42 protein-coding genes and 8 pseudogenes are annotated in these 57373 nt (G+C 54.0%); 28 read left to right on the top strand and 22 right to left on the bottom strand.

What is annotated here, in order from left to right; genetic code table 11:
- Positions 1-270: 270 nt before the first annotated feature.
- Both QRN60_RS25235 and QRN60_RS25230 read right to left on the bottom strand, forming a co-directional pair.
- Positions 271-1284, bottom strand: coding sequence for a hypothetical protein (locus tag QRN60_RS25235; protein ID WP_111794418.1), 1014 nt, complete (start codon positions 1282-1284; stop codon positions 271-273).
- A gap of 252 nt (positions 1285-1536) precedes the next feature.
- Positions 1537-1821, bottom strand: coding sequence for a hypothetical protein (locus QRN60_RS25230; RefSeq protein WP_284767212.1), 285 nt, complete (start codon positions 1819-1821; stop codon positions 1537-1539).
- A 213-nt stretch (positions 1822-2034) separates the two neighbouring features.
- On the opposite strand from QRN60_RS25230, the gene QRN60_RS25225 reads away from it, so the two are divergent.
- Both QRN60_RS25225 and QRN60_RS25220 read left to right on the top strand, forming a co-directional pair.
- On the top strand, positions 2035-2751 hold the full coding sequence (locus QRN60_RS25225) for a hypothetical protein (protein ID WP_111794419.1): 717 nt from the start codon (positions 2035-2037) through the stop codon (positions 2749-2751).
- A 908-nt stretch (positions 2752-3659) separates the two neighbouring features.
- Positions 3660-4458, top strand: a pseudogene (locus QRN60_RS25220) (IS110 family RNA-guided transposase); the annotation flags it as partial.
- 41 nt (positions 4459-4499) lie between these two features.
- On the opposite strand, the pseudogene QRN60_RS25215 reads toward QRN60_RS25220, so the two are convergent.
- Together QRN60_RS25215 and QRN60_RS25210 are read right to left on the bottom strand one after the other, a co-directional pair.
- A pseudogene (locus tag QRN60_RS25215) lies at positions 4500-4640 on the bottom strand (transposase domain-containing protein); the annotation flags it as partial.
- A 188-nt stretch (positions 4641-4828) separates the two neighbouring features.
- Positions 4829-5083 (bottom strand): tyrosine-type recombinase/integrase, encoded by a 255-nt coding sequence (locus tag QRN60_RS25210; RefSeq protein WP_236761798.1) that lies wholly within the window; start codon positions 5081-5083, stop codon positions 4829-4831.
- Positions 5084-5123: 40 nt separating this feature from the next.
- On the opposite strand from QRN60_RS25210, the pseudogene QRN60_RS25205 reads away from it, so the two are divergent.
- The 3 genes and pseudogenes from QRN60_RS25205 (at position 5124) to QRN60_RS25195 (ending at position 7460) form a co-directional block, all read left to right on the top strand.
- Positions 5124-6255 (top strand): annotated as a pseudogene (locus QRN60_RS25205) (IS5 family transposase).
- 108 nt (positions 6256-6363) lie between these two features.
- A complete protein-coding gene (locus tag QRN60_RS25200) occupies positions 6364-6999 on the top strand; it encodes an outer membrane protein (protein WP_129565567.1) in 636 nt (211 codons plus the stop codon).
- Between the two features lie 98 nt (positions 7000-7097).
- Positions 7098-7460 (top strand): hypothetical protein, encoded by a 363-nt coding sequence (locus tag QRN60_RS25195; protein ID WP_111794421.1) that lies wholly within the window; start codon positions 7098-7100, stop codon positions 7458-7460.
- A gap of 197 nt (positions 7461-7657) precedes the next feature.
- Here the strand turns inward: QRN60_RS25195 and QRN60_RS25190 are convergent.
- A pseudogene (locus QRN60_RS25190) lies at positions 7658-8854 on the bottom strand (IS3 family transposase).
- Positions 8855-8929: 75 nt separating this feature from the next.
- Here QRN60_RS25190 and QRN60_RS25185 point away from each other — a divergent pair.
- Positions 8930-9739, top strand: a pseudogene (locus QRN60_RS25185) (integrase core domain-containing protein); the annotation flags it as partial.
- 601 nt (positions 9740-10340) lie between these two features.
- Here the strand turns inward: QRN60_RS25185 and QRN60_RS25180 are convergent.
- The 3 genes from QRN60_RS25180 to QRN60_RS25170 all read right to left on the bottom strand — a co-directional run bounded on the left by QRN60_RS25180 (position 10341) and on the right by QRN60_RS25170 (position 14165).
- Positions 10341-11285, bottom strand: a complete 945-nt coding sequence (locus QRN60_RS25180; RefSeq protein ID WP_111794422.1) for a response regulator — start codon at positions 11283-11285, stop codon at positions 10341-10343.
- 63 nt (positions 11286-11348) lie between these two features.
- A complete protein-coding gene (locus QRN60_RS25175) occupies positions 11349-13100 on the bottom strand; it encodes a DAHL domain-containing sensor histidine kinase (protein WP_111794423.1) in 1752 nt (583 codons plus the stop codon).
- 12 nt (positions 13101-13112) lie between these two features.
- Positions 13113-14165 (bottom strand): cytochrome-c peroxidase, encoded by a 1053-nt coding sequence (locus QRN60_RS25170; RefSeq protein WP_162693447.1) that lies wholly within the window; start codon positions 14163-14165, stop codon positions 13113-13115.
- A gap of 211 nt (positions 14166-14376) precedes the next feature.
- Here QRN60_RS25170 and QRN60_RS25165 point away from each other — a divergent pair, with 211 nt between their 5' ends.
- The 6 genes from QRN60_RS25165 (at position 14377) to QRN60_RS25145 (ending at position 22225) form a co-directional block, all read left to right on the top strand.
- Positions 14377-17559 carry an FHA domain-containing protein gene (locus QRN60_RS25165; protein ID WP_162693448.1) on the top strand — a complete coding sequence of 1061 codons (3183 nt, stop codon included), beginning with the start codon at positions 14377-14379 and terminating at the stop codon, positions 17557-17559.
- A 31-nt stretch (positions 17560-17590) separates the two neighbouring features.
- Entirely contained in the window at positions 17591-19384 is a 1794-nt protein-coding gene (locus QRN60_RS25160; RefSeq protein WP_162693449.1) for an FAD-binding oxidoreductase, read from the top strand.
- Positions 19385-19534: 150 nt separating this feature from the next.
- On the top strand, positions 19535-20545 hold the full coding sequence (locus QRN60_RS25155) for a LysR family transcriptional regulator (protein WP_162693450.1): 1011 nt from the start codon (positions 19535-19537) through the stop codon (positions 20543-20545).
- 4 nt (positions 20546-20549) lie between these two features.
- Positions 20550-21503, top strand: a complete 954-nt coding sequence (locus QRN60_RS25150; protein ID WP_112934536.1) for a LysR family transcriptional regulator — start codon at positions 20550-20552, stop codon at positions 21501-21503.
- Between the two features lie 178 nt (positions 21504-21681).
- Entirely contained in the window at positions 21682-22056 is a 375-nt protein-coding gene (locus tag QRN60_RS26585) for a winged helix-turn-helix transcriptional regulator (RefSeq protein WP_111794429.1), read from the top strand.
- Positions 22004-22225 carry a hypothetical protein gene (locus QRN60_RS25145; RefSeq protein ID WP_162693445.1) on the top strand — a complete coding sequence of 74 codons (222 nt, stop codon included), beginning with the start codon at positions 22004-22006 and terminating at the stop codon, positions 22223-22225. The genes QRN60_RS26585 and QRN60_RS25145 overlap by 53 nt, the downstream gene beginning before the upstream one ends.
- A gap of 71 nt (positions 22226-22296) precedes the next feature.
- On the opposite strand, the gene QRN60_RS25140 is transcribed toward QRN60_RS25145, so the two are convergent.
- Together QRN60_RS25140 and QRN60_RS25135 are read right to left on the bottom strand one after the other, a co-directional pair.
- Complete coding sequence (locus QRN60_RS25140; protein WP_111794430.1) at positions 22297-23025, bottom strand: histidine kinase dimerization/phospho-acceptor domain-containing protein; 729 nt, start codon at positions 23023-23025, stop codon at positions 22297-22299.
- 95 nt (positions 23026-23120) lie between these two features.
- Complete coding sequence (locus QRN60_RS25135) at positions 23121-23894, bottom strand: response regulator (protein ID WP_284767206.1); 774 nt, start codon at positions 23892-23894, stop codon at positions 23121-23123.
- A gap of 360 nt (positions 23895-24254) precedes the next feature.
- Between QRN60_RS25135 and QRN60_RS25130 the strand changes: the two genes are divergently transcribed.
- The 10 genes from QRN60_RS25130 to virB11 all read left to right on the top strand — a co-directional run bounded on the left by QRN60_RS25130 (position 24255) and on the right by virB11 (position 34253).
- On the top strand, positions 24255-25184 hold the full coding sequence (locus QRN60_RS25130; protein ID WP_236761799.1) for a lytic transglycosylase domain-containing protein: 930 nt from the start codon (positions 24255-24257) through the stop codon (positions 25182-25184).
- Between the two features lie 35 nt (positions 25185-25219).
- On the top strand, positions 25220-25534 hold the full coding sequence (locus QRN60_RS25125) for a TrbC/VirB2 family protein (RefSeq protein WP_111794432.1): 315 nt from the start codon (positions 25220-25222) through the stop codon (positions 25532-25534).
- A 71-nt stretch (positions 25535-25605) separates the two neighbouring features.
- Positions 25606-25884, top strand: coding sequence for a VirB3 family type IV secretion system protein (locus QRN60_RS25120; protein ID WP_111794433.1), 279 nt, complete (start codon positions 25606-25608; stop codon positions 25882-25884).
- Positions 25877-28228 (top strand): VirB4 family type IV secretion/conjugal transfer ATPase, encoded by a 2352-nt coding sequence (locus QRN60_RS25115; protein ID WP_236761800.1) that lies wholly within the window; start codon positions 25877-25879, stop codon positions 28226-28228. Before QRN60_RS25120 ends, QRN60_RS25115 begins: the two co-directional genes overlap by 8 nt.
- Positions 28229-28370: 142 nt before the next feature.
- Positions 28371-29171 carry a type IV secretion system protein gene (locus QRN60_RS25110; protein ID WP_111794434.1) on the top strand — a complete coding sequence of 267 codons (801 nt, stop codon included), beginning with the start codon at positions 28371-28373 and terminating at the stop codon, positions 29169-29171.
- Positions 29172-29174: 3 nt separating this feature from the next.
- The gene (locus tag QRN60_RS25105) at positions 29175-30356 is read left to right on the top strand and encodes a TrbL/VirB6 family protein (RefSeq protein ID WP_111794435.1); all 1182 of its coding nucleotides are present in this window, start codon (positions 29175-29177) and stop codon (positions 30354-30356) included.
- 34 nt (positions 30357-30390) lie between these two features.
- Positions 30391-31065, top strand: coding sequence for a VirB8 family type IV secretion system protein (locus QRN60_RS25100; protein ID WP_111794436.1), 675 nt, complete (start codon positions 30391-30393; stop codon positions 31063-31065).
- Positions 31066-31082: 17 nt separating this feature from the next.
- Entirely contained in the window at positions 31083-31868 is a 786-nt protein-coding gene (locus QRN60_RS25095; protein ID WP_111794437.1) for a TrbG/VirB9 family P-type conjugative transfer protein, read from the top strand.
- Positions 31858-33261, top strand: coding sequence for a TraB/TrbI/VirB10 family type IV secretion system protein (locus QRN60_RS25090; RefSeq protein WP_236761801.1), 1404 nt, complete (start codon positions 31858-31860; stop codon positions 33259-33261). Before QRN60_RS25095 ends, QRN60_RS25090 begins: the two co-directional genes overlap by 11 nt.
- Positions 33258-34253, top strand: coding sequence for a P-type DNA transfer ATPase VirB11 (gene virB11 / locus QRN60_RS25085; RefSeq protein ID WP_111794438.1), 996 nt, complete (start codon positions 33258-33260; stop codon positions 34251-34253). The genes QRN60_RS25090 and virB11 overlap by 4 nt, the downstream gene beginning before the upstream one ends.
- 415 nt (positions 34254-34668) lie before the next feature.
- Here virB11 and QRN60_RS25080 read toward each other — a convergent pair whose 3' ends face one another.
- From QRN60_RS25080 to QRN60_RS25050, 7 genes are all read right to left on the bottom strand, one after another.
- Positions 34669-35670, bottom strand: coding sequence for a hypothetical protein (locus QRN60_RS25080; protein ID WP_129565568.1), 1002 nt, complete (start codon positions 35668-35670; stop codon positions 34669-34671).
- Between the two features lie 30 nt (positions 35671-35700).
- Positions 35701-36417: a VirC2 family conjugal transfer protein gene (locus QRN60_RS25075; protein WP_111794440.1), complete on the bottom strand. Its 717-nt coding sequence runs from the start codon at positions 36415-36417 to the stop codon at positions 35701-35703.
- A 1-nt stretch (position 36418) separates the two neighbouring features.
- Positions 36419-37114, bottom strand: coding sequence for a conjugal transfer ATPase VirC1 (locus tag QRN60_RS25070; RefSeq protein WP_111794462.1), 696 nt, complete (start codon positions 37112-37114; stop codon positions 36419-36421).
- A gap of 93 nt (positions 37115-37207) precedes the next feature.
- Complete coding sequence (locus tag QRN60_RS25065; protein WP_129565569.1) at positions 37208-37678, bottom strand: hypothetical protein; 471 nt, start codon at positions 37676-37678, stop codon at positions 37208-37210.
- 68 nt (positions 37679-37746) lie between these two features.
- On the bottom strand, positions 37747-39783 hold the full coding sequence (gene virD4 / locus QRN60_RS25060; protein WP_111794441.1) for a type IV secretion system ATPase VirD4: 2037 nt from the start codon (positions 39781-39783) through the stop codon (positions 37747-37749).
- A 97-nt stretch (positions 39784-39880) separates the two neighbouring features.
- Positions 39881-41641, bottom strand: coding sequence for a relaxase/mobilization nuclease domain-containing protein (locus tag QRN60_RS25055; protein WP_111794442.1), 1761 nt, complete (start codon positions 41639-41641; stop codon positions 39881-39883).
- 49 nt (positions 41642-41690) lie between these two features.
- The gene (locus QRN60_RS25050; protein ID WP_111794443.1) at positions 41691-42146 is read right to left on the bottom strand and encodes a DNA mobilization endonuclease VirD1/MobC family subunit; all 456 of its coding nucleotides are present in this window, start codon (positions 42144-42146) and stop codon (positions 41691-41693) included.
- A 599-nt stretch (positions 42147-42745) separates the two neighbouring features.
- Between QRN60_RS25050 and QRN60_RS25045 the strand changes: the two genes are divergently transcribed.
- From QRN60_RS25045 to QRN60_RS25025, 5 genes are all read left to right on the top strand, one after another.
- Positions 42746-43045 (top strand): hypothetical protein, encoded by a 300-nt coding sequence (locus QRN60_RS25045; RefSeq protein ID WP_111794444.1) that lies wholly within the window; start codon positions 42746-42748, stop codon positions 43043-43045.
- Positions 43046-43072: 27 nt separating this feature from the next.
- Entirely contained in the window at positions 43073-44506 is a 1434-nt protein-coding gene (locus tag QRN60_RS25040; protein WP_111794445.1) for a VirE2 family protein, read from the top strand.
- A 237-nt stretch (positions 44507-44743) separates the two neighbouring features.
- Positions 44744-46630, top strand: a complete 1887-nt coding sequence (locus tag QRN60_RS25035; protein WP_162693451.1) for a hypothetical protein — start codon at positions 44744-44746, stop codon at positions 46628-46630.
- 448 nt (positions 46631-47078) lie between these two features.
- A complete protein-coding gene (locus QRN60_RS25030; RefSeq protein ID WP_111794447.1) occupies positions 47079-49388 on the top strand; it encodes a hypothetical protein in 2310 nt (769 codons plus the stop codon).
- Between the two features lie 765 nt (positions 49389-50153).
- Entirely contained in the window at positions 50154-51077 is a 924-nt protein-coding gene (locus QRN60_RS25025) for a hypothetical protein (RefSeq protein ID WP_112934537.1), read from the top strand.
- A 788-nt stretch (positions 51078-51865) separates the two neighbouring features.
- Here the strand turns inward: QRN60_RS25025 and QRN60_RS25020 are convergent.
- The 4 genes and pseudogenes from QRN60_RS25020 to QRN60_RS25005 all read right to left on the bottom strand — a co-directional run.
- Positions 51866-52172: pseudogene (locus tag QRN60_RS25020) on the bottom strand (IS3 family transposase); the annotation flags it as partial.
- Positions 52173-52527, bottom strand: a pseudogene (locus QRN60_RS25015) (IS110 family transposase); the annotation flags it as partial.
- Positions 52524-52866: pseudogene (locus QRN60_RS25010) on the bottom strand (IS3 family transposase); the annotation flags it as partial. The pseudogenes QRN60_RS25010 and QRN60_RS25015, both read right to left, overlap by 4 nt.
- Before the next feature lie 446 nt (positions 52867-53312).
- Positions 53313-53819 carry a hypothetical protein gene (locus QRN60_RS25005; protein WP_284767191.1) on the bottom strand — a complete coding sequence of 169 codons (507 nt, stop codon included), beginning with the start codon at positions 53817-53819 and terminating at the stop codon, positions 53313-53315.
- Between the two features lie 1016 nt (positions 53820-54835).
- Between QRN60_RS25005 and QRN60_RS25000 the strand changes: the two genes are divergently transcribed.
- Complete coding sequence (locus QRN60_RS25000) at positions 54836-56314, top strand: hypothetical protein (RefSeq protein ID WP_111794452.1); 1479 nt, start codon at positions 54836-54838, stop codon at positions 56312-56314.
- Positions 56315-56913: 599 nt separating this feature from the next.
- Here the strand turns inward: QRN60_RS25000 and QRN60_RS24995 are convergent.
- Positions 56914-57373 (bottom strand): hypothetical protein (locus QRN60_RS24995; protein ID WP_284767190.1); only part of this gene is annotated, 460 nt, incomplete at its 5' end.

Genomic DNA, 57373 nt, shown 5'->3' with positions numbered 1-57373 from the left:
CTAACCCTAACCCTAACCCTAACCCTAACCCTAACCCTAACCCTAACCCTAACCCTAACCCGAAGCTCTACTTGTCACTTGTCTCAAGTCATCAGTGGTCATTTACTTGGGCCAGCCAATTTTTTTTATTTTTAGATAGGCGCTCCAGGCGCTAATTTTTCAGTATAATCCCAGTCCGAAAATCCTGCCCGGGGTGTTGAACTCCCATGGCTCCAAGTGTTGAAATTCCGTCAGACCTCCCAACCCCTATCTCTTCTTATCCTGCATCATTTAATAGCCGGCGGCGCGAAGACAGTGTCCGGCAACCATGATGTCCAGAGCGGCGTATCCGGAGCAAAGAACCTGAACCAGACCCTTCTTGTTCTTACGGTCCAGTGGGGTGGCGTGGCAGAAGTTGCGGATTTTGTAAGTGCCGGCCTCAGCTTCTCGAACAAGATCAGTCTCGCGACGCTGGAGGTAACGCCAAGCAGCCTTTGTCTTGCGCTCGTTCACCAGGCGAACGTCATCACAAAGTGTTTCGCCCTCATGCAAGATTTTGGCAGCCAGATCCTCAGTCATGTCCTTTCCGCCCAAGCTCAAGAAGACTGCGTCGAGGTTCACGTCTTCGATGCCGAAAAGCACCTCAGTTGCAGTGGTGACCGATATGACAAAGTCCGCCTCTTTTAGACCCTTCTTGTCGTGGACTGCGGTAATAGGGAACGAAGTACTGTCGGAATAATCGAGAGCCAGTTTGTCGGCGGTTGGGCCCCGGCTGGAGACGGTCAGGGAGGCGATGCGATCCCCAGCGCTATGCTCAAGGAACTTGACAATTTGCTGAGCAACGGGACCGGCTCCGAACATGAAGACTTTGATGTCATTCGCACCCGCAAAGCAGTACTGAAGAGTCCAGTGGGCGTAAAGGGCAGTGCGGGCGTCGGAGATGTCGGTTCCGTCAACCTCTCCGATGAATTCGCCTGAGGTGATCTTGCGGACCTTCACCACAGTGTTCTGGCGCTGTCCTCCCAAATCGATGTTGAGAGGGTTGGAGAACAGGTCCTTGACGCCGGTGTAGGTGCCATCGCCTCCGATCAATGCTGTGTGGCGGTACTCAAGGGACTTGCCCTCATACTTTTTCTTAAGGTGAGCGTACGCTGGGTCGTTCCACAGAAAGTTGGGGTTGAGGTAGGTGATGGTCTTCTGACCCCGAGTGATGTCGCCCTGTGCTTGCTGCGACAAGAAGGTGCTAGTCGCTTCGATGACCAGCGCCGGCGTGATGTTAAGCTGTTCGCGAGAAAGAGAAGCCATTTTGCGTGAGGACAAAAAGCGTGAGTATTGGAATGTTCAAATGTGTGAAGTGTTGTTGGATGAATTTGTGTGATGATGAGAAAGTTACGCTCTAAGGGAGGAAACTTTAAAGGTATATATATATTCAATATCGAGATTAGCTTCGCCTGCCATCTTCTACTATGGTTTGAACTCGGATGACACTGCTAGACCGGTGCGCGCCCTTCATCGGCGATCGCTTGCATCGGATGGAGGAGTTCCGTGTTGCCAAGGTTATGGCGCGTCTCGTATTGCAAGCGAGGTGTGGCAGCGTGAGCAGGTTTTTCTTGATTTGAAATCAAGCTGACGCGGCCAAATGCAACATGACCATGCTGCGCCCCCTTTTTTGATGATCGCTTGCATCGGATGGAGGAGTTCCGTGCTGCCAAGGTTATGGTGCGTCTCGTATTGCAAGCGAGGTGTGGCAGCGTGAGCAGGTTTTTCTTGATTTGAAATCAAGCTGACGCGGCCAAATGCAACATGACCATGCTGCGCCCCTTTTTTGACGATCGCTTGCATCGGATGGAGGAGTTCCGTGTTGCCAAGGTCATGTGTGTCTCGTGATGTAAGCGAGGTGTGAGAGGCAAGGCTTACCAGCAGCACCGATGCTAAGTAGCCGAGCTTCGTGCGGAGAAAAGGCGTAGATGTATAAAAGGAAGTGCGTTCGGACGTATTTCATCACAAGCAACATCCAATTCACCACAGAACTAGTACATTTTTTACACTATCAAAATGTCTTCCGCCATCGCGCCTGTCAGGTCTCTTTTGGCCCGCCTCCTCAAGGACGATGACCCTCTTCTCCCAATTCTCCTTGAGACTGTTGCCACCGCCGACGAGAACCTCAATCGACTAGTCCAGATGAATGCCACCAATCCTGAAGGAACTCAAGTCGCCAAGGTCGGGGAGCTCTATGAGAAATCTAATGCTGTCAACGTCCAACGCGAGAACCTTGAACTTGTTCGTGCTGCACGGGAGATATTGAAGGAGCTTTCCGCCGACGATGGCAATGCGGATGAGATGCTTGCACGAGCCCACAAGGCAATCGAGCGTCACCGCAACTTCTCCGAGGCTCAGGTCAAGGAGTTCAAGGATTACGATCGTGCCTACATGATGGGCCGAACGAACATCGCGAGGGAGAAGGGGCTCAAGTTGACGGAAAAGCAAACCGAGATTGCTGCGGCCACCCTTGACCTCACAACCATTCAGATTGAGCTCACCCGCGCTCAAGTCAAGTTTGCCGATCTTAGCGTTCAGTTACAGCAGAAGTCCCTTGAGATGCAGAACCAGGCGTTGCTTATTCAGCAGCAGCAGAAGGAGATTGCCGACAATCAGCGCATCATTGCACAGCGGAACCTAGGTTTTACTCGCCTCGCATTCATTGCGTCGGTTATCGCTGTCATCCTCCATACGATCATCGGGATTTGCACCGTTTACTACCGCGCCACCTAGTTTGAGGATGGCGAGGTACGGCAAGGGAGCGAAGTGCTAAGGGGGCAAGGGATACTTGAGGATGGATGTGCAATTTTTGTAATTAGTCACTCATTATATGCAGCATAACTGCGCCCGCTCGTTTGATAGGTCACTTATAACAAAAGGAATTTTTTCCTTTTCGCAAATGTCCTGGATAAATTGCGTGAGCCAAGTAATTTTCGGGAAGTGATCTGGCGTTGAAGCTCAGTGTGTAAAATGAGGAGCAAAGTGAAGAGAGCGCAAGCCGTTTTCCCTCTTCGTGGGGCAGGATATATGGTAATGTAAACTAAGTATGTCTGTATATTCGTGTGCTTGTATATTTGTTTGTCTATAAGAAGATGTGAGTGTTTAAGAATTCATGAAGGCATGAGTTTATGACTGCATCCGTTCGTGTGTTCATGCGGTTAAACGAATTTACGCCGCAAGGGCAGAACGGCGGTGTCCTGGACCGGTGAATCGGCCTTCAATTCCGCGACGATGAGCTCGGCGTTCGGCAACCGACGCCGTAGCGGGGGCGGTCATAAATTTTGGCCACGTTGATGAGCAGTAAGCAGCGTTGGTGCACGCACCGTTTAACTGGGCAGGCGTAGTCGGCTCGGAGGGAAACACCCGCCCGCGTGATCGTGTCCTTCGAACACAGTAGCTGCCGCGGATATCATATAGGTGGAGTGTGTTGTCACCAAACTCTCTTCGAACAGCAGCTATTTGCGGCTGCTTCACGGCCGCGGCTAAAATCGACGGACTCACCTAGTCGTCGCTGAAAACCCTCTCAACGCCTTGGAATGTAAGACCGTATGTCCTTTTGGCTAGGTGGTGGCTTGCCCTACATTGCCTTTGCGAGGGTTGCTCGGATAGGCCGAGCCGATCCTCCCGGCAGAGGACAAGCCGTGAAGCATTGCACAGAAGTTTTCATTGGTATCAATGTATCGAAGGCACGCAACGCTATTGCAGTGGCGGACGGCGAGTGTGGTGGTGAAGTTCGCTATCTCGGTGAGGTCGATGCATCTGTGGAGAATATGCGGCGTTTTGTGAAGCGCTTGGCTGCAAATTATCACAGATTGCATTTTTGCTGCGAAGCCGGCCCGACAGGCTATGGCCTTCCTCGCCTTATCACCGAGTTGGGCTGCGATTGCATCGTTGTTGCGCCGCCGCTCATTCCAAAGAAGCCGGGTGATCGGGTCAAAACAAATCGCCGCGATGCAATTTCGCTGGCAAAGCTACTTCGAGCGGACGAACTGACGGGAGTCTGGGTGCCTGATGCTGGACACGAGGCAATGCGGGACCTGGTTCGTGCACGAACGGCAGCCTTCGAAAGCTTGCGCGTGCATCGCCAGCAGGTCAGCGCCTTCATGCTGAACATGGGAGGATCTATCCTCAAAAGACAGGCCGGGCAACGCGCCATCTGTGCTGGCTTCAAGAGCAGAGGTTTGATCATCCTGCGCATCAGATAGCGCTGCAGGAGATGATTGATGCAGTGCGTGTCGCCAAGGAGCCAGTGATGCGGCTAGAGCCGTCGATCGCTGAATTCGTTGGTTCATAGTCGCTCGGCCCCCTTGTGGTCGCCCTACAAGCTCTGCGCGGCATCAATCTGATTGTCGCTGTGACCTTTGTGGCTGAGATCGGCGATGTCTCTCGGTTCGACAACCCCGCCAACTCATGGGATACCTCGGCCTCGTGCGGCCAGAACCTTGACAACGGACATCAGAGCATACGGTGAGGGCAGCCGATCAGGCAGCTTGAGTGTCGATGGTCGACGGCGTCCAATTCCACGGAAGCATATGCTCCAGTTTGGTAATCGGCGTGTCCGCGTTGCGGGCCAGAACGTCGGTGAGCCACGCTTGCGGATCGATTTCGTTGAGCTTGGCAGTTTATGCCGACCGACGAACTATGCCGAATGCTTGTTTTGGCGTCGACGGCACGCCGCCCATTCCCGTCCTGTTCCGCCGGGAAACATTGGTTGACTCCCGGTATAGTTCTGATGCTCAGAGGGCGTTCAAGAATTCCAGAAGCCGGTCGTTTGGTCGAAATCGCTCGGCCTTTGCGCGTTCGCATGGCTTCAGCTTTGCGAGTGTAGATTCTTCAGTTCGAGGTGCGCATGAAGATAGGTCAGCGTCGTTTGCATCGCTTCGTGGTCCAACCACAGAGCAATGACCGAGCAGTCGACGTTCGCCTGTAGCAACTTCATGGCAGAGGAGTGTCGCAAGGCGTGAGGCGATACCCGCTTTGAGCGAGGGGAGACGCAGTGATGGCGGGTTTTGGCGACATATTTGTTCAAACATCGCCTACACACCGTCGGCCCGCCGCCATGCATATTCGGAAGAGAGCCTTTGCCCCTCGCCGACGCATTGTATATGCGCACCGTGGTCGAGCATTACCGAGTCTCGGTTGAGCGCTGGGTGGAGAATCCGTATTGGCAGTTCTTCTGCGGCTTTGAGTTTTTCCAGCGTGAAGCGCCGATCAACGCGAGCACGATGACGCACCGGCGCAAGGATTGGGCCGCAGGGGCTGGAGGAATTGCTGAAGACGAGTATCGAGGCAGCGCTTGAGACCGGAACGGCCAAGCCGGAATCCTTGGAGCGGATCAATGTCGATACGACGGTGCAGCCGAAAGCCATTGCTCCTCCGACTGACAGCGGGTTGTATCTGAAGGCTCTGCAGATGCTGGTCCGACAAGCGGAGAAGCACGGCATCGAGCTCAGACAGAGCTGCATGCGTCTGGCAAAAGCAGCGACGGTGCGCGCCAGCCGTTATGCCCATGCCGGGCAATTCCGCCGCATGCACCGCGAACTGAAGCGCCTGCGCACCTTCATTGGTCGCATTTTGCGCGGTATCGGCCGCAAGATCGCCGTCAACGTCGAATTGGAGAGGACCTTCGTCCGGCTGCTGGGTCTTGTCGAACGACTGCTGGCGCAAAAACCGAAGGACAAGAACAAGCTCTATTCGCTGCATGCTCCCGAGGTCGTCTGCATCTCGAAGGGCAAGGCTCGCACGCCATACGAGTTCGGTTGCAAGGTCGGTATTGCGCGGCGAACCGCGAGGGGCTGGTGCTGACGGCCATGACGTTCGAAGACAATCCCAGTAGGGGGCACACGCTCTCACGCGCCGTCGATCAGGCTGTTGCGAAGGTGTCGATCCGGATCGCATCTACGTCGATAAGGGCTATCGCGGTCATGATTACACCGGATCGGCGTCGGTGATGATTGCCGGAAGCCGGCGCGGGCTGACGCCGACCATGCTGCGGGAGCTGAAACGACGATGGGCCATATGAAGACCGATGGTAGGCTGAACCCGCAACTTCCTCCTCGGGCACGATGGCGATACCATCAATGCGCTGCTCGTGACCGCAGGTCACAATCTGCGCCTCATCCTAGCCAAACTGGCCCTTTGGCGTGCCTTCATCACGGCCCTGCTTACCGTTCTCATGCAAAATCGGATACTTCTCCAGATCTTCATCTTCCTACCGCGAGAAGATCAATGACTTAGCCTTTGTTGGGGCGACGCGTTACAAATGCAACGACATTGAAATTGATGCCGCGGCGAGAATGACGTTATCGTCCTTCTATTGTATTCACGTTGTTTGAGCGGGCAAATATGAAGAAATTTATTACCATGGCAATGGCCATTAGTGTTTTGTCTTTTTCTTCCGGGCATACCGCGGATCTGATTGATCCTCCCCTGATTTTAACTCCCCCCGCCGAAAATGCCCCCCCGCAACTCGACTGGGATGGCGGTTACGCTGGTGTCAATATCGGATTCAGCAACCTGCAGGGTCTTTTTACGGATAGCTGCAGCTGCGAAGATGCCGCCGAGGCTACGGGCAGGCAGGTGGGTCTGTTTGTGGGTCGCAATTGGCAAATTGCAGACCGGACCTGGATGGGTATCGAGGGCGACATCAGCCATAAGTGGACCGAAATCCATTATTTCGGATCCCGGGTGGGGACCGATCTTGCCGGATCCGTTCGCCTGCGTGTCGGTGAGGAAGTCGGTAACGCCCTCATCTATGCTGCTTTCGGATGGACCGGCGCAAACATCTATGTTCAGAACCCCGACGATACGGCCTTCACTCAGGGCTGGACTCTGGGAGCGGGTATCGATTGGGCACTGAACGACACAACCATCCTGCGGGCCGAATATCGCTTCAACAATTATTCCCCCGCAACATTGGCCGGCGTCGAAGTCGATTTCGATGAGGATGTTATCAGCATCGGCATCGCGCACAGATTCTGATCGGCCAAAGACTACCTATCCGTCCACATGCTTTCTTCTGCTAAATTTGAGCAGGAGCTTTCGCGGGATCGCGCTGAATAATTTGAGGGAAGCTCTTTATGGTTGAACCGACCAATACCCCATTTAACATCAGGGTGTTCGATACGCTGTACTATCTGGAAAGTCCGGATATATCGGTTGTTTCTCCAGAAAAGTCGGATAGCGGCGCTTGGGAAGTGCTAGATTTGGCTAAAGAAAAATTTATGGAACTTCATACCGACCAGCATTTTTCATCGGAACAGTTTGTCCAATTGCTGGGGGCTATGGAAATCGCGTTCAATCTCGGTCTAAGTGAAGGACGCGAGGAATGCCAGGCCGCCGCGATTTCGCTCCTGCAATCATTCGACGACGAAGTGATCGTGACTGTCCTGAATAATATGGCCGAGGGCGACAACGAACAGCCAACGCCTGAAAGTGTCTGATGACAATCGTCGCTAACCCTGACTCTTGGGCTTTTCAAAAGCCGACGAATCTTCTGTGGTTGCCACCCGAAAGCTGGTTCGGGAAATCTGCACAGCGGAGATGAGTGGATTTCTGCCTGACTTCGGCTTAGATGCCGGGAACAGGAGAGACCATGACAAGACGGCGACGCCGGATGGAGTTGCCCTCAAAAGACTGCTCATGTTTGAGATTGCGAGCTGAAGAACTCGCGCGGCGATTGATATCCTAAAGCACATTATTGTAATGCTCGAACCAGACCGGCAGTTGCGCCATTACGGTCTCGGCATCCGGGGTGGGGTTCACCGAGACGTAATCGCGCTTGAATGCCTTGACGAAGACCTCGGCCATGCCGTTCGACTGCGGGCTTTGCACCGGTGTCGTGCACGGTTCCATGCCAATCTCTCGGAGCAAGGATGTGGTGTCCCTGGCGATGAAGCACGAGCCGTTGTCGGTGAGCCATTTGATGGACTCGGACAACATGTTGATACGGCCGAAGCGGCTTTCGACGGCGTTGATCACGAGGTCCTGCACGTCTTGGCTCTTGCCGCCCTCGGTGGTGGCGACATGGGTGATAGCCTCACGGTCGCAGCAGTCGAGGGCGAAGCTGACGCGGACCTTCTCCTTGTTGTCGCAGCTGATCTCGAAGTCATCGGAGCACCACCTGATGTTCGAATGTTCGACAGCGAACTGACCATCGTTGAGGCGATCATCGGCCGCTCCGGTATGGACGCACCAATAACAGGTTGTGCAGCTTCATGACCCGGTAGACGTGCTTGGCGTTGGGGCCACGAACGTCCGTCATTCTGGGCGTTTCGACGCAGGATGGCATGGACACGCCGATAGCCGTAGGTGGGCATGTCGGAATGATGGCTTTGATTTCTTCCACCAGCTCCTGATCCGGGAGTGGTGGGCGTCCTCTGGATCTGGAAGGGGACCCTGCGGCACGCGCGGCGATATTCGAGCGGGCGACACCCGTAGTTTCGCAGACGGTCTTCATTCCAAAATCCCCCTTGGAAGAGAGAGCGAGCGCAACATCCGTTTTTTGGGCCGCCGGCGATTTCGAGGGCTTCCTTCAGAATTTCGCTCTCCATCGTCTTCTTGCCCAACAGGCGCTGCAACTCCTTCACTTGGGCCTGAAGCGCCCGGTATTCGGATGCCGGAACGGCCTCCTCTTCGGCGGCCGTGGCCGTCAGCGCCCCTTGGGACGCTAGCTTGCGCCAGGCGAACAACTGGTTCGGCTGAATGCCATGACGACGGTCACCGTCGCGTCCGCCTTATAGGTCTCGTGAATGATCGCGAGCTTCTCTGCCCTGCTCCAGCGCCGCCGACGTTCCGGACCGGAGAGGACTTCCATCTTAAAATTGCTACCAGTCATATTACCAACATTACTTCTACCCACTTAGCTAAATGAGGGAGCATGTCCGGGCCTTTCGGGGGGGGGGGCTAATTCAGACGACGGTGCCGGAACCATAGCTCAGCTTTCAAGGCGAAGGTAGCGCTCGGCCGCCATCCGAGGCGAGCAGACGCTGGTGGAATTGTCCCAGCAGTTCGACGTGCACGCCAACCAGATCAAGCAGTGGAAAGACCAGCTCCCTGAGGGGGCTACAGGCGTTTTCGGTGATGAAGCGAGGGCAGAACCGGCCAGTCCGACCGTCGATGTGAAAATGCTTCACGCCAAGATCGGCGAGCTGACGCTGGAGAATGATTTTTTGTCCGATGCGCTCGGTAAGGCGGGATTGCTGGGCGGAAAGAAATGATTGACCGCGAGCACAAGCTGTCGATCGTGAGACAGGCTAGGCTCCTCGGCTTCAGCCGTAGCAGCGTCTACTACTCGCCGCGTCCGGTATCCTGACCTACATCCCAATGGCAGGCGGATTTGTCTATCTCTGCGCCGTCGTCGACTGGTTCAGTAGGAAGGTTCTGCCATGGCAGCTCTCGATCACGATGGAAGCAACCTTCTGCATCGAGGCCGTGGAGGAGGCGCTTGCCTGCTATGCAGCGCTGAAGAAGTCGGAAGTCGCCATCTCGATGGACGGCAAGGGTGCATAGCGGGACAATGTCTTCGTTGGACGGCTCTGGCGGTCGATCAAATATGAGGAGGTCTATCTCTATGCCTACAAGACAGTGTCCGAGGCTCGCGGTGGCATCGGCCGCTATCTAACCTTTTACAACAGCCTACGCCCACGTTCATCACTTGACCGGCAGACGCCGGATCAGGCGCTACTTCAACGCCCTGACACCGATGATGGTGGCCGCATAATCGAGGCGGAAATCCACTTGGCAAAACGCCCGAAACTGTCCAGACAAACCGAGCCACCCCTATCGCAATATCATTCGAATGTCCTTCACGTCAGTAAGTCTCTCCTGCTTCCGTCTCGCCATTCTCCGCACACCTCTCAAAGCGGGTCCAGAATGTCAAAAAACGGCGCGTGCGAAGGTCGATCTTTTATTCGCCAAAAGACTGTCCGCAATTTACCGGAATCGCTGTCCGGAAAATGCGTAAAAACAAAGAGTTGGAGCACGCCCGACGATTTCGCTTTTCACCAGACGTGTTCTAGATATGGCAGAGTTACAGTCGTAACGTCTAAAGGGTTGCGAACTCCCTCAAATTGTTGATGCTGTCAGTCCATGAGCCGGACATATTGAGCATTACGCCTTTCCATCGGCGCTATCGGTTCTGCCTTAAGAGGAAAAGCATCCAGTCGCAAAGGCCTACCCTGTGGGTGATAAGCACCGGACAGCGAAGACGGGCTTTACCCCGTAAAGCATGTTCCAAGCCCAGCAGAGCCGGCGGGCAGGCCCGCGATTCGCTCTATTGAGAAGTCACCGCCATTTGCGACGGAGTGTCGAGACCGAGCGCCTCACTCAGCTGTTGCCCTTGAAACTTCAGTAAAGCGGCGAAGGTTCTGAACCAGACTATTGTACATGCCGTCTGATTCGCTATCTTTTGATGCCTCTAATAGCATACGACGCTTAACGACCCGGGGGTCGGCAAGGCGGCGGTGATGTTCGCGCATAGCCGCATGGACGGCAAGGCGAAACAGGTTAGGGCTCAAGGGTTGCATGGCAAAACGGTAAATGCGGCCGCTGTTGATAAGGTTGATGATAGTCTCGCTGCTCGGCTTCTCCGTCATGACCACCATCGTAATGGCGGGATCAATCCTCCCGATTTCCGCAAGGACGTCGGTAATATCGACACCATCCACCTCGGCATTGGAGACAATGACCCCAATCTGCTCATGCGTGAGAATGTCGATCGCCTCTTTCAGAGTGCGGGCAGCGTGTACGCGATAATCATAGCTGAACATTTCTACAACTTCTTGCCGATCTGCGTCACAGCCCTCGATGGCCAGCAGCTGCGAAGCGACGCTGAAAGGCGTGTTGGTATCGTCACCCCAGATTGGTGCGACAGTCTGTCGGATTGTCCGCGCGCTTTGAGCCGAATCTACCGCCTCGGCGATGACAGCCCGAAGTTCGGCTTGGTTCCACGGCTTATTGATGAAACGATAAACCTCTCCCTCGTTGACCGCGCCGACGATGGCAACGAGGTCACTGTAGCCGGTTAGCAGAAGACGCACCGTCTCCGGCCAACGCTCGCGCACCTGCGAAAGAAGCTGAATGCCAGTTATTTCCGGCATTCGCTGGTCACTGATCAACACATCGACGGTAATAGTCTCCAGCACTGCGAGTGCTTCTCTTGCGCTCGTTGCCGTGTAGACTTCATATTCACTGCGGAACATGATCTTCAGCAGCTTAACGATCCGCTCCTCGTCATCGACAAACAAGAGTACAGGCTTATCATTCATATCACTAACCTCAATTCCATGGACTGCGCAACTCGGGGTCGCGAGATAGGTCCGCCGTTGTTCTTAGCCTGTTGAGAGCAATGTCTCGCTGATGTGCGATAGTTTTGGGGTATTTGCTGATGCGAAGGACGCATCCTTTCTGGGCAAGATGAGGGTGATAACAGATCCCTTTCCAACCCAAGAATTGACGGCGATTGTACCGCCATGGTTTTCAATGATGCGGTAGCAAATTGACAGACCCATTCCAGTTCCCTGACCGACGCTTTTTGTCGTGAAGAATGGATCAAAGATCTTGGACAAATTCTCTTCCGGGATACCAGGACCATCGTCGCAAATATCGATCTGTACCGTGTCGGATGACGTTATCAACGTCCGCAATGTCAGCGTCCCGCGACGGTTTGTGGACGCTATAGCGTCAGCCGCATTGACAATCAGATTGAGAAAAACCTGTCGAAGTTGCGTTGGAGATCCCATGATGGGCGGAATGGAATCGAAATCCCGCTTGATGTCCGCCACGTATTTCAGTTTGGGCTTCGCCAGCAGCAGTGCGCTTTCAAGCCCCTCTTCTACGGAGAAAGGCTCAATGGTGCCCTTATCCAGTCGACTGAAATTTTTCATGGTGCGGACGAGGGTAGCGATCTCGTCGAGGCCATGCAGTCCGTCACTGAGCAACATTACCACTTCCTCATGCGCTTCTTCATCGGCGGCCTGTTCCAGAGCTGTTTCAGAGGTCAGGCGTTCGCGGATCAGTTCAAACACGGCTCTCACATAGGCGAGAGGTGTGTTGATCTCATGTGTGATACCTGCAACCATCTGGCCAAGCGCCGACAGCTTCGCCGACTGCATAAGTTGTTCCTCGACATTTTCATTGGCTTGTTGAAGCATTGCGTTATCTTTTTTGAGCTTAAGAAACCGTCGGGAAAGGCTGTATACTAGGATCAAAAAGAGGACGAAAAGTATGGCGCTGAGCAAAATAACGCCGAGCCAGAGCGCACGTTTTGTTGCCTCAGCTCCAACGGAAAGTTCCCGGACCTGCTCGAGAATAACCTTGGCGTCCGCATCCGTTGCAACCGCATTCAATTGCAGGCTGAGATCGTTGCCTTTGATGCGCTCACGCACCACAACGTCGATCTGTGCCAGAAGGCGGTTCAGTGCATTTGCCAGGCCGGTCTCGGTTGCCTGAGCTGCGTCGCGTATTCTAGAAAGCCGCTCGTTCACTTCCCCCTGAAGCAGAGGGGTGGGTGCCGTCAAGAAGCTCATCACGCTGTTCACACTCTCGGTGATGAGGTCGGATATACGCTTGTTACCGGTCGCCTGGGCCGCCACGCCAGGATGTTCATAACATTCAGCGATAACACCAGGCAGCACGGATACGGCGTTGCGAAGCATCGCGTGGCTTGCTTTCACCTGTTGAAATAAAACGTTCTTCTGGCCTATGGAGGATTGATATTGACGCAATTTGTCTAAAAGACCGACAAGTTCTGGATTTGACGCGGTGAGCGTCGTTAAAGCATTCAACCCTTGCTCGAGATCTCGTGCCGTGAGGGTGACATTGTCGTAATTCGGCGTGATTCCAAGCTGTAGCGCCAGAATACCGGAGTTCCATTGGGCCTCGAGGCTGCGCAACTCCTCGAAACTTTGCTGGAACGCCGGCAGCGCCTGGCTCGGTCGTTGGGCGTACCAAACGAGACAGCTGAGCAGGCCTGACAGCAGAACCACGAAAGCAACACACCACATCCACCCCTTGCGCGAACTTGCAAATCGCTGGATTCTGCTGCGGCCTGAGACATCGTCGATAAAATCAGAGATCTTCATTCGGTTGTCCTGTCATTGTCCCGAATTGCCCACGGGGAATCCCTGATGTTCACCGGTCAGAGATTCCAGAAATGCTTCCAGCCGAGCAACTTCTTCGGTGGCCAGATCACGACCAAGCTGATTTATGGCCATGACATTGATAGCATCGGGCAGCGTGCGGGCCGATCCGTTATGGAAGTAGGGGGCTGTCTTTGCCACATTACGCAGAGAAGGCACTCTGAAAACGGCTTCATTTTCGCTGATACCTGTGGCTTTCGCCGATCCGTGGGTACTTGCGCCATCCTCGGTACCCGGAGGAGTTCCGAATATGCCGAAAACTTGCATCATATTTCCGCCGACATTCACGCCTTGATGACAGGACGCGCAGCCATAGTCCTTAAACAGGCCATAACCCGCCTTTGCCTCTGCACTGATGGCGTTTTCCTCACCGCGCAAATAACGGTCGAAGGGGGCGTCTGGCGTATTCAGGGATCGCTCGTATTCTACCAGCGCGTCCACAATGTTTTTCCTCACAAGGCCATCGTCGTAGATCGCATCGAAGGCTTGGGTCAGTTTACTATCGCGGTTCAATGTGGCGACGACCTCCGGCCAGTGGCCACCCATTGTCCGTTCTACCACTCCATCCGCCTGATCATGCAGCGTCTTGATTTGACCCGACCAACTGAAAAGCGCGTTCAGGCTAACATTGTAAAGGGTAGGCGTGTTTATTTGGCCGGGCCAGCCCGGTAAACCGGGCGAAAGCGCGCGGCCATCCGTTAGGCCAAATTGCTTCAGGTGACAGCTTGTGCAGGCCACGCCATTGTCGCCTGACAATCGACTGTCGGAGAATAGTTTTTTTCCCAACTCGACTTTCTGGGTATTCAGTTCGGTATGCTGGGGTACGGGTGTAATCGGCTCCCCGATGTCGGGGGTCTGCGCGTGAGCCACCGTGCCGAGTATTGCTGTCCCCATTGCACAACAGAGAACGCCGAAGCGCGCAAGCCTTGGCAGCACCGCCTTGCAGTCCTCTGATATTTTCAGCCGCAAGACCACTCGCTTTGTGTCTGGCGGAAAATGGGGTTTCATTTTTGCAGGTCTCTTAAGTCTTGAGCGCGATATGTCGTCAGCTTTAGGGCAAAAGTGACAGGGAGTCACCATACGCCAGACGCATACCAATATGCCTGTGGCGAGTATTGAGTATTCGCCGTGCTTTGATTTGATGCGGGATGCCGTCTTCGAGAAGACTGCAATCGATCAAGAGCACCGCCCGCCTCGGTCGGCGTTAAGGAAATCCTGCATGTTCTCATCCTTCCCCGAACGAGCAATGTTGAGCATACGCGGCTTGTTGCTATTTGCGTGGCTGGTGCTAATCGCCTCCCTTCTTTACGATCCATTTTCTGTGCAATGGACCCGTCCGGACAGCGCCGGTCCCTTCGGCGTCAGTTTGACTCCCGTAGTGGTACAAGGCCAGGTGCTGCCCAATCAGCCATATTCTATGGGCAGCCGTATGTTCTGGACGATGATCGTGCCGATATTGCCGCTTTTTCTGATGGTTTTTGGTCATGAGGCCTGGCGTCGTATTTGCCCCCTCTCGCTCGCGTCGCAAATTCCGTCATATCTCGGTTTTCGCCGCCGCCGCAGTACACTGGAACGTCGAACCGGGCTGATAAAGCTCACTATCCCCCTTATTAAACGCGACGGCTGGCTGGAACGGAACAGCTGGTACGTGCAATTCGGGCTGTTGTTTTGTGGTATCATCGCACGGCTTCTCCTGATTAACACCGATCGTTTCACGCTGGCGATCGCGCTTTTATCGGTGATCGGCGCCGCAATGTTGACGGGTATGCTGTGGGGCGGAAAAACCTGGTGCAACTTTTTTTGCCCTGCAAATGTCGTTCAAAAAATCTATACGGAACCTGGCGGGATTTTGGAAAGTAGCCCGCACTTTTCCCGTCCCGCACTGCCGCAATCGATGTGTCGCAAGCCAAGCGGGAAGGGGGACATAAGCGCATGTGTCGCCTGCAAGGCCAATTGTGGTGATATAGATTTGCAGCGCTCCTATTGGAGCGGCGTCACGGCCGTCCCGCGCCGCAATGTTTATTATATGTTTTTTGGGTTGATAATCGGGTTTTACGGGTTCTATTATCTGTATGCCGGAAGCTGGGATTACTATTTCTCGGGCATATGGACACATGAAGAAGGCATTCACGCCAAGCTTTTGCAGCCGGGCCTCTTTATCCTCGGATATCTTGTTCCCATTCCAAAGATGCTGTCTGCTCCCCTTGTGCTGGGGCTGGCCTGTGCTGTGAGTCTCATTCTTGGACGCGGCCTTGAAGCGCTGTACCGGAAAATCCGCGCGCGCGATCCGGGCATGACAGAGCAACTTATTGTTCATCATTGCCTGTGCGTCAGCGCTTGGGTCTCCATCAACGCTTTTTATCTCTTTGGCGGACGCCCCAATATTCTTCTCTTGCCGCCGCTTGCCGGCCGGGTCGTGGATATCGCCATTGTAACCCTGACGACAATCTGGCTGCGGCAGGTCCTTCTGCAAACCCCGGAACGTTATCAGCAGGAAGGCATGGCATCCGGCCTGCTGAAACAGCTCAAGACCATGAAGCTGGATGGGTCGTCCTTTCCAGATAACAAGAAGATTGAAAATCTACGCCCCAACGAAATTTATCTCCTGGCTAAAGTCCTCCCCAATTTTTCGCAGCAACAAAAGCTGGATGCCTACAGCAAGATGCTGGAGGAGCAAATTGCGAAAGGCACGACGGGGGGAGAAACATCGCACAAGTTGCTTGAAGCTTTCCGAAAGCAGCTGAACATTACCGAAGAAGATCATAACTATCTTCTGGATGCGCTCGGATATAGCGATGATTCGAACATGCACCAGATCAGTCTGAGTGCGGAAGAAAAGGCAACCTCTATTGCCCAGTATCGCAGCATTCTGGAAAAAACCGTAGCCGACCGAATGGAAACGGGCCAGACAGTGGCCAACATCCTGGAGCTTGAAGCGGTAAAGTCCATGCTCACGGTCATGCGGCAAAGCCTGCAGGTGAGCGATAGCGAACATGAAGCTGCTCTGGCGGCGCTGTTTTCCGGCGGGATGGTCAGCGAGGAGATGAAAGACAGCCTTGAGGCGCTTGTGCGGCACAAATCGGTTCGCCTGTGTCTGGAACGGGCGGAAGTGTACGATCCGCTCGGCAGTTCTTTGATGGACGTGTTGCTCGACTATCTCGAGGAGCGGGAGCAGGTGTTGTTTAGCACCGCGCTCAGCCTTCTGCGCAATTTCCTCGACACGCCTGAAACGTGTCGAATAGCTGATGATCTGGCAGCTCTTGCCGGGCCGCGCCTCAATCTCATGCTGCGTCAACCCGTACCCTCCAATCCGGACATGCGCTGGCGTGAGGTATTCCCGGCGGAAGTTCTGGAGAGGCTCCAGCAAACGCGCAGCCTTGGGGAGTGGGAGAATGCGGCCTACCATCGTGCGGTTACGGGTAGCCGCGATATCGAACAGAGCCTCCTTGAAGTGTTGACGCTGGAAGACCCGACTATCCGCGCTATCGGCTTGACGGTATTCAGCTATATGGCACCGGAGCTGGTTGCGAGCGTGGCGCGGGGATTGCTGGAAGAGTCGGATACGCGGCAACATGCGATGCTGTATGCGGTCGCCAAGCATGTCGGCGGGCTCGAAACACCATCACAGTCCGACAGTGCGGTAGTAACGTTCCGCGCTACCGTGAATACGGCGAGCGGTAGCCAGATCCTATGCCTTAACAAGCGTCTCGTCACACTCGGCCGGGCTGTCGATAACGACATCAGTATCTCTGATCCTGCGGTGTGGACCTACCACGCCGAACTCAAAGCCGAACACGGCGAAGTTCGTCTCATGCGTGTGGATAACGCAGTCATTTTTGTGAACGGCTCCCAGGTTCACAATGAACCCGTGGCCGTCACGAGACACAGTGTCATTCGGTTCGGGAGCGCGGAGGCTACCGCCACATCTGTGGTGATTGACTGGGACAACGAGATCGAGACGGGGGATATGGTTCACATTCACCCAGTTCACCGTCTGGCCATTCTCGCCCGCCACAGCAAGTTACGCCGATTAAATCCAACATCACTTTCCACGCTGGCACTTGAATCTCGTGCGGTAAAGTATCGTCGAGGCGATCGGCTTGAAGCGAGAACCGGCGAGCAGCGGTTTTTCCTCGTGTATACCGGGTCGGTCCGGCTCTTCGATCCGGCCGGTATGAACTACGTGTCTGGGGTATCGTATGAAGCTGGCGATTTGTTCAGGTTCGCCCCCGGCGCCGTGGATTCCCCCTATTTTCCGGAAACGGAAAGCGACATTTCCATTTTACTTGATGTTCCAGCTCGTCCCGATGTCGAAGTTTGCGCTGTGAACCTGCATGTCGGTGAACGTTCGGCGCGCAACGGCCGGGTTATCCATTCGGAACCGACAGACGAGAATATTTGATAGGTTATTTTTAAATAAAGAAAGTATTGTTATGAATACGAATGTTTCGGTTGAACAACAAAAAGCATCCCTCTTCATTGCCCGAATTGCCTTTTCCATGTTCGTATATGTGGCGGATGTTGAAAAGGACATCACCGCCCAGGAAGTTCGCCGTTTCCAGACCCTGCTGAAAGAGACAGCCTGGAGCGAAAATCCTGATCTCCTTGAAGCTTTCGAAGAACTGCGGGAGAAATATTCAACTTTCTGGAGCGCTTACGAGGATGGCCGTCTCACGGTGACAAGTGCGTCAATCAGCGAGGCCATGACACATGTGAGCCTGCTGGTCGGTGAGGCCAGGGACAAGAAGCTACGCAAGGATCTAAGCCGCTTTCTGGAGCGGCTTGAAGGGGGAATCTATGGCGTAAAACTTCTTCAGGGAGACCAAAAAGCGAAGGCCCAGGCGCGCAAGGAGTTGCACCGGATCGTGGGTCATGTGCGGGAAACCCCGCCAAAGCCGGAGCAGGAGCAGCCGGAGGGTACAAGACCTGTGTTGGTGGTGCGTGCGCCGGAAGTCAAGACCCCCGTCCAATCTCCGATTCCAGCCCCAGCCCCAGCTTCGGCGCAAGCCGCGGGGGTTCGTCTCTGGCAGGCGGGTAAGACGCGCGTTCGCTGTGTCTCGATTGTTCAGGAGACCCATGACACCAAGACCTATAATTTCGTGGCTGAACCACAGGTATTGTTTCATTTCAAGGCGGGACAATTCGTTACTATCGACATTGACCTCAAGGGCCAGACCCTGCGGCGCAGCTACACCATTTCTTCTTCACCCTCGCGGCCCTACCTGTTGTCGATTACCGTGAAGAAGGTACCGATGGGTTGGATGTCGAATTGGTTGTTTGAAAACATGATCGAGGGGATGGAGTGTACCATTAGTGGTCCGGTGGGCAAATTTACGTGCGCCGACCACATGGCCCCGAAAATATTGTTTTTGGCCGCCGGCAGCGGAATTACGCCCTGTATGTCCATGCTGCGATGGCTGGCGGATACACCGACCACCACGGACATTGTTTTCATCAACAGTGTGCGGACACCGGCGGACATCATCTTCCATCAGGAGCTGCTTTATCTCAGCACACGGCTGGGTACGCGGCTGCGTCTTGCGATTTTGCCTAGCGCGCTGTCGCCGGGTCTGCCTTGGCACGGTCCAGTCGGACCTCTGAACTCGGATTTGCTGCGGAGCTATGCCCCGGACTATCTGAAGCGGGAAGTGTTTACCTGTGGACCGCCAGGTTTCATGGATTTTGCTCGATCTCTTTTGCAGAAAATGGATTTTCCGCTTCGGCATTATCATCAGGAGAGTTTCGGTCCTGTTGCCCCGGCTGCGGCGGCAGTAGCTCCTGCGGTACCGGCCGGGACCGTATCGCCGCCCGTTCCCGCTCTAAAACCCACTTCCGGTGCTTCGATCGCGGTGGCAAGCGTCATCGAGGCTCCCAAACCGATCCCAGCGGTCGTGACACCGCGCACAATGTTGTCGCCCCCCGTCAGTGTTACCCCTCCAGCCCGGACAGTTCCCGTCAGAAGTGCCCCGAACATCGAGATAAAACATAGCGGTGAGCGTTTTGCGTCAGAGTCGGGCCAAACGATACTGGAAGCGGCTGAAGCAAACGGCGTGAACCTCACCCACTCATGCAGGGCAGGGGTGTGTGGTGCCTGCAAGATGCGCGCGGTTTCAGGCGATGTCGACATGGATGGTGGACATTGTCTGTCGAGCGATGAAATGGCGGACGGTCTGGTGTTGACCTGCGTCGGCCGCGCCAAAGGCGATGTTGTGCTGTCATTGCAGTAGCCAACGATGAGGGTTGCAAAAAACTGATTTCCTTGCAACTAATGCAACGCCGTTGATCAGTAATACAATTAAATTTTCCGGTCTGGGTTGATTATTTCCCGTATGACTGGTCCCTGCAACAGGGAGCGAATCGTCAAGGTTAGGAACGACATGACGGACTGGCGTGATGGGGATGACACGGAGGAAGCCGGCCAAGCGGAAGATCAATCCTCATTGCATAGGAGGTTGTCCGGTATCGATCTAAACCTCCTGATCGCTCTTGAAGCTCTGATGGATTGTCGAAATGTGACCCATGCGGCCAGAAAGCTCGGTCAAACCCAGCCTGCCATGAGTCGATCGCTCGGACGTTTGCGTGATCTTTTGGGTGACGATCTTCTGGTTCGTAGTTCTACCGGCCTGAAGCCGACGGCATATGGCGATTATCTCGCGACCGTATTGCCGGCGGCCATGCTCCATATCAGAGATCTGATATCTTCCCGACCGATGGAGGCGGAAACACGGCTGAGCATCAGCAACGGATTGACGCCTGCCGTGCTGCCCTATTTTCTCAAATTTAGCGGCCGTGAAAATGAGATGTTAAAAATTGCCACGCACAGATCTGCGGACGAAGCTCTATCGCAGCTGCGTTTGCGGACGGCCGATTTTGTCCTTGGCGGTATCTCCACGATCGATACGGACATCGAAAGCGAACTTGTGGCAGAAGAGGAATTTGTCACGCTGGTTGGTTACAATCGGCAAGGGGTTGGTGGTGCGCGCCCGAGTGAAGGCGCCTATCTGTCGCTTCAGCAAATAAGTCTGGTCGAGAATGGCAGGGAAATTTTTCCTCAGCTGGGTGAGGCCTTGCATAGCCATGGCATCAGACGATCCAATATGATCGAGATTCCGGATGTGACAGCTGCCGCGCTCATGGTTTCCGAGAGCGATCTTGCATTGACCGTCCCCCGCTCCATCGCCAGCTGGCTTTCCAAAAGCCTGCGGCTGGCGGCTGTGTTACCGCCGGTATCCATTAGTCCGGAGAGGATTTCGCTGGCATGGCTTGCTGGCGCTTCCCAGAATAAACGCACTCGCACGCTCAATGAACTAAAAGCGTCAGTCAGGGATGCCATGGCGCAGGAACAGCTTTCGGTAACCGCCTTGCGCGCGGTTGATCGGGAAGACTAGTTACATGGTCGCCAAACTCGCTCTGTGGACCGAAAACGATACGGACAATGTCGATCTTGGGCAGTTTGACCTCAATCTTCTGGTGGTGCTGAATGCGTTGTTGCAGCATCGGAACATTACACATGCCGGCAATGCGCTGCAGTTGAGCCAGCCTGCTACCAGCCGGGCCCTGACGCGGCTGCGGGAATTGTTTGAGGATGAACTTCTCATCCGCAACCAGCGTTCTTTTGTGTTAACGCCGCTTGCAAAGGTACTGATGCCCAAGGTCCAAGCGGCGCTTGGCAATATCGACAAGGTCTTTTCAAAGCGGATCATCGCGCCCGAACGCTTCAGTGTTGCCATGCCTGATCATATTGCGTTCTTTCTGGCTCCAAGTCTCACAGCTTATTTTCGCGAAGTCTCATCAACCACTATTTTTCTTCCCCATATTCGCTTGTCCAATATTCTCAGCCAGATGTCGGATGGCGGGATCGATCTGGCATTGGGCCAGGCCGATGACACGCCCCCTGGCTTCTTCTGTCGGGCTTTGCCGCCGATCCCTTCGCTCTGTCTGGCGCGCAAAGGACATGCCGCACTGCAAGGCACCATACCCTATGCGGACCTTGGCCGGTTTCTCTCCGTGCGAATTGGTGCAGTCTTTAATGCCGGGTTTGGCGAGGTGAGTGACGGGCTGGAAGCATTGCGACCGCGCGGGCGAGAGACCATAACCGTGCCCGATATTCATACCGCCGCGCGACTAGTTCATGATACGGACGCTATCCTTGTCCTGCCTTCTCCTTCAGCCAGGTTCCTATCCCATCGATTTGATCTGGAAACATTCCTGCCGAAAAAAGGGCCGGCGCCTCCATCGTACCAGGTGTCGCTCATCTGGCACGAGCGGTGTCATCGCAACAGTATCCATGCTGCGGTTCGCAGCATGGTCGCCTCGCAAGTAATGGAAGGGCGGGTCGAGGCATGACCGCCGCGGCGCGTTTTTAAGACGGTATTATCCGCTGCTAAAATACACGTCTATTACAGATATAACTGTTTGAAAATTGCAAATCGCGGGCGGTATCGTAAAGTATATTAAGTAACAACGTGAATTTACTTTACCAGCCTAGTTTCAACAATGGCTGAGGAACACCGAAGAGAGCCAAATGCGATATGCTGTAAAGAACGATCAAACAAAGATAGAGGCGGATTCGCTGGAAGGAGCATCAGCCCTGCTCGGCGGTCGCTGGAAATTCGTTATTCTCTGGCATTTGTTGGCCGGACCGTTGCGTTTTGCCGAACTTCGGCGATGCATGCCGTTGGCTGCGCCCAAGAACCTTTTGCGCCAGCTTCATGATCTTGAACGACGCGGATTGGTGATGCGCGAGGCGTCGACGAAGCCGGATGTGTGGGTGGAATATAGCATCAGCCCGATTGGACGCACCCTCGAGCCCATTCTGCTTGCGCTTGAATATTGGAGCGAGCGTTATGACACTCATTGCGCAGATCCGGTTGATCGCCGCCGCGCAGTGGGAAAATGATCCAAGTCTTGGGTGGGATTCTACACCCAAGACTTTTCATCAGGTCAAAGAAAGCTTTTTCGATTTTTGGACCACAGCATTGGGCGCTGCTTCCCCGAGAGAGGCGAGAAAGGTTTTCACCGGAATGCCCTCTCCATGCATCCAGAGCATTTCCAGTAAAAAAGCGTAGCGGTTTTAGGTCCTGAAGACGTAAGAACAACCAGACAGTTTGACGGCTCCGTTTAAACCGGGTGTTCTCGCCTATGGAACATATTCCGTGGCGGGCAGGTAAATCTCGGACTGACTATATCGATTGGGCTGACTAAGTGTGTGCAGGACGCCATCAAGAAGATAAATTGCCGACCGCGCGCCGATCAACTCACCGCTGATTTTACCGGGCCGCATATCGTCCTTGATGGTCGCATACTCTGTTGTTTCGATATCTGCGGGAGTGACGCCATCTGCGGTCGCCTGAATTGTGATCCGCACATATTCCCCTTCCGACAGGAGCCCGTGAGACAGGTGTTTTGGCGAAGTCACCTCGATAGTATCGGACGCAATATAGAGTGTGCCAGTATGTGAAATATTGCCCATAGCCACATCGCATAACTCGCGCAAAATAGGCTCAAGATCTTTTGGACTTCCGGTGTGTGTCAATGGTGATTGCGACGTATCGACAGCCAATCTGAGGCTTGGTACAAGCCGGGAGAGCAGAGCGTTTCGTGTCCGCTCGATGACCTGGCGGACATCAAACGGGAAGACCTCGGCACTGGCGAGACGGTGAAGCATGTGGAATCGCTCGACAGTCGATCGCACGCTACGTCCACCGACAAGAATTTCCATCGCGTAGGTGTTGACGGCTTCATCCGCATTTGCGTCGTCGGCTAGAATCTCCGCATATCCAAGGACCGCTGCGAGATCATTATTAAGTTGGTGGGCGAATGTCGCCGTTATGTTGAGAAAACGCTTCATCCGTGCTGCATCTGCCATGGTGTCTCCTGCCGAATAAGTTGTGAGGGAATGCTTTCAGAGAAGCGTTGCTTCAGCTGATGAATGTCACCGGATTTAAGGTGGCGGCTTAGTAACTACGAATGAGGAGCGTGTTGGGAGCCCTTGTAGCTCGGTATGATGCGACCCGCTGTGCCTTGGCCTGGTTGCTCGATGTGGACATCGACATCGAAATGATAACCCATGCCGCGCTCTGTCTTGATGTAGCGTGGATTGGATGCATCCAGTTCCAGCTTCCGGCGTAGGCGAAGGATAAGAACGTCGATGCTGCGGTCGAATATCTCCTGGTCATAGACGCGGGAGGCAATCAGAAGCTGTTCACGTGAGAGTGTTTGTTTTGGCGATTTCAGGAACGCCATTAGAAGATTGTATTCCGTCGAGGTCAGCTTCAGTTCCTCTCCGGAGGCATCGCGCAGCTTGCGGTGGCGTGTGTTTACGCGCCACTCGTCGAAGACATAAACAGCATTGGAATTAACAGGCTTGCGATCGATGCGTCCGCGCAACGCCGCGCGCACCCGAGCCAAGAACTCATGCATCCCGAACGGCTTGGTGATGTAATCGGACGCCCCGGTTTCCAGCCCCACCACCTTGTCGTTCTCCTCCAGGCGGTTACCGCTTATGATAATGACCGGGAGATCGGGTTTGTCATTCAGCTCGCGCACGATCTCCAGCCCGTCCTCCTCGCCGAGGTTGAGGTCGACGATAACCAGATCCACGGCCTTTGCGGCCAGAGATCGCCGAAGCTGCGAACCATCTTCCAGAGCGAACGCATGAAAATTGTGCTTTGAAAGATAATCGACAAGGAGGTTTCTCATCGAGGGATCGTCATCGACAACAAGAATGGTTTGCATGGTCGCTCCTGTTACAAACGAATTAGGCATAACCAAAACTTAAAGCGCGCGTGGCGTGTGAGACAACCGTCGCGATGCGCATGGCATCATGCCAAAAAAGAGGGTGCGACGACGGACACCTGGCGAACTCACGACTCTCCATCGACTGGAACCCCCCGTATTTGTTGGACTTTCCAGTCTTTGCGGTGGGATGACTGGCCACGAAAAAAAACGCGAAATCGCTAAATTACATATCCGTTACAAATGCAACCGAAGTCCGTGTTGACATGAAGCGGTTGTGGAAGATTATAGGTACAATATTTCAGGCGAGTTAATTATGAATATGTAGCCATAAATTAAATATAGATCAGGATTTTTGATATGAAATATTTAATTAAACTATTGTGCTGCGAATTTATAATAACCAATAAATACTGCGTATTTGTAATTTCAGGTGCATTGCTGCTCGGTCACTTTAGCGATGTCCGATCAGCTGTTTTTGAACAAATGGATAATGGACAGATTGCAACAATGGATGGCGGCGTGCCCGAGGGCACGCCGTCCCTCGACCAGGTGACAGCGAAAGAGGAGGGGCAACCCCGCATGGCAATATCGCATGTGATTGTAGGATCCGATCAATCGCCTGCCACTCGCAATAGTTCGGTTCTTCTCGATCTCGATCTTAAATCTGCCAAGCCCGCTAACCGGATATCATTTAGTGTGCGTGATGACCCTGAGAAGCCGCTGCCGAAACCGCGGGCGTTAACCCGGCGATTTTCCGCCGAGCAACATAAAATGCGTGATCTGGCTACGCAGGTCGCCTTCGAGTTTTCTCGGGATGGCGGTGTCGCTAGGGCAGGGCTGGACCGGCAGTCTTTTGTGAAATTGTTCACGACGATGATCCAGCGCGAAAGCAACTTTAATGCAAGAGCGGTGTCGCGTGCCGGTGCAAGTGGCCTCGGCCAGTTAATGCCCGCCACTGCCCGTGCCATGGGAGTATGCGACGTCTTTTCCGAGCGGGACAATCTGGAAGGAGCAGCACGTTACCTCGCACAGATGCTCGACCAGTTTGGGTCATCGGCACTGGCGCTCGCCGCATACAATGCCGGGCCCGGTGCCGTGCAAAAATATCGGGGCATTCCGCCCTATCGTGAAACGCGCCAATACGTTGCCGATATCGTTCATGCGGCCGCGTTGCAGTCTGACGTCGAACTGCCACCGGAGGGTGTCGGAAAAAGAGCCAAAACAGGGTTTGCAACGGGTTGCACCGCTGAAGACGCGACACCGAAAACAAACCAGATTCCCGTATAAGTAGAAATAAAGTCCAATTCATTTGAGAGGGTACTATGTCATTCATCCGTCTTCATCTTCAACGCAACATCAAGACCTATCGCCTGCTGTTCGCGGCCACGACCTATATGCTGCTGTCGGCTCATCCCAGCGCTGCGCAGGAATTCAGCGGCATTACTAATTTTATCGACGGTATCGTCAAGGCGCTCACCGGACCACTCGGTATCGCCTGTGCCTCCATCGCCGTTATCGCCATTGGTTTCGTTTTTATGCTCGGGCGTATGGACTGGACGTTTGCGATCTCCGTCATTCTCGGCATCGCAATTGTCTTCGGTGGTGCAACCTTCGTCGGCAGCCTTGGCGCCATGTAACACGAGGCTTCAAAGAGTGCCGGAAATGCTCGGCCAAGCGGCCGAGCCCCACGAACGGGAGATCCCATACAATGCAACATACGCCGCTCTTCATCGGTCTGACGCGCGAGGTGACGTTTGCCGGACTACCAATTATGTATCTGGTGGTGCTGGTTACGGCGACTATTCTCGGTTTCATCATCTCGCAATCGTTTCTCTACCTGGTCCTGATGGGCGGGTTCGGTTATGTGGCCCTGCGTGGTCTGGCCGCTTATGACCCCAAGATCATCAGCGTTTTCATTGCCACCGTGCAGCAGACTCGGATGCATCCGGGCCTGCTTACCGGCGAAGGGGTGGTGTACCGTGCTTGAGGCGCCCGCAACCCACGCCACCAGGCAGACGACCGACAAGTCGATCAGACGCAGCGAAATGTTGGTTGGCGATCTGCCCTATCTGAGCGTCGTCAATGATACCACGCTCATGCTGCGCAACGGCGACCTCATGGCGTCGTTTGCGGTGGAAGGTATCAATGCCGACACGATGGACGCGCGCCACACTGTCGAGCTGTGCGATTCGCTGTCGCGCTTCATCGCTCAGCAGCGCACGGATGTCGGCTACTACGTCCATCGAATTTCAGTGGAAACACAGCCGCGAATAACACCCGTTTCCGGTCACCCGTTCAACCAGGAGATCGACCGCCGGTGGCAGGAATATCTCCAGACTGTAGGGCTGCGTGATCGCGTTACGATGGTAACGCTGGTCATTCGGCCACCTCGCCGCATCACGAAGTTTGTTTCGCTCTTCAGCGGAAAGGATGTCTATAGCCGCGAAGAGATCACCGGGCGCGCTGTACGTCTGGATCAAATGGTCAAAACCTGCATGGTGGGTCTCAGTGAGGCCAAACCCGCCCGGCTCAAGGTCAGCGATGGCAGGTGGCTGGGCCTGCTGCGCACCGCCATTGACGGATCGGACGTCAAACTTATTCCCGGCGCAAAATTTGTACCGGTTTCAGATCGCCTCGCGACGTCGCAGATAAGCTTCCAGGGACGGGTCTTCGAATGCCATGGCGCAGGCCGTGTTCGCTTCGGCACCATTGTCTCGGTCAAGGATTACCCCAACGAAACTTACCCCGGCATTCTCGATCGTTTGAACCTGCCGTATGATACCGTTGTCACACAGAGCTTCACCCCGATAGATCCGATTTCGGCGCAGGGGAAGATTTCAAGGGTACGTAAGCAGATGCGCGCCGCCGAGGATGCCGCTGTCTCGCTGTTGGCGCAGCTGGAAGAGGCCGAGGACGATGTGGCCTCTGGCAGGGTGGTCTTTGGTGAACACCATTGCAGCATTGCCCTGTTTTGCGACAGCCGTGCCGAACTCGAACAAGCCATGGCATATGTGACCCGCGCCATGCAGGATGCGGGGGCGGCAATCGTGCGCGAAAGCTTTTCATCGCGTGCCGTGTATTTCGCCCAACATCCTGGTAATTTTGCGTATCGTACCCGCCCGGCAATGATCTCGTCGCAGAATTTTGCGCAGCTCTGCGCGCTTCATGGTCTGCCAAAAGGCAATCCGCCGGAGAAATGCCCTTGGGGTGACGCCGTCACGATTATTCCGACGGCGCGCGGAGAAACGTTCCGATTCAATTTTCACCTTCCTGGCAAACGCGACCAGAGAACGGTCGGTCACACGCTGGTGCTTGGCCAGACCGGATCCGGCAAGACGCTAGGCACGGCATTTCTGATAAGTCAGGCGCAAAGGCTGAATGTTCGTACAATTCTGTTCGACAAGGATAACGGCTTCGAAATGGCCGTGCGGGCGATGGGCGGCCATTATTCCGCTGTGCGCATGGGTGCGGAAACGGCGTTCAACCCCATGCGTGCCGAAGCAGACGCGCGCGGCGCCGCATGGCTGACGGACTGGTTGACCGCAATGGTTGAAAATGACGGCGACAGGCTCAATCCCGTACAGATTCAGGCACTAACCGATGCTGTCCAGTCCAACAGCGTTGCGGACCGGAGACTGCAGAATTTCGAGCAGTTTCGCAGTCAGCTGCGTGCAACCGACGACGATGGCGATCTTTACAATCGCCTGGGCCGCTGGGACGATACCGGCCAGTTTGGCTGGCTGTTTGGAGGCAAGGGCCTCGATCCCCTCGCATTCGATGACGGGGTTACCGCGTTCGATCTCTCCGAAATCTTCGATAACGATACCGTTCGCACCGCATGGCTGAGTTATGTGTTTCGACGGGTCGAAAGGCTCGTGGAAGACGAACATCCCACGCTTCTGGTGCTGGACGAGGCCTGGAAGCTTCTCGACGATCCGTATTTCGAATCCCGTCTGAAGGACTGGATGCTGACCATGCGCAAGAAGAACGTTGCCGTCGTTCTCCTGACGCAGCGCGTATCCCACATTAAAAACAGCCGCGCCGGCGACGCCATTCTGGAAAGCGCGGTAACGCGCCTCGTCTATCCCAGCGCCTTTAACACGGAAGCGGAATTGGCGCCGCTACACCTGACGCCGACGGAAACCTCGTTCCTGCAAATGAGCAATGTCGACAACCACTTCGTGTTGATGAAATCCGGTGCCGACAGTGTGGTCCTGGATCTGGATCTCGGCGCTTTGGGCAAGGCACTCGATATCTTGGGAGGCGGACGCGGTGAAAGGGCGCCGGCCGGCTGGCGCGACAGGCCGGATTTTTACACGGAGATGCTTTAGTAATGCGGAAAATACTTATTCTATTTTTATGTCTTTCCGGTCTCGTTTCCTGCCAGTCTGTTCCTGCCGAGCGGAAGAACAACTGTGCATGTCTATGGGAAAGACCTCAAGGTATTCAAACTATACTAGAAGGAATACAGGCATGACCAACACCCGGTATATTGCATTGCTGTCTTTCACCGCATTGCTGTCCGTCAGTGCCGCGACACTGCCCGTGCGAGCGCAGCAGATCATCGAACGTCTGGCCGATCCCATCATTGGCGCCATTCCCGGTGCTCCAGACGATGCGCAACTATCCCACGACGAAGTATCCATCGGGCAGTTGATGAAGATTGTTGAGCTTTCCCGGGTGATCGGCGGCGGGATCACCCAATTGTTCAATACGATTGTTTCGCAGACCGCCGCATTGGAAAAAATGCGGGATGCGCAGAACGGCGTGAAGACGATCCCGCTCCACAATGAGCCGGAAAAGGCGGAGGAACGTGCGGGTGGTTTTGGCCTCAATGAAATGGCAAAGACTGCCTTGGAAGGCCTGCCGCTCGAACCCGAGGCGATCAGTGAGGCGCTTGCGAAATTTCGACTGGATTTCGGACTTGAAAAAGCGTTTGCGCTCAAGGATGACGGCTCGCCCAGCAAATTCTTTCTTGCAAACGCAGCCGCGCAGGGCGCGATCGCAGCCTCGACAGCGGAGGTTTCTTACAAGCGCGCAAATAGCAGCATGGATAGAATCCCCAGCTATATCAGCGCCATTGAAAACAGCCTGGACCTGAAAACGAGCGTCGACATCAACACCCGCGTGATGATCGAGCTGACCCAGCAGGTCAATGAAAGTCTGCGGACCCAGTCCGCTCTGGCTTCGATGGCCGGCACCTATTTCATGGTCCTCGGCGGCGAGGTTGGAAAACAATCGCCGTTCAAAGGCCTCGAAGAATATAACAGGTGATATATGGGTCTGATCACTTACATTTCTACATCGATAGATTCGACGATGATCGGGTACGTTGAAGAAGTATTCAATGATATCGCAACCCCCATGCGTATTCTCCTGAATTCCATGGCTGTACTTGCACTGATGTTTTTGGCGTTAAACCACATACTTCAATTCAAAACAGTCAGTATGGCTGTGTATTTTTCGTGGTTTCTGAGATTTATATTAATTTATTCAGTGGGAACATTCTGGGTAAATTTCGAGGGAATATATAATATATTCGTGGAGCTTCCGAGTGACTACTCCACGCTTTTGATCAAATCGTCCCTGTCGAACATCAAAACGATTTCGACCGACATTCTGGACCCGGCGCGCATCACGGACAGCCCCACGGCGATGGATGAATTCACCCATGCACTGACGTGGATTTCCAGCAAGTATCTAACGGATGTCTCCATTTGGGACATTGGCGGATCCATCAAGAACGTGTTTTTGGGCGCACTTATTCTTATCATTGCGTGTGTTTTCACGGCTATCGCGGCGGTCGTGCTGGCGTTTGCCAAAATCGGTTTTGCCGTCGCAATGTGTCTCGCCCCGCTTGCCATCGTTTTTTTGATGATGGAGCAGACCAAGCAGTATTTTGACAGCTGGCTACGGTTTTTGGTTGGTTTCGTGGTGCTTCCCATTCTGGTGACGGCGCTGATGTCGATTATTCTTTATGTCGCGGGCGAAATTCTAGCCTCGTCGGGTGCGTCTGCCGAGAACAAGGATCGCTTCTTCGCATTCATCTTCATCATGGCGGCGGCATTGATCCTGTTGTCGCAACTTCCCACCATGGCCAGCACCCTTGCATCCTCCTCTGTTTCAGTGGTTGGAGCCAGTGTGGCAAGCGCGCGCAGCATGATGAGGAATTCTTCCAGGCTTCACAGCCTGGGGCAGCGCGCTCGAGACGGTGTCGGTGTTGCCAACAGCGCCCGCAAGGCAGGCGCGTCACCCTCTGGAATCGCGATGTCCGCCATCAGCGGCTTCAGACAGAGCGCCGGCCTGCGCCAGGCACGTCGCGATGACAGGCTAGCTGATCGTATTAAAGGGACGGGCGGCGAGAAGAAAGCACCCCGGCGTCACCATGAAGGCAATTCCGCGGCCCGAACGCCCGCCAGCACCGACACGCCTGAGCAACAGAACCTAAATCGCCCCTGATCACTTTTAAATCTTTTGAATAACGAGATGCATCATGACAGACAGCGACACTCATCACGCCTTTGAGGATGAACTTTTCTTCACCTTGCGCCAGCAGCGCAATAATTGGGCGAAGATTGCTATTGGCTCTGTCGCCTTGGCACTTCTCTCCATTTGTTGTTTGCTGGTCATCCTGCCACTGAATGAGACACGCCCTTTTGTCGTCATGGTGGACAAGACAACGGGGCAGGCGGAGAAGGTGGTGGAGGTGCGGCCTGCCACGCTTGACCAGCAGGATGCGGTGCGTCAGGCCGAGCTAGTGTCTTATGTGGTCGATCGTGAAACATTTGATCCGGCGGACAATGGAATCCGTATCCCCGACGTCATGACACGATCCAAGGACAACGCGGCGGAAACACTTGCATCGCTGTGGAGCGCGTCATCGAAACAATATCCGCCGGCGGTCTACGGTAGCGACATCCGGGTTCGTGTGGTCGTTAAGTCGATTTCCATCAGCCCGTCGGCGCGGCGGAATGCGCCCGATCTCGCCCGTGTACGAATTACCAAATACCGCGAGGAAAAGGGGAGGGAGACCGCCGAGCGTACTTTTGTGGCGACTGTCGGCTTTACGTTCCAGCCTAACGCAAATGCGCAGTTGCAGGCGGTGTGGAAAAATCCATTGGGCTTTACCGTAGTTTCCTATCGCATCGACGCCGAACTGGCCGGATAACATGGCGAGGATATTTTATGTTTAATATCAGATATTTAGTTGTTCCATTTGTTTCAATTCTCTGCTTGCAGAACGCTTCTGCCGCCCCGGTCCCTGGCGCTGCCCCAACTCCGGTCACGGCAACAGTATCTGCTTCCGATCCGCGGATCCGGCACTATGCCTATAATGAAAATGCGGTGTATCGGCTTGAACTCTACCTCAAATCAGTGACGGCGTTACAATTTGCGAGCGGGGAAGAAGTTCAGGCCATTCTGATTGGCGATAGCACCAGCTGGGAGGTCGTAAAGCTCAAGAGCGGTAATGTCGTCAGCGTGAAACCCATCGTCGAGTCGGGTGATACGAACATGACTATTTACACCGACAAGCGCGTCTACTCGTTCGACCTTCACTCCGCAGGTGCCGCCAAGGCGGGTGCTCCCAACGTGTTCCGCTCCGTCTTTACCTACCCGGCCGATAAGAAACGCGTCCCAACGGCGCCTACGCCAGACGCAATGCCGGTCAACACAGATTACATGCTGTCCGGCACAGCAGCCTTCCGCCCCGATTGGGTCCAGGACAATGGCAGTCAGACAACGTTCTACCTTCCGAAAAACTCCCCCCGCCCCGCGATTTTCAAGGTGGGGGCTGACCGCAAGGAAGAGCTGATCAACTCTCGGACCAACGGCAACCGCGTCATCGTGGACGGTACAAGCACCTATTGGGTGCTGCGTATCGGCAATGAAGTCGTTTGCGTCGGTCTCGGTTCGGCCGTGCAGGCATCGGGCGGCGGCAAGATGAAGGCGGAGGTTCGCAATGGCATCTAATGGTCTGCAGGATGACGACCGAGCGGGCAATGATACGCCGCGTGGTCATGCGACGCCGGATCGTGAAGAACTGATAGGCGCCCGTCGGCAGCGTCAACAGGGTTCTTCCCGAGCGAACAAGAAGCTCATCATGTCCGTGGCGATGATCTGCGGCGGTGTGCTTGTCTTTGCGATTGGCTTTGGATCGACCGGTCTCAAAATGATTTTCGGTCAAAACGAGGACACGCAGCGTGTGTCGGAAGTGGATATGGAAGTCGGCAGAGGTCGGAATAACGACGTCAAGCTTGATTTCATCGTGCCCGGAAAACCGGTGCCGGAGGTAAAGGAGGTCGATCCCAACGCGGCCTTGAATGAAAAACTTAAGGCAATGCAGGCGCAGATTGCCGAAATGGGAAAAAACAGACCGTCAGGCGTGTCGAATTCTGAAGTTCAGCAGTTGTTGGCGCGGTATACCCAGACGATGACCGAAAAAATGGAGGCGCAAAGCAAAGCGCTTGCCGAAGAGAATGCACGCCTGCGCGATGAGACGATGCGCGCCGACGAGTTGCGCCGCAAGCTTGAAGAGGAGCAGGCCCGTGCCGCGTCCGATCTCAAGGAACGCCGCGCATTGGACAAGGCTCAACGCGAATCGGATGCCGTTGTCGTCGACGAGGGCGCAAACGCATACGCCGCAATGATCGGTCAAAACGGGGAAATGACACCGGAGGGCGATCTGAATGCGAACCAGCGTTTCCTCATGTCGGCAGCGTCGTCGGTCGTTCAGACTTCGGTTTCCACCAATCTCTCTGATCCGTCCCGCACCGTGGTGCAGGGAACAATCGTCTCCGCCGTTCTGGAAACGGCGATTGACACCCAGCTCCCCGGGTACCTCAGGGCTCAGGTCATGGAGCCTGTGTTCTCGTTCGATGGATCCCGAATTCTTATGCCGCAGGGCACTATTCTGATCGGCCAATTCAATAATGACGTCGATATTGCGCAAAAACGGGTGCTGATCGCTTGGAACAGAGCCGTGACACCGGATGGAAAATCGGTGGCGCTGGGCTCTACAGGCACAGATAAGCTCGGCCGGTCCGGGACACTGGGCAACGTCAATAACCGTTACATGACCAAGCTTGGAGCCGCCGCGGTCATCAGCGCCATCACCATTGCTCCCTCGATGATTGCTGACAGCATCGGTGGGAACGATTCAAATAACAGTGGTACGACGATCAACATCGGCGGCAGCAGTGGTGGTGGTGGCAGTGGGCAGGCGATAGCCAGTTCCGTCGGCGGCTCGCTGGGTGAACAGACAAATGGGGTTATGGAAAAATACCTCAATTTGCCACCCGTCATTCGCGTTCCGCAGGGAGAGGAAATCCGTATTTTCGTAAACCGTGATCTGGTGTTCCGATGAATGAACTGGTGCCTTCGCGTGAAATTTCCTATGTCGAGCAATATCTGGCGCCTCTGAAAGAGTATCTGACCGACGATCGCATCAACGAGCTGGTGATCAATCCCAACGGATCGATCTTCATCGAAGTCGCCGGCGCGGGTTTCATGACCGAAATCGCTGTCACGCTGTCACCCCATTCGATCAAACGACTGGGGGCGACACTGGCCGGCGAGACGCGCAATACGCTCGGCGCTCTCAATCCCATCGTGTCCGGTCGTGTCAATGTCTGGGGAAATCCACAACGCGTGCAGATCGTAGTCGATCCGGCGGTCGAGCAGGGCGTGTCGCTGTCGATCCGCAAATATCTGAGCCGTACATTAACCAGTGCCGATATCGGCTTCATCGGCGGCCGGCAGATACGCGTCGACGATGAGCGCCGCAGGCGCCACGCCGAAATTGCGGAACTGGCGAATACGGGCGATCTGCAGCGTCTGTTTCGGCAGGCCATCGATGAGCATTTCAATATTCTGATCGCAGGCGGCACCTCGTCGGGTAAGACCACCGTGGCGCGTACGCTCATTGAGATGATGGACCGAAATGAACGGTTGATTACCATCGAGGATGCGCCGGAACTCTTTCCCAACCATCGTAACCAGGTTGCCCTTATCGCGGACCGCAAAGACAAATCTGCGCGAATGCCTTCCAAGCTTCTGGAAAGTTGCCTGCGAATGCGGCCCGATCGCATTATTCTGGGCGAAATCCGCGGCGTCGAGGCTTATGATTTTCTCGAGGCGATCAATACCGGCCATCCAGGGGCGGTGACCACCATCCACGCCGACAGCCCGGCACTTGCTTTCGATCGCCTCGCACTGATGGTGATGCGATCCGGCGTGCGTCTCAGCCACAGCGAGGTGATTCTGTACGCCAAGCGCACCATCGACCTCGTCGTCCAGGTTGGCAGGCGTAACGGCGTCAGAGGCGTTCTGGAAGTTTATCTTCCGTCACAGGATTGACGGACACGCCAAGACAATCAGCCCATGATGATTGCGACCAGTAAAAGCCGCAAGCCAGCCGTTCGCGCCAAGGGAAGACTGCTTTCGGCGCGGCGCGGGATAGCTGTAGGTAGCCTATGGTTTGTGTGACATCTCTGTTCAGAGCACAATACGGACGAAAGTATGCCTGAGCCGCAGTGAGATGATCTCTGCCGTCTGATCCGGTCGGCGCGGTCATGCCAGCAGTCGGTCAGAGCAATTTCCGTAAAATCACGTAGCGGTTCTACGTCCGGAAAATGCGTAAAACAAGATAGATAGAGCGGGCCTAACGGTTCCGTTTAAGTCGGATGTGCTTTCTCGGGCATGGAAAATTCACAACAATGTCCATGATTTGCATCCTGAACATTTTCGTTTGCTGTAGGGTTGCGGAATCTTCTTATATGCCACGTCCGACCGGCCGTCCTCTTGGGTCCAAGGACGGCCGCGAGAAGCTCTTTTGATGGTCTTCCGTTACGCTCAGATCGGTTGGGGAGGGGCGCGTTCTCGCATCTTCCGGCCGATTTGATGACGGAATACCAACTGTCTGAACCTCGCGAGGCTTAATCGATTTTTCGGGTGCTTTGTGAGAAGCGTTAACCGCCGATGAAAGCGGCGGCGGCATGCTGCCCACGGACGAGGCAGTTGTTTCGACACTCGAATTGCTGCTGTTGGAGAAGACCGAGGACGCTGACGTCGTGGAACTGATGGTCGACGCAGAAGGTGTTCGGGACAGGCGCTGGCTCTCACTCTTTTTTGATGGCGGAATATCGACCACCCGAACCTCATGTGCCCTGATGGATCTCGCGGAGAATGTTTGAGCCGTTTGATAGGCGTCAGTCGGGGAAGGAAGCGGCGGCACGCCTGCGTCGACCGAAGGGGTTCGGGACTGGGGCGGCGGGGGGCGCTTGCCAGGGTAAATCGTATCACCTGGCGATAGGGATGGCGCGCCTTTGTATATGATTTCGCCGGATGGCCGGATTTCCTTCACTTTCACGAGTGCGGCCGCGACCGCAGCCGCTTCCTTGCGGGCTGCTTGCTGTTCATCAAGGGTCCGCATTTTTCCGCGCAACTGCCCCCGAAGCCGCTCCTGGTTCTCCTCATGAGGCACATATGCCTGTGGGATCTTATCGGCATATTCCAATTTGATTGACTCAGCGACCGGTTGCTGGTGTTTCGCCTCGGCTTGAGGCTTGGAGATGTTCTGGCCCTGATCGGCAACGGGTGGTGCGGGCGCTGTGTATTCGGCGCGCGTTGGGGAATCGATCTGGGGCGAGCGGGACCATGTATTGCTGACCCGTTTCACTATGGCTTTCAGGCCGGACATCAGCCCGCGTTTCGGCGGGCGTGCTTCATCTTGAGGGGTTGTCAGGGGTCCATTGCCGGTATCTGTATTTGCCATCATCCTACGCCTTTTTACTGTTCCCGTTGTTTAAGGTCGATGCCGGGCAAAAAATGCCGCCAGCGCCGCGGTCGCCAGTTTGCGCCCGAAAGCGCGGGTGCTTTCCAGCCCGAGAGGATCGAAATACTCTCGAGCAAGAGCAAGAACCTTTTTGGGCATCATGCGGGATGTCTGGATGGGGGATTCGGCGGTGGCCGGGTTAATGTCGTAGCCGGGTGCATATTTTAGAAACTCTCCGCTTTCCAGACTAAGATCATAATCATGCAAGGCCTTGCGCAAGATCATCTGTAGCGCTTTTCGGGAGGGGTAGTTGGTCAGCAATGTATCGAACATGGCCGATACGCCAGGCGCGGGTTGAAGCGCGGAGACGTAGACTTGGACTTTTTCCTCTGCGAGCAGTGAACAATCATAAGCGCCGGTGATCGCAAAAGGGGATGGCCCAGAGGATTGCCTGGAGGACGGCTTGTCCGCAGTGCGGCGCACCGCGGATGGCGCCGTACCCGTCTGGACCCTCTCCGGCCGTGCCGGTTTTTCCGCCGTCGTCACAATAGAGAATGGTGATTTGAGCTGCGGGGAAACCGTAGTGGTTTCCTGCTTCACCGTTACGGGTTTTGGTTCCGGTGTGACCTCCAGTTTTTTTGGAAAGATCGCTGGAGGCAGGCCACCATCGACCTCCCCCAGCGCCGAATTGATCTTCGCCAGACGCCGCGCCTCGGTTACGGTGAGACTTGGCTTGTGAATGGCCATTTCAGTTTCCGATGGTGTTTTGGACGAACTGGCTCAAGCCCCGTAATTCATCCATCGCCACCTCAAGATTGCGCAGCGAAAGGCGCATGGCTGGCTCGCCGCTGGCGTTCCTCACGCTCAAATGCAGCATACCGCGCTCTTTCATGGCCGCAAAAGCATCGCGCTCATGAAGTGGCATTTCTGTGAGGGGAAGAGAATTAAGGACCTCCCAAACCGCGCGTTGCGAGGTTGTCAGTCGACTGACCGGCACGCGCTGGCGAAGGATTGCCGTGGGGATGGCCAGATTTTCACCCAAGAGCAGCTCGATGATGTAGCGATAGGTCGCCAAGGCTTCGTCCACATCGAGCGGCGTAAGCATGGTAGGCACCAGCAGAAAATTGGAACTGGCAATGATTGTGTTGTTTAGTTCGCTTGATCCGCCCTGCGTATCGACCAGAGCGTAGTCGAAGTCGCGCGCTTCGGCGCGCTCATAGGCATCTTCGAGCAAGCTCAACTCGTCTGCAACGAATACCTCACAGCTAGGATCCCAGGTATCGCGTCTGGTCGCATTTTCATGCCACCGGGTCAGTGGGCGGTTCTCATCGGCTTCGAACAGCGCAACGGTTTTGCCTTCCGCCGCCAGCGCCGAGCACAGTCCCATCAGGGCTGTTGTCTTGCCCGCTCCACCTTTGAATGAGCAGAAGGTAATAAGTTTCATCATAGTTCCCTTGTCGAAATCCTAAATATTACTTTCTCATCATCGAGATATTTTTGAAATTTATTCTATTTTTAAGCATAATTATTCAATGCTTCATCTGTGTCTTCTTTTCCATTGGTGTAACGTTTCCGTATCCGATTCTGGGGGTGTAGCTCCGCGTCTGGCAATTGCGATTGCGGTGCCGTAACCTGAGGGTTCGTTGGTGGCAGCTGGCATGTCACCAAATTCAGACGGGGTTTTTCGCCCAAGCCGTCTCAATCGGTTGGCCAGGAGTTTGAAAATCGAAGTCATCTTTCGTGGCACAGACCTGACACCTGAAGCCGGGGCACAGGCGCGAACACGCGCGCACGACTTGCAAGAAAAGCATGCAGATGCCGAATGGGAGAGCAGGGCGGCTGCCTGAGCCTTTTGATAAGACTTCAGATACTCCGGAATACCGTCGCGTTCGACTGTGTTAAGCAATTCCTTTTGATCTTCGAATATTGAGGAAGTAACACGCCCAGTTTCTGTTTCCTCTAGAGAGAAAGGGGCATAGACATCTGCTGCATCGACGTTATCCCGCATGGCAGGCCTCCTGATGATTTCAATAAAAGGTATAGGGATATCGAAAGATAAGAAAATATATTACGGTTTCAGCTGTAATCGATCTGATTGTCCGGTTCCGGAGAGGGGACTCGGTGATGTGCTCCGCCTTTCTGCAGGGCGATGATCCGATCGAGTATGAGGCGCTGCTGGTTCAGCGCCTGCATTTCCTCTTCCGTCAGACGAGGGGGCTCAGTTGCCGGTTTTGGCGCGGTGACGGTCTGTGCGTCCGTTGCCGGCTCAAACTCGAGAGAGTCGCCACCTCCCCCACCGGAAGGCTCCTCTTCCGGCGCAAAAAAGGCTGTTTCCGATGTCGGGGCAGGATCGTCTGGAAAGAACGGCTGGGGCTCTTCGACGTTAGCCGGTGGCGATAAGACCGGTGCATTTTCCCAGGTTTTATCGAGAGGCTGCGTCGCAAACTGATCCATATCGACTGGGTCCGGTTCCGGCAATGGACCTGTTTGGGCGTCGAACAGGCGTTTCAGAACGCGATCCGAGTAATATTTCACTTTATCCATTCGCAATGGCGGCTGGCCTTTGATCAGCACGATTTGCTTGGAATCTTCAATGACGCGCACCTGTTCGGGACGCAGCAGCGGCGCTCCCTGATTGGAAAGCTGCACGTTGGTGTCGAAAATATTGCTCTGGCTATAGGAGGTGGAACGCTCGCGATACGTATAGTCGCCGATGGACTTGGAAATATATGCCGGTGTTTCGTCATCAGCGGTCGCCATGAAGACCTGGAGCCCGGTATTGCTAAGAAAGTTTTCCTTGCCCGATTCCTCGTAGGCGCCTGTAAGAGCTGCAAGGCTCTGGATGATAAACATGAAGCGGCCCTTATAACCGGCAATCGTAGTCACGGCCGTTTCGATGGATTCCAGCTTGCCGAGGTGTTTAAATTCATCGAGCAAGAAAAGCACTTCGAAGATTTCGTCCTTGCCAGGCATACTCCGTTGAAGGATCGAAACGACCTGCTGGAAAAACAGCCTGACAAGGGGAGCGATGACCTCAAGATCGTTGGGACTGACGCATAGGAAAATCGACGTCGGATCCCGCCGCAGATCGTAGATGGAAAAATCTGATGTGGTGGTTGCCGCCTTGATCATCGGGTCGGCCCACAGATTGAGGCCGCCATCGCCAAGGACCGAGGTGTAGGAGGTCAGGATTTTCGTGTCGTTGCCAGCCATATTGTCGAAGATTCGCTGTGCTTCGACATTCTTGGTTTCTTCGGCCAACTGTGCGAAAAGCTTATATTTTTCACCCGGCTGCGCAAAAAGATCGTAGACCGCGCCGATGGTGGGCGTACCTCTTTCAATGCAGGCAAGGATACCGGCCACGAACAGATCGCGCGCGCCGTCAATGAAGCCCTCCGATCCTTTTCCCTTTGCCGCAATCAGATTGTAAGCGAGGCGTCGGGTCTCGCTGAAACGCCGGTCCGGCGCCATGTTTACGATATCCAGCACCGGATTGTAGCTGTGGGTGCGCCCGGCTTCGTCAAAGGGCGCGAATTTGTAAACCCGGTCGCCGCGTGCGAGCCGGGAGCGGGAGGTCAACTCAAACAACTCCCCCTTGACATCCAGTGCGAGGATGGAGCCGTTGAAGGTCAGAAGGGTGGGAATAACGATACCGACGCCCTTACCAGCGCGCGTGGGGGCCACAACTAGACTATGCGGCTGGTCGCCATTGGTGAGATAACGGCCAAAGCCGCGGGGTCCTGTGGTTTTTCCGAAGATCGGCCCGTTCACCTGCCTGTAACGTTTGATGTAACCCGCGTGTGCCAGGTCCGCGAAGCGGGCCCAATGAGCAGTACCGTGATGTTCCTGCTTGCGCAGGAGGATGACAGCCAGGATCAGGGGAAGGACGACGCCTGTTGCGGCAATAATCATCAATCCCCGTTTAAATACGGGGGTCGTATAACCCTTGTTGAACGGTAATTCGTGCCAGAACGAAAGAATGTCGAAATTCTGGAACGTTCTGACACCCATGCCGGATTGAAACGCGGCATAGACAGTTGCCAAAAACGTACCGACGATCAGAGAGAACACCACTCCAAATATCAACGTGTTCCATTTGCTATGTGCATCCATAAAATCTCCTTGTCGAAGCGCTGCCCTTCCTCGGTATTTGTTTCGCTCCTCTTCGCAACATTCCTGCTCTTAATCAGGGGAGCGCTTTGCAGGACAATCAACGCGTCCTGTCTGGTGGAGGGCGTGTGGAATTCCTCAGCCTTCCCGACACCGGCCCGTCTTCGATACGTTTGAGGTCATCCGCGTTTTTCTGCCCGCGGGTGCGGACCACCCGGTCCAGGTCATCGCCGCGTCGGCGGGCGCGTACAGCAGCACGGCGGGCCGCCGCCTGAGCCGCCGTCTCATCCGGAAGGTCGGCGTCGTTCCTCGACGAACCTCCCCCGCCGCCATCCGGGGTAGCGCTGAACGTGAACTGGAACTGTTCGTTGGCGATGGACTGGTTGTCGGGCACCTCCGGCCGAGCGTCGGAAGAGATCGGTGGTGGCGAAAGATCTGCACGCCCGGCGGAAGCGTTCTCCTGGGGGGTGGTGACGGATTGCCCGCCATCCCGTTCCGGAGAAAGAGAGGAATTACCGGGTATGCGCCGCCGCCGCCGGTCGCCTTCGGCGTCCTCCACCTCGCGTGCGGCATGGTCACGTTCTATTCTTTCTCGCTGCTGTCGCGTAATTTCGTTGTTGCGCTCGTCATCAATTGCGGATATCGGTCGGGATGCGGAGCTGCTCTCAGGCGGTGAGGCATTTTGCGGTGTGCGCCGACGTGACCGATCACCTTCGGCGTCTTCCGCCTCGCGGGTTGCGTTGCGGCGTTCTGCCTGCTTGCGGCGTTGGTGCTCAGCTTCCCTGCTGCGTTGGGTGTCTACGACATTGTTGCGCGATTCAGAGCCTTCACCGGGTGAGCCCTCGTTGGTTTCGTCCTGCGCCGGATTATTGGCGGGTCCGATGCCAGTATCCGAGCCTGTGGAAGAGGGACGTGTAATGCTCGTAGGCTCGGCCTCGGGTGCCAGATGTATGTTATCGTGATGCCGGGACTGCATGCTGCCACTACCGCTCGTGGTGATATCCGGCCGCGAATTCCCTCCGCCGCCAGTCCCACCGCCGGTCTGGCCGCTCGCGGATCCGGAGCCCTGCGGTCTTTGCATCGATGGGCCTGCGGCAGGCTCCGGCGTCGCGGAACGGGATTGTGACGTAGGATCGACGGCGATAACCGTTAAATCATCCCATTGTTCGCGGACTTCAACGGCATTGCGAGCATTGATGCGGAATTGTTCGTTCGACAATGACGGCGTTTCGATGCCTCGTTCCAGACGCGAAGTGGCTTCAACGTCTATCCCTTCCTGCTGCGCCCAATAAGCGAATCTTTCACGCATCACGGCGTAATTTATCCTGGTATTCCGGCGCGCAATCTTAAGCCATTCGTGCTTTTTCGTATCGGGATCCCTCTGCAGCGACTTTCTATTGACCAGAACGTGCAGATGGGGATGAGGCTTGTCGGTGTGAAAAGCGGTAAGGTAATCGAATTCATGTGGATTACCTCGGTCACCTTCGCGAATAATGGTGGCGCCGAACACGTCTTCCGCGGCCTTGCGCATCGCCCGATAGGCTGCGGTTTTGTCGGTGCCAGCAGGCAGGCTGAAAATAATGTGGCTGGTCATATCCTGTTCGGCATCGCCAACCTGCTGGCCATTGATGTAATTGCCTGCCTGTTCTCCCCAACGCCGCGCCCAGTCGGGAAGCTCATCATATGGAATGAATCCCGCGCCATGGCGTTCTGAAAACTGTAATTGCAGCTCGGGAAGCTGGGCACGTTGGCGTTCTGCAGGATTTCTCTTTCGGGTCAGATATTCCATCTGCGAGCAGATGCGTTTGATGCTACGCGCGCCACCTCGTCGCACGACGTGGACTATGGCTTGAGTGGCCATCGTTTAAGTCCTTTCGGTAATGTCAGGGACGTAACACCATATGCCGATGTCATTTTGCGGCTTCCTGCAGCCGCAGGCGACCGTCCAGGCGACGCTCCGCGATGTTCAGAATGGACATCAAAGTCGCATCCAGCCGGGCGAATTCGTAGCCAAATTCTGCGCGCAATTTCGTAAATTCAGCGGTGTCTACAGCACCGCTCTGCATGCTAGTGGCGTGCATCCGGGCAATATTGCGCGAAATTTCGCTGATTGATTTCAGAATACCTTCGAGTACTTCCCGAGTTCCCATATCGATCTCGACAAAGCCGCCAATGCGCCGCGCCGCCACGCGCAAAGCCATGTTGTTGGTGAGGCCGAACTCGCTTGCCTGCTCAGTGAAGGCTTCAAATTCCGCCTCCCGCAGACGAACGCTGACTATTTTATAAGGTTCCGGGGCAGTTTGCGCAGGGTGGTGGATTAAAGGTATCTGGCGCTGGCTTGGCTGCGCGTCTTCAACGTCTTTCATCAAAATATATCCAGGTCGCAATGTTTAAAAAAAGAAGCAGAATGTAACGACTATCAGCGGTAGAATTTTCCCTTCGTTGCCTATTGGAGTGGGATCGCAGAGAAATTTAACACTCCTTTGCCGTCAAGGGCAGCGCAATCATGCTACAAGTGTAATAGTCGTTCGCCTGATTATTGGGCAGTAAGTGCACTCCTAAAGTAAATTGATTCCAACGCCTGGTGCCACGTCGGACAGCTGCAAATATCGATACGCCAATTGTCACTGCGCTGATGCTGGCGCAGCCTTTGCGGGCATCGCCCGCCTTCGACGCGGACCCTCGCTCTCGTTCATAAATATCTCGACGGCACTGTGCCAACCACCTGTCACAAGCCTTCAAGCGCGCTGGTGCCCTGGCTAACCGCAGCATTTGCTACAGATGTAACCTGATCGAAATTGACATGAGCGAGGACCGTCATAAATTTATTATTAGTATTTTCTCAAGGTCAGGTAGCTTAGCTGCCTGGCGGCATTATGATTGTTATCATGGGCTCTAATAAAAACGAATTTTCGCGAAATAGTTAGTTGGTTCAATCGGGCGGTGGCGCGCCGAGGCATTTGCCATGATTGCAACTGCAATTATGCACATCGGAGTCCGCCTTCGCAAAGAGCCCAACCTCTCTTTTAATGTCAATGAAGACTGTCGGTATGATTTTTTAGGAAAGGAAACACAGATGAAGAATGACGATAGTAATTCAATGTTTCGAAAAGAACAAAGTAAAGGTATAGTTCATATTAAAAGTAACTATAACAAAGATGATTCATACTACCCTAAAGAATGCTATATTGAGGATTTTGAAATAGAAAAAATGAATACTTTGAAAATTTTGGAAGATTTTAAACCTATAGATGCCGACAATTAAATATTATATTATTCAGGGATTTTCGGGATGACCAATAATAATGGCGAAAATGACCGCAATATGAGTGGTACTAACAGCGGCGAAGCGATAGACTTTCTACGAGACTTCTCCTATCCCATTAAAGACGAGAGCAATATACCACGCAATGCTTGGGCTCTCTATAAAGACGGGCCTATTTCGAAAGGCATAACGCGCGGTCAATGGATGGAACAAAACAACGGGCTCGGACCGACGACCAGTCAGTTCGGCAAAAATGGCTATGCCATCCACGCCTCTTTGACAGGCAATGAGAAATTGCAAGTCGACGGGAAATTTGGCGAGCACGACCTAATGCCTCCCCAAGTATTCGTTCAAAACATTAAGCTTTCCGAAAAACAGCAGCAGATAGTGGACAGCATCGTCGACAAAAGTGCGCAGAACAAAAAGGCATTCGCCTTCAAGGCAGCAAAGTTCCGTGAGATCGCTGCGGAGATTGGCGTGCCACCGGATATCCCCAAGTTTGAAAAAAAACTTGAAGGTAAAAATCAAGTTTTTCATACGATAGGCGGAGGCAGCCAGCCTTGCACTATTCAGTATGACAATCAGATCCGAGCCGGCAACAGTATTCCCAATGTTCAGATATGGAAAGGCACAGAGCTTTTGGAGGCGACGTGGCATACCAAAGACGGTAAGGGAAAATACGATGGTAAGTCACTCGCTGAGGTTAAAGTCGCTGCAATCGCCGAGTATGGCACGGGCGTTGATGTCGCGCTCAAGGCGAACACCAACAGAACGATGGGTACCGCACAGCTTGACCGATATGAGAATGGAGCGAACAAACGCTGGAACGCTCAGGTTGCGGATCAGCGTGAGCGCAACCAAAATTTCAATCATTTAACGGCGGTTGTCACACAGCGAGATCCCAGTATCCCGAGCCCAAATGTTGACGTCAACTGGCTCTTCGCCAACGCGCCTGACCATGCTCTCGCCCAAGGGCTAAAAAGGGGCGAATACAGCGAAAATCTCCGCGTTATCGGCAGCGGTAATGGGCGAACCAGTGTCCAGTTTGCGATGGAGAAATTTCCAGATGTAGCGAAGCTTTTAGATGAGGCTGGCATTCCGAGGGAGATTGCCGAAGTCCGGCCTAACGATTACTGGAAAATAAAGGCGGTCGGGGAGACTCTCCCTCCCATCTCGGTTCCACTTGCTAAACATCTCGATGGCCCGCCGCCCCCGGGCGTAGACGTCATGAGTAGTTATGGTCCCGACCAGATCATGGTAGCGGGCCGCGACAAGCACGGTGATCGCACTGGAATGCAAAGGACTTTGAGCGAATATGCTGCGCAGAAGCTGCGTCTGCCGGATGACGCCGCAAAGGTACTCCAGCGCGAGCCGGACATGTATTCGCGGGCAACTGAAAAGAATGCGGGCCTATATGACGACCGCTCGCGCGCTCAAACCTCTCGGGGGGCGGGCTGGTAACGCAATATTGCGTAGCCAAATGATGCTGCGGAGGAGCTTATAAGAACTTCTGCAAAGCTCGCGAGGCTGTAGTCTCCAAGAGATATCAACGGCCGAGAGGTTACAAAGAGGGGCTAGCGATAAGCTGCGCATCGCTCGAGCCGAAAGACGTTGAGGCAGCAATTCTAAGAAGCCGGCTCAGCATACTGGGCGAAGCTGGCCGTCTAATAATGAGTTCTTCAATGGAAGGATCCTATCGTGGCCGATATTGAGAAGAAGCCCGCAAAATTACGCGATTCAAAATACAAAAGGCGAGTGGTCCAAGACTTTGGGAGCAGCCTTGCGCAAGCGGTAGATATCGCGGAGCGCAATGCTGAGAGACGGATTGACAGATATAATCGGTCGGACAAGTCTGATCGGTTAGAGAAGGATTTGGACCTTTTTGAGAAGATAGATCCCTCCAAAAGGGATACGGTCATTCGCTCAAGACCTTTGGGATGGAGTAACAAGAAGCTAAAGATCGACAAAGATGGCGCATTCATCCATGAGCGCGGGAGATTTAGAAAAACAAGAAAGAGTCTGTCACGCGATGCAGAGTCTCATGCTGTCGTTAGTGGATTCGAGCAGGAGAGCTTCAGAAAGAAGACAACAGAAAGCTATCGTAACGGTGGGCTCCTGTCGAGAAATGTCACGCGCAAGGACGGATCGTATGAAGAGAACTGGGAACGGAGCAAGGGCGGAAAGCTCATCCTGACTAAATATCAGACAAGCCGCATAAGAGATGGCGGACTATTCCGCTCTATTTCGGAGGATTTAAGCGCTGCCGATACAAACGGCTATCGAACCTTGACCCAAAAAAAAGGCGGCCTTTTCAAGAGTGAAAAGGTCTTCGAGACAGATGAAAATGGAGAAAATCTGAATCTCATTGGCCGAAAAAGCAGGATTTTCTCCAAGTATTCGCAAATATCCAAGAACAGGGACTTCGCCAACGTTGAGATCAAGCACTTCGGGGGTCTATGGAGCAAATCCTATTCATCTCGGCTAGATGCAAACGGCAATCCCATTAGCAAAGATATCGGTGCCCGCCGGAAATTTTTGAGTAAAAGATCACGTGATTATAAAGAAGGTCGGCTCGAAAGCCAGGTTCACACCTTTGGGGGGAGCAAGCTTTATAAACACAGTGTTGATTATACAGCGGGAGACGGCCTCAAGACCATTGAGAAGAAACTTTTCGGCCTAACAATCTACAAAAATACCGTAAAACTCAGTCCGAGAGAGGTGGCGGCAAACGACCTGAGGAAGGCAGAGGCGCAGGAGCATAACGCTCTATGGAAAGCTGAAGTCGCTGGGAGAGAGGCTGTCCGCGATTCTGCGATCACGGTGCATCCTGTACCTGCACCTGGAACGACAATGCGCCTGGGGACAACTCCTGTTCTGTCCATGCAACCCGTGAAGCGGGATCGATCTCCGTTTGCAAGTGGAGTTGTTTTCCCAACAGCTCCGGCGCCTTCTACCCAACAACGGGTAAGCAGTGCGACAGAGCCTGATGTGGCTCGAAGCACGCTTCCAGCGCCAAGCCATCAGAATTCAGTTGAAATCGATAGAGCCGCTCCCCGTGCGCCAGAGGACGAAGAAGAAGAAGCATTTCTGAAAAGCTCTGCGTCACCGAGCCCCAGCAGGACTGCTTCCAAAAGCGCTGATGGCCAATCGCATGCCTTTCTAGGTGATTGGAAACCTGTTGGGGATAACGAAGCGGAGAAAACGAGGCCACCAAGCAGCAGGACTGCTTCCAAAAGCGCCGATGCCCAATCGCATGCCTTTCTAGGTGATTGGAAACCCGTTGGGGATAACGAAGCGGAGAAAACGAGGCCACCGAGCCCCAGCAGGACTGCTTCCAAAAGCGCCGATGCTCAATCGTATTCCTTTCTCAGTGATTGGAAACCTGTTGGGGGTGACGAAGTGGAGAAAACGACGTCAGCGAGCCGTCAGAGTTCAGTTGCCGAAGAAAGGGCCGCGCTCAATAGCTGGGCCCCGAGCGGTACCAGCAGCCGTAGCGGCCACGACGACACCAATGGTATAGACGCCGCCTCAAAGAGAGGTCTGGGACCGAGAAATCGTGGGGTAGCATCTGTCGCTGATTGGTAAATCTAAAAGTGGTATTTATCTTATTTGATCGACGCGGAGATTATATTATTAAAACCAAAGGTAATTTTGAAAAGTTAAAAATAATATTTGATTATCCGTAAGTAATTCAGAAATTATCCTGTAATTGGAGTTTAGCTGGTCGAAATATTTTTCGAGCGATTTTTTCACGCCGGAATAGCCACATTTCTATCCGTTGTCAGCAACAAGGCCAAAGCGCGATACAAATCACGGTGGCAGCTGTAGCAATACCCACCAGGGTGAAACAGATATATCTGCCTCCAGAGGAATCTGCGGCGTGACATGTTGCCTTTCAGCTCGCGATGTCTGGCTTACTGCTGCGACGATGCAAAAGCGCCGACCAGAATAAGGCTGGGCTTCAAAAGACGGGGTGTTGTCAGACCGGAGGGCGAAATCGCTCCCTTGTTGCTGTAAGACCGAAAGGTGCCAGATGGAAAACGGTTCAGTGGGTGGCCCAGCAAAACGCAAGGCTAGTGCATTAAATCGCGACGGCCCGGCCCGGCCCTTAGGGCGCGTCAAGCGATTGAAGTCGACCGCAGCGAGCCGAGATGAAGGCCCTGCCGGGCAGTTGGAAAACAGCATCCTTGAGAGCATCGAGCACGACCCTGACGTGGACTTGCCCGAGAACATTGTTTTTGACAACGATGGGGATGACGAAAGAGAACTGAGCTGGAGTCCTAGCCCGGACCGGACTCCGGCCGCTCGTCAGATCGACCGCAGCGGGCCAACCTCAAAACGTGAAGGCGAACGAGCTGTAAGCGAGCATGCTGCATCTTCATTCGTCCCGCTTCCGGCTCGCGAACCCACGCCAGTCAATACCTTGCATAACTATTTCGACGATTCGGCATCTGGCCCGACTGCCGGAGAGGTCAAGGGGAAAAGGGCGAAGGATAAAGGCAAAAAAAAACAACCCGGACTACGGCGCACGATGCACAACTATTATCGGGGTTCTCATGACGGCGTGGTCCTCATCTCCGACCCGGAACAGTTGCGAAAGGTCGCACGGCTAGGAACTGGTGCGAAAGAGGTTGTTTTTCGAACGAAAGGGCAATTCGAACGGGATTTCGGTAAACCGCCTACAAGCGCTGACATGGACGACACCTGCACGATCACGAGTTTTGAGCCAGGCATCTTTCGTTCCAAACCGAGAACCTGGAACACGATTGAGGTAGAAAAGCGGGAAGACTGGAGGGATGAATATCAGGAGCGGGATTGGAAGTTCGCCGGTCTGATGAGCAAGGTTGGCCAAAGCGGCAAGCCCTTCAAAGAGCGAGTTATTACCGGGCTTTTAAGCGAAGATATAGGCAAATTCCAGACACCCGTCGGGGAAAGAAGGCGGAATCACGCGTATATAGAGGCTTTGAAAGCGGGGCAATACAATCCAGATGCACTGATCCGCCTGGAAGATGGAACCTACAAAGCGATTTTTCTCAAACTGTACGAGGGTACCCGCGATATGGTCTCGTTCAAGGCCGTAACAGACAAGTACGGAGAAAACAACGTTTGGCTAAAAACAGCGAATTTCGACTACATGACCCGTGATCAGTTTAACAAGAACGCGCCGACATTCGATGCGGCCGAAAAAATATTCTGTGAATATACGGGCCGCACCTATGAGCCCAATGTTTTTGTGCGAAGCGATGAAGGAAAGTGGATAAGCAAGAAACAATATGACGAGAAAAACAGAAATAATTTCGACGAAGACATGACAGAACTAGAAATACTTATCCTAGGCGATCACAATCAGGGTTTCCTGCAGCCTAAGACAATGAAGTGGTTAAACCCTGAGCTCTACGAGCAGAGGATGCGGGCGGCTCATTTGACAGGATACGTTCCAACGAGCACATCACGCGCTTCCTCAAGGGGAGCCGTCAAGATGGAAGCCATATCCGACATCTTGGCAAACAAAAATAATCGTGCCAGCGCGCCTATTCTGATGCAGATTTCAAGGGACGAATTGGAGCCGATCGATAAAATCCCTCCCGGAGCTGAACACCACCAGATATACCCACAAAATGTCAGCGAGAAATCTGGCTACACTGGCAATTATACACGTAACTGGAGATCGATTAGACGGGAAGAAAAATTCAGAGATGCTGCAAGCAATCAGAGCGTATCGTACTTTGAACCATCCAGCGCGCTGCAGAAACCAAAACGGCTCATGACCGACGAGCAACGTAGAATAGTCAAAACGCCATCTCCCTCGCCGGTGCCGTCGGAGGTTTCGGAAGATGAATTGTTTGTGCGGCAGAGTTCGGTCTCGCTCCCACCTGACACGTCCGACGATGAAACCCAGTCGATTCCCGTGTCAAGAAGGCGACGGTTTAGCTCTTTGCCGCCTGATAGTTCCGATGACGAACAGAAAGCTCTTAGCCGCCGCTCCGTGGAGAGACCTACTAACGCCAGGTCTGATGGAGGAACCTCTCGGCCTTCCATCACGATGCAGCAGCCTTCGGCACCCGAGGTTAACTCTGCGGGTGAACGGCGGGAAACCAATGGTAGTCCAGTCATGGCGAGGCGACTTGCGCAGGCTCCCCAATTTGCTTGGCTCTCCTCCAGTTCGGACGATGAATCCCCTGTTGCGGTCAATCGGGCAAGCTTACATTCACCAGGTGGGGATCAAGCTAAAAGGAATATCGGGCGCGGAACTTCGGCCGATACAATCACTCGGCAGGCATCTCAGTCTTCTCCGCCTGACAATGGGCGGCGTACCCGTTCCCGAGACGTGAGTCGAGGTTGAACTCAAAGCAGGCCCTTTCTGAGAAATCCTATAGACAGCTAAATTGCATCGAGGTTTCGACCTTGTAAATGCCGTCGATCGGTGGATCATAGCAGCGGTTGAGTTTTTCGAGGAAGCCCGTTGAGATAGCATTCCGTTGACTGTGCCGATAGCAACGGCGACGATGTAGTTGGCGGTTTCATCGATAGGATCGATGACCTAGGGGGCGACCGCTCCGGGAGTTGCCTTGCGGTTCGCCTTCCTTGCCAAGCATCGTATCAGCGGGGAAACTATTTCTAATCTCATTTTGACGATCGTATTCTCGGCAGCCCATCTGTAGCTATGACGAAGTCCATAGGCGCCTTGGACGGCACTGTGAGATCGGCAGGCTGCAGTTGATGTTCAGGCATGATCTCTCGGCGTTGCGCGCCATTTCATTCGGAAACTGCTACGGAATCGACCGTCGGCCACGTCGCCCGGGCGGCGAAGCGGAACGTCGATCCGAAAAAACGTTGGTTTCACCTGTAACTCAAATCCACATAGCCATGCAGGCGGCATTCTGAGAGAAATATCTGAAATGAGGCTTCTGGAAGCAGGCAAGCAGCAATGCCGAATGAAGAAATTGCGAGATTGACAAGTGGAATACCTCGCCTATGGCGTAAAGCAGGCCGTGAAGCTGATGGGCTGCAAGCGGGCCCATTGAAACAGCCCCATCAAGATCCACTGCCTCCTGATAATGTTGGGTGGAGGCTGCTATCTTCCCATATCGGGAAAACGAAACTTCCTGTGTATACGGAACTCGCCGTCCCGGGCGGGAACAGCGTCCTCCTGTTGCATGAATATGAGTTCAACGAGCGGCAACTGGATGTGATTCGTCACAATGTCGGTCGTGCGAGGGCGAATGTTGACGCCGGGATTGAGGCTCTGGCGTATAAGGATAGCTCCCAATACGACGGCAAAACCTCTGCGTTGCTAAAACACCATTTCCTTCTCGATGTTGATAAAGGTGCGGCGGCGGGCCTGGTTGACGTATTCGGCCCCGATTTCGATCCACATCGAGAAACGATGGGAGGTGCTCGTGACATATTGCGCGAATTGAGAAGAATATCGGCGGGGCTGAACGGTCCGAATCTCGAAATGAAGGTGCTCGACGATCTGAGCAAACGATTCCCCGAAACAGCTCACGCCGGTACAGTTGGATTGGCTTGGCGGCGTTTTTCTAACGACGAGTCGCCTCGAGTTTCGTTTCGAATAAAAACATCCGCAGTTTTCGACGCCGAATTGGGACCTCGCATCATTATCCATGAAACCGCACACAATGTTGCGGCTCTTGATGACCACGGGGAGCGAGGATATCTGGATGACTCTGTAGCTGGGCAGCCAATGCGCTACCGCGAGAATGGTCTGACGTTTCAAGAGGCCCTTATAAATGCAGATACATACGCTGCGTTTTGTTGTGACTTGCGAAGATGCCCTCCCAGTATCAAGTGGTCTCTCCCTTCGACTGAAGCTTTGCATTCTGGCTCGATAGGGCCGGAAGAACGGTTCAGGGATGGGATGAGCGCAAGGTACCAGACACCGGCAAGCGACCAGCATGTCAACGGTGGCAAAGCAAACACGAGCTCCACGATTGCCAAGCCGTCCTTACAGATCGGCAATGTGAACAATAGAGGGCTTGCCGAACGCGAGCATTCATCGTTGGGTCGTTGACGGATGTTGGTCTCCCGGAGCCAAAAGATCTCGCGACATGAACCCGATCCGCCGCTGGCATCCCGTCGTCACGTTGCAAAAGCAACGCATTCACGACCGCGAAGATCGGCGCTACGCGGCTTGCCCAGTGCCACGATCCAGCAGGCAAGGTAAGATCATCCATCAGATTGCTTGCATAGCGCATTGCGCGCCTAACAGAACCGCAGGAATTTTAACATCATTTCAGTTGAAACGGTTCTCAATGCGACTTTCCCCCATATGAAGCCTATGTTTGTCAAAGCACAATCTCTTGTTCGAGAGAAATTATTAATTCCTATGATGGAGTTCTTTATGCATTACGATTATTACGTGGGTGGTTTCTCATATTCTGAGCTAGAAGGCCATTCCATCCCATCGGCACCCAATCTTGCCGTCGGTTCCGCCTCTAACGAGTGGAGCCAGTCAGGGGCGGTCGCCCCTCTCTCTATGTCGCAGCAAATGTTGATGCTCTGTTTTATCTCGGGACAGATCGAGCATTCGGATTGGGTTAGGCATATCGAGGAGGATCCGGTTTTGGCTGCCCACTTCTCGCTGATATGGTCGGCGAGGACATGACAAGGCGCCGTATATCGGAGCATCGCCTTTCGGTCTCAGAGTCGATTTTTGATTGCGGCATACGCTTAGTTTCCGGCACCACAACCTCACCCCTTTCGTCAGCCGAGTGTGAATTTTGCTTTTGGGCGAGGTCTCAGAATTCGAGTGCAAGTGAGTTTACCGTGACAGTTTGTGGTTCGAGTAAAGTGGGACAACAGGCGCTCTTGTTTCATCAATCGCTGCACAACCTTTTCCGAGATTGTCACACTCTGCCTGGCCAGCGACGCCTGCAGTCTATAATAGCCGTAGCAACGATGGTTGCTTTAAGATTTCCGCCAGGCTATGACGGGTGGTGAGATACTTGTCTGCCAAGTTCACACGGCGCGGTGGTAGAAGTAAGAGCTTCGCGCAATTCCTAACTGCACAAGCAGTTCTGGCAATCGATAGATATTTTTTGAGGGCGCCAGCCAGCTGTGTCTCCTACCGATTACTCAGGGTCTGCAGATCGACGCCCAGGCTTTCCTAAGAAACACAGTCTCCAGCCGTCATGGGTGCCTGCTCGTAGCCCATAGACCGGCCCCGCCGCTGGAGGTTGGCGATGACGCGGCCACGATGTAGTTCATCATAGGCCGCAGCGCCCGGATCGCGGTAGACCACTCCAAACCGCAGCGCATTGTAGAACAGGACGGCTATCTTGCGGCCGTCACTGCTTTATGCTTGCCGATGCGCCCAGCCATACAGCGGTAGAACGCGCCGAGTGCAGTATCGCTTCTCCCGCAGCCGCTCGGCTGGAAGATCGTCGGGTCCGTGACGAAAGCACTTTGCCACCGGAGGTCTTGTTGCCGGGCGCGAGGCAGAGCCACGATGTAAAGTCTCGGCCACCCGCGCAGAGGTGTTGCGGCGTTTCATGTATGAGGGAGCCTCATGACCGAGTAACTCATTCCTCCATGCGTACAACTAGGCCGGCATGCGCCTAGCCGGCCGGCTACCTGGTGGGCACCTCTCCACTGCAAAAATCGAGGACAGAGACCTGCTTCAACGCCTCGGCACAGGCCGGACGCCAGGAACGACCGACCCTCGACGTCCTCGTCTCCGGAAACGTTTCGCGACCCCACGTCGTCAAGGTTCCGCGACCGGGACAACCCAATGCTCGCATCGTCGCAGAGATACAGCGATCGTGGGTGCGGTAGCTCTTGAGCGCCGCCTGCTTCTGGGCTCAAAAACGCCACGGTACGAGCAGCGTTGCAAGCGGCACGTTCATTGTATGGTTCGGGCGCGGACGTTTAACCAATACCTAACGGCGGGCCGGTGCTGATTTCAATTCATGGTGGGTCGGCGTGAAATGGAGACGTATTTCGGGTGTATTGTGTCGCAATCGCCCGGACTGATGCCGCATCAATTCAATTTTAAAAACTGGCGCCCCCATGGGGGCGCCACGGGCGCCACGGCAGGATACATAGGGATGTAGTTACCTCAGGGTTTTCGGCTTTGGCGAGCAATCTTCTGCTAAGGGACAGGCAGTTTTAGACGTGATCATCGGGCTTGGAGAAAGAGTGGTGGCAAACGGAGCCTTTGCATGAATTGGCGGCTAGATAGGCTTAACGCGTGCAAAATCAGGATAAAATTTAATGAGACATTTTTACAGATAGTTGTCCGCGGTCTTTAGTCGCTATCCTCTTCCTCTTCCTCTTCCTCTTCCTCTTCCTCTTCCTCTTCCTCTTCCTGACTGGCAACACTTTCGTCGTCTGTCGTTCCGTAACGCTCATTTTCCGCCATGTAGGGATCCATGGCTCTGTCGATTGCCCTATAAATTTCGGGAACAGAATACCCGCTTCGCAGCAGGAGAATCCTGGGGTGAGGCATTCTGGCTCGGGGAGCGTTATCGTCAGCGGATATAACGAGGAGGATATCCTCAACTTTGTCGAACAGTTCGAAAATCAGCATGTCGTTCCATGACGTCGCGATAACGATCGCCGGCTGAGGGGTCAGTCTATCCCGCAGTATGAAGGCGTCTGCAATGTGGCTACTGGACGGCTCGTGAAAAGGAAAACCGTGGAGCCATGTTCGCGCGATCTTGAAATCAATCGCCTCCCCGCTCGAGTATACAATGGTATCGAAGAGAGCCTTGCTGGTTGGTTGGAGCGACACGAACGAGAAGCTCAACTGCATGTTGTCCGTCGAAATCGTGCCAGATTTTTTGTGGGTTTGATCGTCAAATATCTCCGAGCGGATGTTTGTCGCCTTCTCGTGGGTATATGCGGAAAGAGATGTGTAAGATCTCTGACGGATTTGTTCTCTGGCAAACGGAGACAACGGTCGATCGTGTTGTTCGAGGAACCTGTCTAGATTGAAATGGCAGCGAAGCTGCGCTGGTTAGCAACAATATCGGGTGGAATTGATAATCTTACTTTGGATCGGCCTGGAATCTCCCTAAGAAACCGCGTGAGGTGTTCTGTGTCAGTCTCGGTCAAGTCGCGCAGAGGGTACTCTTCGCATGCCGTTGTTTCAGAAGCGAACGAGGGTGGCGCCATGAGGCTATCCGGGACAAAGACACAGAGAGACCGAGGCTGCGCCGGGCGCGGCTCGCTCCGACTCATGGTTAGATGATTTCTGGACATTGTTGCTTAGAACAGCTGTCGGGGGTGAGTGACTTCTTAAATAGTCGAAGTTGTAGCTTTGAGCCGAGAGACAGAATTGGGAGGCCTCCTAACGATCAGCCATGTACGCGAATAGGTGGCTACAGGCAGAGATGCGGGCGTCGCTAGTGCGTCCTTGGCATTGAGGAATACGAGGTCCGGTGCAGCGCTGGTGTTTTTCTACTGCGTTGCGACCAATGATAACAGTGTTAGGTGGCACGTGCCGCTGAGGTCAGACCGGAATGCTGGCGTTCCGGTGACTCAGGGTGGAAAATCAGCCCATCATGGCAGATACGAGCTGGCGGTGTGTCCGAAACTGTAAAAAATGTGGGGGTTATGCTCACAAGATACGGGTATGGGGCCGAAATAAATTACCAATTCGGAGGGAATTGGAGTGCTGACGTGACCCCTCATAGATAAATACGGGGTGCGGTGCCAGAATTTACAGTTTAAAACAGCAAGGACCCAAACAGATCATCACATGATCCCTCTTGCCCCTATTTTAAGAAGACAACGCCTTAACATCGCACTTCTGGTTTTGCGTTCAACATGTCCACAACTCGGGTCGGCGAGACCGAGGTTACAACACATCCCCTTGGTTTTCTTGCGCGCGCCTTCCAATCTTTTTGGCGTGTTGGCAATTTCCGGAAGGACAATTTCCTGACGAGCGACAAGGATTTTGTTCCAAGATCGGAAGCGCTCAGGAATGAGCTGTGCCTGCAGCTTGCTGAGTGTCGCGGTGAAGCCAGCCCAATTGTTGCGCTTCCTGCATCTGCTCAAGCCGTCATCATCAAGGAAAGCCGGCGCGCGGAGGAAAAATTTCTGCTGAGGAGCGGCTTTCACATCTGGGTAAAGGGGCCTATCGCCATCTTTTTCGCCCTCTGCTTCGGATTTCCGATCTACATCGCGTTTCGGCAGAGGCAATGGTCTTTTGCCATCGGTTCCATCACCTCAGCACCACGTTCGGCAGAATTGATTTTTCTCTACTCGCGTTACGCTCAAAGCGGTCTTGAGTTGCTGTTGACCTTCTTTGAGAACCGACTCTGGATAAACATGCCGCCAGGGATTACCTTCTCAATCACCGAAAGCAATGAGGTGGCTTCCGTTAAGCAGAAGCTATGGTTTTTGGCGGCAGCAGCGATTTTCAGCACAACTTTGCTTCTGAGTGGCGTTCTGCTGAGAACATGGTTGTGGCAACGCAAGTTGCAACGTTTGGCCAAGCTTACCTGCGATTTGTCTGAAGACCAGAAGAGTGTTCTGCTCAGCTACTACCAGACACTCGACAATGGGGCTCAATCCATCCTCTCTATGAAAGAGGAGCGCGGTCCGGACGATCCTCGCGGCCAACAACAAAAAGGTGCGAGTGTTCCCACCGCTGAGATGATGGACATCGGTGTGCTACATTTACGCCGCGTTCTGCAGGTTATTGCAATCTTTGTCCGTGAAGCTGAAACCACCGGCCTCTATCTCGCGCGCGACAAGTACAGATATTACAGCGTGCTCATTTTCGCATTCATCCTCACAGTCGGTCTGAACTACGATCAATTCATGGTGATTGTTGATGCGATCGGCAAATACATCTGGACATGGATCAAGGTCAGGAGGGGCGTCCAAAACACGGATACTTCGCCAGCCTCGCTTGGCCGCACAGTTTCGGTCATTTTCATCGAAACAATTCCGTCACTGATCCTGATTGGCTTTCTACTTCGTGCCAGCGGCGGGACAATTCTAGATACCTGGAAAGCCCGTATGGCAATTGGAATCGCGCTTGGCATTACCAAGACGTTCTTTGTTGACCATGTTCTGGAGCTTTTCTTCTGGGTTGGGCACTGGCTGATCTGGTGTTGGCACCGACTGAGTGCCTTGGCTGTTGCACTTCATCTGGATGCGGTGGCTCGCCAACTTTGCCGCTGGTTCCATCTGGCGGCGATCTTACTGGGCCTGGATAAGTTGCTCGCATTTGTTTCGCCGTTTGTCGCGCCACTCAGCTCTTGGTTTTTGAAGGGCGCCCTCGCGATCTTGGGCTAGTCATAAATGAAACGGCGCGAGTAGCGGCCCCAGACGGGTGCTTTTCTCCAAAAAGGAGAACCATCAGATATGATGGAACATGGATGCAGTCTGCGCAACCGCTGATATCCATGACGAGGCGTTCAACACCCCTACGACCGGATTTCAACAATCCCGAAACGGAGCCGGGTCGCTTTGGAAGGAAACAAACTCTGCATTTCGAAAAATAAGAAAACCAAAAAATGCCTTGTGACTTTAATCAGTAAACACCTAGATAGCTAAAAAATCTAACTGACGTCTCTCCTTAATTATTTGTTCCTCCATATCCGTCATTGTGTCGACCTTTAGCGCTATTTTGCGGTTCCAGTGAGCGGGCCGAGATCGGGTGCCCCGGATTATATTTCATCAGCAGCGTGTTTTTTTTGCCCAAATCCTCATAGGCTGGGCAATGTGCTGGCGATAGGCTCGTGCGAAGGCGTCTCAATTTAGAGGAGAAGTACGATAAAAAGCAGTTTAATATTCAAGGCAAGGTCGAACTAAACGATAGTAACTAGCTAAAGGCTATACAATCTCCTTCTCTCGTTCATGACAAAAATGAATGATGCAATTTAGACCTTCTCCTAGAAATGGCCGTATCGACGACCACCAGTAGGCGCGTCGTAATTGTTAAAGAGCCAGGGACGGACAGGGGCACCATAGTTGTTTGACTGCCAAGTGCCGTTGGCCACGCCATGGTTGTTTCGCCGCCAAGCTGCAGGGGAGGTTGCTTTTTTGCGCGCGGCGCCTTTGGCTGGCCGGACTGATGTCTCTTTCCGGAGTTCCTGCAAGATATCTTTATAGATGCCTGCCTTTTTAGCCTCCTCTCTGAGCGCACGACGCTTTGCACGCCGATCAGATTTTTCCACCTCCTCCCTTTTGACGGGCAGGCCAAATCGAACAAAAGCCCAGACGAAGAATTCTTCGTCTTTCTCGCCCTCGAACTGGTAGAAATGACAATCAGGAGCTTCAGAGATTTTGACTGCTCCTGAACTGCCCCCCATTTCGACCGGACAGTCGGCATAAGCAGAAAGGCTCAAGCAC

The organism is Agrobacterium sp. CFBP2214 (assembly GCF_030209895.1).
GTDB lineage: Bacteria > Pseudomonadota > Alphaproteobacteria > Rhizobiales > Rhizobiaceae > Agrobacterium > Agrobacterium radiobacter.
This window is presented reverse-complemented; position numbering and strand designations above follow the sequence as displayed.

What these genes read in the sequence shown, in the direction of transcription:
- QRN60_RS25105 (WP_111794435.1), top strand. Translation starts at nt 29,175, where the DNA reads ATGGGTCTGATCACTTACATTTCTACATCGATAGATTCGACGATGATC.
- QRN60_RS25100 (WP_111794436.1), top strand. Translation starts at nt 30,391, where the DNA reads ATGACAGACAGCGACACTCATCACGCCTTTGAGGATGAACTTTTCTTC.
- QRN60_RS25165 (WP_162693448.1), top strand. Translation starts at nt 14,377, where the DNA reads ATGTTCTCATCCTTCCCCGAACGAGCAATGTTGAGCATACGCGGCTTG.
- QRN60_RS25170 (WP_162693447.1), bottom strand. Translation starts at nt 14,165, where the DNA reads ATGAAACCCCATTTTCCGCCAGACACAAAGCGAGTGGTCTTGCGGCTG.
- QRN60_RS26585 (WP_111794429.1), top strand. Translation starts at nt 21,682, where the DNA reads ATGCGATATGCTGTAAAGAACGATCAAACAAAGATAGAGGCGGATTCG.
- QRN60_RS25045 (WP_111794444.1), top strand. Translation starts at nt 42,746, where the DNA reads ATGATTGCAACTGCAATTATGCACATCGGAGTCCGCCTTCGCAAAGAG.
- QRN60_RS25125 (WP_111794432.1), top strand. Translation starts at nt 25,220, where the DNA reads ATGTCATTCATCCGTCTTCATCTTCAACGCAACATCAAGACCTATCGC.
- QRN60_RS25160 (WP_162693449.1), top strand. Translation starts at nt 17,591, where the DNA reads ATGAATACGAATGTTTCGGTTGAACAACAAAAAGCATCCCTCTTCATT.
- QRN60_RS25095 (WP_111794437.1), top strand. Translation starts at nt 31,083, where the DNA reads ATGTTTAATATCAGATATTTAGTTGTTCCATTTGTTTCAATTCTCTGC.
- QRN60_RS25135 (WP_284767206.1), bottom strand. Translation starts at nt 23,894, where the DNA reads ATGCAAACCATTCTTGTTGTCGATGACGATCCCTCGATGAGAAACCTC.
- QRN60_RS25005 (WP_284767191.1), bottom strand. Translation starts at nt 53,819, where the DNA reads ATGCAGTTGAGCTTCTCGTTCGTGTCGCTCCAACCAACCAGCAAGGCT.
- virB11 (WP_111794438.1), top strand. Translation starts at nt 33,258, where the DNA reads ATGAATGAACTGGTGCCTTCGCGTGAAATTTCCTATGTCGAGCAATAT.
- QRN60_RS25235 (WP_111794418.1), bottom strand. Translation starts at nt 1,284, where the DNA reads ATGGCTTCTCTTTCTCGCGAACAGCTTAACATCACGCCGGCGCTGGTC.
- QRN60_RS25145 (WP_162693445.1), top strand. Translation starts at nt 22,004, where the DNA reads ATGACACTCATTGCGCAGATCCGGTTGATCGCCGCCGCGCAGTGGGAA.
- QRN60_RS25080 (WP_129565568.1), bottom strand. Translation starts at nt 35,670, where the DNA reads ATGGCAAATACAGATACCGGCAATGGACCCCTGACAACCCCTCAAGAT.
- QRN60_RS25030 (WP_111794447.1), top strand. Translation starts at nt 47,079, where the DNA reads ATGGAAAACGGTTCAGTGGGTGGCCCAGCAAAACGCAAGGCTAGTGCA.
- QRN60_RS25225 (WP_111794419.1), top strand. Translation starts at nt 2,035, where the DNA reads ATGTCTTCCGCCATCGCGCCTGTCAGGTCTCTTTTGGCCCGCCTCCTC.
- virD4 (WP_111794441.1), bottom strand. Translation starts at nt 39,783, where the DNA reads ATGGATGCACATAGCAAATGGAACACGTTGATATTTGGAGTGGTGTTC.
- QRN60_RS25130 (WP_236761799.1), top strand. Translation starts at nt 24,255, where the DNA reads ATGAAATATTTAATTAAACTATTGTGCTGCGAATTTATAATAACCAAT.
- QRN60_RS25055 (WP_111794442.1), bottom strand. Translation starts at nt 41,641, where the DNA reads ATGGCCACTCAAGCCATAGTCCACGTCGTGCGACGAGGTGGCGCGCGT.
- QRN60_RS25210 (WP_236761798.1), bottom strand. Translation starts at nt 5,083, where the DNA reads ATGCATGGCGGCGGGCCGACGGTGTGTAGGCGATGTTTGAACAAATAT.
- QRN60_RS25110 (WP_111794434.1), top strand. Translation starts at nt 28,371, where the DNA reads ATGACCAACACCCGGTATATTGCATTGCTGTCTTTCACCGCATTGCTG.
- QRN60_RS25050 (WP_111794443.1), bottom strand. Translation starts at nt 42,146, where the DNA reads ATGAAAGACGTTGAAGACGCGCAGCCAAGCCAGCGCCAGATACCTTTA.
- QRN60_RS25180 (WP_111794422.1), bottom strand. Translation starts at nt 11,285, where the DNA reads ATGAATGATAAGCCTGTACTCTTGTTTGTCGATGACGAGGAGCGGATC.
- QRN60_RS25200 (WP_129565567.1), top strand. Translation starts at nt 6,364, where the DNA reads ATGAAGAAATTTATTACCATGGCAATGGCCATTAGTGTTTTGTCTTTT.
- QRN60_RS25140 (WP_111794430.1), bottom strand. Translation starts at nt 23,025, where the DNA reads ATGGCAGATGCAGCACGGATGAAGCGTTTTCTCAACATAACGGCGACA.
- QRN60_RS25090 (WP_236761801.1), top strand. Translation starts at nt 31,858, where the DNA reads ATGGCATCTAATGGTCTGCAGGATGACGACCGAGCGGGCAATGATACG.
- QRN60_RS25075 (WP_111794440.1), bottom strand. Translation starts at nt 36,417, where the DNA reads ATGGCCATTCACAAGCCAAGTCTCACCGTAACCGAGGCGCGGCGTCTG.
- QRN60_RS25040 (WP_111794445.1), top strand. Translation starts at nt 43,073, where the DNA reads ATGACCAATAATAATGGCGAAAATGACCGCAATATGAGTGGTACTAAC.
- QRN60_RS25065 (WP_129565569.1), bottom strand. Translation starts at nt 37,678, where the DNA reads ATGCGGGATAACGTCGATGCAGCAGATGTCTATGCCCCTTTCTCTCTA.
- QRN60_RS25150 (WP_112934536.1), top strand. Translation starts at nt 20,550, where the DNA reads ATGGTCGCCAAACTCGCTCTGTGGACCGAAAACGATACGGACAATGTC.
- QRN60_RS25175 (WP_111794423.1), bottom strand. Translation starts at nt 13,100, where the DNA reads ATGAAGATCTCTGATTTTATCGACGATGTCTCAGGCCGCAGCAGAATC.
- QRN60_RS25155 (WP_162693450.1), top strand. Translation starts at nt 19,535, where the DNA reads ATGACGGACTGGCGTGATGGGGATGACACGGAGGAAGCCGGCCAAGCG.
- QRN60_RS25195 (WP_111794421.1), top strand. Translation starts at nt 7,098, where the DNA reads ATGGTTGAACCGACCAATACCCCATTTAACATCAGGGTGTTCGATACG.
- QRN60_RS25070 (WP_111794462.1), bottom strand. Translation starts at nt 37,114, where the DNA reads ATGAAACTTATTACCTTCTGCTCATTCAAAGGTGGAGCGGGCAAGACA.
- QRN60_RS25000 (WP_111794452.1), top strand. Translation starts at nt 54,836, where the DNA reads ATGTCCACAACTCGGGTCGGCGAGACCGAGGTTACAACACATCCCCTT.
- QRN60_RS25230 (WP_284767212.1), bottom strand. Translation starts at nt 1,821, where the DNA reads ATGCAAGCGATCGTCAAAAAAGGGGCGCAGCATGGTCATGTTGCATTT.
- QRN60_RS25120 (WP_111794433.1), top strand. Translation starts at nt 25,606, where the DNA reads ATGCAACATACGCCGCTCTTCATCGGTCTGACGCGCGAGGTGACGTTT.